The following is a 57671-nucleotide window of genomic DNA, read 5'->3' on the forward strand; positions in this document are numbered from 1 at the left end:
CTGCTCCTGTTCCTGTGCCTGCTCCGGCTCCCGTACCTGCTCCTGCTCCTGCTCCTGTACCTGCTCCGGCTCCCGTGCCTGCGCCTGTTCCGGCTCCGGTACCTGCTCCGGTTCCCGTGCCCGCGCCTGTTCCGGCTCCTGTACCTGCTCCGGCTCCTGTACCGGCTCCTGTGCCTGCTCCGGTTCCCGTGCCCGCGCCTGTTCCTGTTCCTGTACCTGCTCCGGTACCTGCTCCGGTTCCTGCTCCTGCTCCTGCTCCTGTACCTGCTCCTGTTCCGGTGCCCGCGCCTGTTCCTGTTCCTGTACCTGCTCCTGTTCCGGCTCCTGTACCTGCTCCGGTACCTGCTCCGGTTCCCGTGCCCGCGCCTGTTCCGGCTCCGGTACCTGCTCCGGTTCCCGTGCCTGCTCCTGTGCCTGTTCCGGCTCCTGTACCTGCTCCGGTTCCCGTGCCCGCGCCTGTTCCGGCTCCTGTACCTGCTCCGGCTCCCGTGCCTGCTCCTGTGCCTGTTCCGGCTCCTGTACCTGCTCCGGTTCCCGTGCCTGCTCCTGTGCCTGTTCCTGCTCCTGCACCGGCTCCGGCTCCGGTTCCTGCTCCTGCACCCGCTCCTGCTCCGGTTCTGCTTCCCTTTCCTGATCCGCTTCCACCTGTTATTCCGGCTTCTTCCTTGGCTTCGTTAAGCGCGCCGGTTATACTGTTTAAACTGTCCTTCGAAGCACCGCTGGCAGCCGCCTTGCTGGCCAAAGCCTCCAGCTGGTCCACAGCTCCGATTCCTGCCAGAGACTCCGCAACTCCCGTAAGATCGGCATCTGCATTGTCAGCAAGCATATCCATTGCTTTATCCAGCAGATTATCTGCCAAAGTTCCCAGGTCTCCGCCCTGATCCTGAATATCCTTGTCTACAGCTGCTATCTTGGCATCTAATGCCTTGGCGCCGGCCAGATCGTTCTTATCAAGGGCGCTGTCTCGTTTTTCTATCAGCTCCTCTTTCTTGTCCTTAAGCTTGTCCACATCGGATTTAAGGCTTTCGTCGGAGGACTTAACATTCGCAGCCTCCTCCTTGAGCCAGGCAATATGTGCCTCCACGGAGGAATGGGCATAGGGGCTGAAATCATCCTTTCTTATTCCGCCTACAATGCCTTCCGTCCAGGTAATTCTCTCATTTATAAAGCTCAGAGCATTGGGGGCCGTTTCCCTTTGCTTGAGGGCATCTATAAGATATTGAAGCATGGATCTGTCGCTCTCAAGTGCTGCCTTCTGATCGTCAAGGGAGCTTTTCTTGGCTCCTTCCGACATAAGCGAAGCATACTCGGAATTAACTCCCGCTGAGGAATTGGTCTGATATCTTGTAGAAGCCAGACCTATCAGTGTATTTTTCAGCAGTGAAAGCTCGCCATCCTTATCATCGACAATATTGTCTCTTATGCTTCTGGCATTCTTTAAAAGAGTGATGGGGCCTCCAATGGTAGCACCACTGGTCTGTTCGATTACCTGATTGCTGTAATCATAGATAACGTGATTAATGACATCATCGGAATCAACCAGTGCTTTGCCCTTATTGGCGGTGTAACTGTCTGAGCAGTTGCTGATTGCTGTCCCTATGGCATCCACCAGATTTGAATCCACGGCAAAGGGAAACTCAGACTCCTCATTTTCATCGTCACTCTTTTCTCGCCTCTTGGCTCTTTCCTTCTCATCCTCCTGAAGAACTGTCCACCAGCCCGGTGAAATTCCGGGTATACCAAGCCTTGCAAACCATGAACTCTGGAAGTCACTTATATTAAAAGTAGACAGATCCTGCCTTAAGGAATCCTCCAGCTTGACAACGTATGAAGGCTGGGAACTTCTATTTGGCTCACTATAGGAATTCTTGAAGCTTCCGTATGGAGTGTAGTAACTGCCTGTCGATAAGGTATACAGTGTTGCCAGAAGGTTATCGTCTATCTCAGACAGCCTCTCGAATACAATGGCACGTCTTGTGGCATCAACCTTCTCCATAAGTTCATATATGATTGCTGCCTCATCATCATTTCCCGCAGCCTTCATTGCTATATAGCTGTCATTAAGCTTGGCGAGCTGCTGATCGCACTTGTCAGTGGCAGCATCCCGTAAATTCAAGGTAAAGAAGGTACTAAGAAGCTGATAATAATATACGTCACTTCTGAGATTCCCTGTTTCCTTGGAATTTCTGTTTTTCAAAAAGTCTGCCTGGGATATATTCTGCTTGGATTCGGAATAGGTATACTGAGTCCAGATAGGTTCAAGCTCTGCCAGCTTGGACAGATCATAAGGGTCGGGTATATCAAAGGGATTGATAGCTGTTCGGGATTTGGCATCCTTCATGATTCCGTCAGATCCCACGTAGTAAGTTACATACAGAGGATTGATGGTCTCTATGTTAACCGGCCGTCCCTGGTTTGAAATTCCCCTTACACCATTCTCGATATCACCTATGTCAAACCACTGTCCGTCAGATAGCTCGGATTTGTAATAAATCTCATTCTGGCTGGACTCCGACGCAGACTTCTGGGCCTTCTCATAGAGCTGATCATTGAGCGCGTCCTTATGAATAATGTAGGTTCCGATAAACAGCACAGAGTTTTCAATAGTGTTCCCGGAGCTATAGGTCTGATAAGTAACTGCAGTGGATTGGTCAAAAATTGCAAGTGAAGTAACCCTCTGTCCGAAGACTGCCACGATCATGGAGCCCACTAAAACAGCTGTCAGTAAAATGGCTATTAACTTTTTTAGCATTCTGCCAAATTTCATGCTTTACTTATTCCTCTCTTCTGACAATTCCATTGGCATCGTCAAGTCTTCCTCTGACAATGAGATTGCCATCTTCTCCGTAGAACTCAACTTTGAGCTCCGACAAGGACTGTGTTAGAACCGAAATGTACTTAAGTGGCTTGTCGATGTCTATCTGTACATCACCGCCAAGGGGCTTGCCGTCCTGCGTAAGTACCTTAAACTTCCTGATTTTCTCGTTTTTCATCTCAAATTTAAGTTCAACGATGCCGGTAGTTTCATTGGCATCCACGGTAAAGGTTCCGAGTTCCGGAATCTCTTCCTTCTTCACAACAAAGCCCTTGGTTATTTCAAGTCGCCCTGACTCTTCCGAAGGATCTATCTTGCAGTCATCCACAAACTTTCCGTTATCAAGAAGTCTTATCTTGGCTTCATCAACTCCGTCTGCGGTGATCATAAGATGTCTGAGTTTCTTATCAACGGGAGTTCTTCCTCCCACCTGAATGTTGTCCACCCAGAGTTCATAATGTGTAATGGATATTTCAAAGTCATCGGGAATCCTTAAGGACAGCTCGAATTCCTGTTCCTGAATAATTGGCCTTAAGGTGTAATAAGCGCCTTCAGACACTTCTTTTTCAACATAGCTCTCGCCCACAACTGCAGTCTGAAGGTCTTCATCCGTGCCCTTCATAAGGGCGCTTATCCCTCCGCAGGTAAGCCTGTCAAAGGAATAAAGTGTTGTGGCATACAGCTTCATGGCATCCAGCATGCTGTTTTGCATCTCTTCGTAGCTGTCAAGCTGAGACTGGTATTCCTCAAAAGTCAGCTGCCCCACCCGGTTCAGGTACTCAGCCTTTTTAAGGTCCTTGGAGGCATTGTCAACATCCTTTACGTATTGCTTGTATGCATTCTTGACGGATACATAGTTGTTATAGGTATCCGTAACAAGCTGATCCAGCTCATCCTTGGCTGCTTTCTTATCATTGCAGGCACTGTTGTAATCAAGGACGTTCTGGTACAGAGCATAGGGATCGTCATCGATGTATCTTGTGCCGTCCATGTTTCCCTTGAACCAGAGTCTGGGAATCTTAATAAATAGAAAGATTCTTTTCTTGCCCCCCCAGTAGCTGTCTATCTTTACCAAAAACTGTTTATATGAAGCTTTAAAAGCCTTTTTGTTAACTGCCTGTCCATTAAGTGCTGCCTGTACATAGCTTGAGATCATGAAATAATCTCCGCCGTATTTATTTCTCATAAGCCCGGCATTTGTATTAAGTTCTGCCCTGGCAGTAACTTCTTCTATACAGGCCTCATAGTAGCCCTCATCTCTATCCTCGGTGTACTTGATAATAGCGGGAAGCTGACTTCGTTCAATATCCGCATCCACAAAGGGCTTCTCAAAATCATAACCGGTGGTGACATCTACCCCTATCATCTTTGAAAGCTTCGTAAGATTTGAGGACAAGGTTGTTCTCTGGGATGAAATCTTGCTGGTAAGGGATTCGATGTTCTTTTCAATCTTTTCAACATCACTTTTGTTGGCCTGTCCCAGCTTTAACTTGGCCTGATTTTTCTTAAGCCCTGTCTGCGCCGTTTCAAGTCTTTTTTCATTGAAGGCGATGTTCTCCTGAAGGGCTACAATATCTACAAAAAGGTTGTTGACCTTTTCCGATACCTCAAAGTTTTTATCCTGAAGATCGTGCTGAGCCACTCTTATGTCATACTGCAGCTGCACCGGCTTGTATTGGAACTCAGAAGCCTGGGCAAAATTCGGTGTCTCGGGAAAGTGAAAGCTAAGAAGTGGTGACCATCTGAACTGCCTCATGCTCTGTTCCTTGATCTTCAGGGATTTAACAGCACTTTCATAGGCAGCCAGCTTGGATTCCACCTTCATCTCCGCATTTTCCACTGAGTCTGAATTTAGAATTGCCATCTTCCTTGCAGTATTAAGAGTCATCTTCTTTTTGGCCGCTTTAGCCTCAACTGCAGGCGAAAAGGATAATGATCCTGCGATCAGGGCTGCTATCAGAACCCTTGCAATATTCACTTTTGATTTTTTACATAGCATCATCATCATTCGCATTGGACAAATAGTAGAACTCAAAATACTCTGATTTTTCTTTGCAAACAAAAGAATATGCGATCTCGCCTCTTAGGAAGGTGTAGATATAAACCGAATAATCTCTGTCAAAGCTGTTGACCTCTGCCACGTCGGAAAAGGTCTGCTCCAGATCCATTTTTACGGGACCCTGAAAAATATTTTTCTTCTTGCCAAGGAGATTGATGGCAACAGCTTCCGGAAGTACCACCTCGGAATTGCCCTGATAAATAGGTTCTCCCAACGCATCCTTAAGATCCGATATGCTCTCTATGGATTCGTTTCCTATGTTAAAAAAATTCTGAAGGACATATACGGAATCAACCTTGACCTCATCATCCAGGGCATCCTCATCTGCGACTCCCCTGTAGAGAGCATTGATCTCATCCATGACAACTACCGATTCATCGGAAGCTACATACAGGGTGCTGTGGCCCTTGTAGCATTCATTTACTTCTGTTGCATTTTTCCCAAGAAGCTCGCTGTAAACTATGTTGTCAGCCGAGAAGCTACCGCTGTAGATCTCATTTTCACCCACATCGTACAGGGTTCCGGTGCCATTCTTTTTTCCCTGGAAAAAATCTCCATAATATTCTCTGGTCCCGTTTTCTCTGTACAGAGTGCCCTTACCTTCGTAGTAGCAGTCATGAAAATCGCCTATATAATGAAGGCTTCCTGTGGGATAATTCTCTGTTCCGTAGCCCTCGTAGTCATTCTGTTCAAAGGTTCCTATATAGACCGCATTTCCGGCCGGGTTGTAAAGAACTCCCTCGCCGTTGGCATAGCCGTTTTCCACATTTCCGTCATAGGCCAGATATCCGGATTTACCGGTTATTTTCACATGTCCCTTGGCGGTACGCAGTCTTAATGAATTGTATTTGTAGGTCTTAATTCCATCCTGTGAAAAGTTCTTAAAAAGCGTTGTTTCCGAAGATATATACCAGATACTCAGGACTCCTATCATGATAACTGCCGCATAGATGAGCCTTTTTGACAGCATCCATCTTCCGACATTGAAATAGTCTTCCTTGTTCCTCGGCTTGATTCCCAGGAGATTTACAAAGAAATCTCTGATCTTTATTACGATTCTGGTCTTAACATAGGCCCAGCTGGTGTATAGCCTTATCTTCGTAACAAGCCCCGTCAGTTTGGACTTGATACTCTGTATCAGGATGTTTAACAGTTCATTGCCACCCATTTAAACTCTCCCTTTAGTTGTTATGCAGGTACATGTATTCGTCACCGCTTACAACCTCGTTTAGATATCTGTCGCTTTCAAAGACATACCACTTAGCAAGAAGATCGTCGGGTGCTTCCTTAAGGATCTCCGAAAAGCTCGTTCTTGAAAGATAGAAATCCTTTTCATAATACTGGGCAAGTGCATCCTGGAACTTCTTGAGGGTCGCTATCTTCTGCTTCCTGATGGCAGCGGGATAAGCATCCAGTACCTCATAGAGTCTTACCTTTTCTCCATTCCAGCCGCCGGTCATAAATCCTATGAAACGAAGAGGTGATGTGACATTCTCTCTGTTCTTGACCTCCTCTGTGATTACAAGTCCCAGCTTTTTGTTCTTGATAAAGCCTGAAATCTTGGATACCACAGGCTTATTGTCAAAGTAGAGATAGGTTGAAGCCTCATCTTCATTTCCGAGAATTCCGAACTTACAATTGTCATAGAAAAGAACTACGGAAATATCCATATCCCTGTTTCCGCGGAACCTGATGTTATTATTGAGAAGCTGTACAAAGAAGTTCACGCAGCCCTTTTCTTTTTGAAGGAATAACAGAGCCATCTGGGACATGTCGGGAGTTTTGCCGATTATTATACTGTCGTGTTCCTTCTGGTAGTCGCCAATAAAAGCAAGAACTCTGTCAAGCTTGGAAGGATCCGGCTCGCTGAGATATTCACCGAGAGCCATCATTGCTACAGTTCCGTCGGTGACGATATTCTCACCCTTCTCTACTTCGATAATGGACTTCTTGGAAAGTGTTTTTTCAATGTTTTTGGGTGCAAATCTGTAGTAAGCTTCCAGGATTCTGAGCTTACTGTACTGAAGCTCCTCCACCCTCTTGTTTATCTCAAATAAGGAGCTCCACATCTCCTTCAGGTCTCTGCTGATAACCTGCGGTCTGTCATGGATCACACGCCCCAGAGCTGTATCTGCCATAGCCTGCTCCAGCTGTCTTAAATCTCTGGTCTGTATAAATAGGATCAGCATAACAAGAGCGCTTCCAAGGGCAAAAAACAGAGCAAATAGCAAAAGTGCGCCTCTGTTGTCAACCCATACATTGGAATCCTGAGTGCTGTCATTGATGATAGCAACCATAGCGTAATTGCTGCCTCCGACACCTTCGGAAATGGCTACGGCTCTGTAACTCTGTCCCTCCAGGATGATATCCTCCGCAGCATATTTGCTTCCTCTGTATATTGCATAATCAAGGTTGATGACGTTGTCTCCGTATACGCTGGTCAGGGTCTGAAGGTTTCTTCCGCTGGCGCTGGCAACAACCATATTGTCGGACAGTCTTGTTATCAGCACATCGTAAAAAATCTCGTTGTTTCCCTCTGTCCTTATAAAACTGCTGATATGCTTTTTAAGGTTCTTATAAAACTCTGAGTTATAGAAATTCGGAACAAAGAAATTGGCTGTTTCATTGAGTCCTGCAGAATCAGACAAACTTATAAGTGATATGACAGCAAATCTTGAGTGCTCAGCCTGCCTTGCCTCCTGCCATTGCCTGTTCACAGTTACTATTCCGATTCCGGTGATAAGAGCCAGCACGGTTTCTATTACAACTGCCAGATAAAAAATCCTGTTTCTGTCGGTCAGAAGCTTGATAATAAGAATCAGAAGCACCAACCATATAAGAAGCAGTGCTATATACCAGATAACAGCTGTCCTGTACAGAGACAGAAGCTGCCCCATCGTCAGTCTCATGGTGGAGACTGCATGCTCAATATTTGAGTCAACAGCAAAGATACCCGTAGGTACGTCCTTATCAGTTCTTGTGTAGAGCTGACCGTACTCATACTGAGCCTGCACATAGAAGTTCTCATCGGGACATTTTTTGCTGCGAACACTGTCAACCTTGATGGACTCACCGGTCAGCTGATCCTCTGGCCTAAGGACCGATGGATTGATGCTGTATACCCTCACATAGGATCCATCTTCCCTTATCATTGATACGAACAAACCATTCTGTTCGGCAGAAAAACCCGATAATATTTCGTCCTGAGCTATCAAAAATCTGTCGGTGAGGCTCTGTACCCTGAACTTTCTGTCAAGACATACAATCCTGTAGATCGTACCTGTTTCAACGGTATTGTCCTGCTCGTTTTCCTTTTGGTAATAACTCTCAAGAACAAGGTAGATGTTTTCTCCCTTTACGGAAATGGCAGATATCCTGTCCTCTCCCACGGTTCTTGAGGAAAAGATTCTCGCCACATCCCCTTTCTGGGACATATCAAACAATAGTCCCTGGTCGATCATGTTCTGAGAATAGTAGATGTGATCATCAACAAAGGCGCTGTCGGAAAAAATGGTATAATCCATATCCACGCTCCTGTTCTCTACAACGGAGGTAAATATGAATATGGATGCGGTTATGCTTAGAATAAATAAGATTATTATCAGTCTGTTTCTGAGTCTCATCCGATTCCTTCCAATCCTTCACGTCTTTGATCAATGAACATAATGATCAATAAACTCCTTCTGCTTTATTGAAGGAGACTTTCGGTTCCGATTCGTTTAAAGGTGTTAAACAATAGTCTTATCCAGGAATTTCCTCCAAGGAAAAGTCTGGAAAGGAAAATGCTGAGTGCGATAATTGCCAGGATAATGCTGATCCAGAAAAGTATTCCGATAATGGTGTCGGAATTTCTTTTTACCCACAGCTTTATCAAAAACCAGGGCGTGATCTTCTTTTTGGTCACTGCAGCAATGGTTATATCTCTGTATAAATCCGTGAATCTGTCATAGCTGGAATTTGCAATCTTTTTTTCCAAAAGATAGTAGCTTGTGGCCTTCTGTCCCGCCTTGGGGCTAAGAAGTGTCAAAAGTATGGAAGCGCACTCCGAAGTGCAGTCCCTTTCGCCTATGCTCTCATCCAGTAGTGACAGGTCCATTTCATAACTCAGATAAACGGATCTGTCGGCGGCCAGGTTTATCTGTCCGCCTTTGATAAGCAAATATAAAATTGGATACGGGAGATCAGATGTGATACATGCGAGGATAGTATTTATGCATATCTCCTCACACTGTGCCAAAGAAAGTGATTTCCCCTCATAAAAATCCAGTAACGGTCTTTCCCGGTGATACGGAAAAATAAGTGCATGTCCGTCCCCCACTGAGAAGTCTTCTATCAGAGCTCCCTCTCCCTTTCTTGAGGAGAGTTTGAACAGCTCCAAGATCTTCCGCACGATATCGTGCTGATGGACAACAATTACCGTATAAAGTGTTCCCCCGGAAGAAGATAAATCCCTGCATATATAGCAGTCATTCACTTCTCCCACACTTTTAGTTGTCACCGGCAGAAGCCGCATTGTTCCTGATTCATAAATCATCAGAAAGCCCCCATCAGAGTTTGAGATCCGGTATTTTAACTATAGGTTCTTTTTCCTGCTCGGCTATGCTGCCTGCATCTTCTTCTGTAGCTGTTGATTTGACGATGGCATAGGCGTAGGTACATACCATGGGCATATCCGAACAATATATTCTGATTTCATATACGCCCTCCTTGGCAGGAGCCGTATATACACCGTCCACGGAGACTTCTCCGCTTCCGGGAGCTGTAAGCTCATAAGTAATGCTGACGGGATCCATGTTGTTGAACTGTACGCCAAAGTAATAATTCTCTCTGGGTCTCATTACAACAGTAGGCGTCTTGGCTGTAATGGTCTTTCCGTAATAGTCCTCAGCATCAAGCTCTTTGCCGTTAGGGAACTTGATGGCCACCCACCTGTAGGTGAGAACCAAGAAGTCCACATCGTGAAGGAGTCTTGCTGCTACAACAAAGCTTCCCTTGTCATTAAGAACTCTGACTGCCGTCTCAGCGTCAACAAGCTGCTGCGCCTGTCTGCTGAAGAGTTCAGGATTTCCGTATACAGTGCTCTTAGCACTGGCTCCCAGGGTCTGATCCTGAGAAAGATATTCATAACCGATGGAAACAAATACATTTCCATTTCCAAGTCCATGGGTTATTTCGCCTGAATATCTTATATCTCCTGCCTTGGCATCTCTTCCGAGAGGTATCTCCAGCACGCCGGTAGCGACATTTTTAAGTTCACTGGCGGCAGGAGCAGCAAGAGGTATCTGATATGATGCCGGGATATCTGCAGATCTCTTTTCTGCGATATCCACATCCTTTACAAAGAATTCCATGTACCTGTTTCTTATGGCATTCTGGGCAGGAACATCAATGTACTGATTGGTAACAGGCTCTCTTATGGCCTCTATAACATAGGCGCTGTCGGTTCTAAGAAGATCAACCTCCGCCAGTTTGATATTATCTCTGGTCATGGCCTGTCTCATTTCAAGACTCAGTCTTCCCAGTTCTCTTCCTATAAGTGCCTGGGGTGTCTCTTCCGAAAGCCTTATCTTCATGGCGAAGCTGTTCTCAACACTGATTGCCTTATCATTTTCAAAGGCTGAAGCACTGCCGCTTCGCAGGATTATGTTTGTCTCAATTCCCGTGTGTTTCTGGGCTGTCATCCAGAATTCTTTGGTGAAAACAGTTCCTTGCGCCAGATCAACTTCATCCACTGAGATGTCTATCTGCTCAGTTCCTTCAGGAGATGTAAATGAAGGGATATCAAGTATTCCCTTATAGGATACTTTCACCTCCTGATCAGACAGCTTCTTTATCTTCAGAAGTGCTCTCACATTTTTACCCTTGCAGGCAATTGTGGGAATCACTATACTTCCTTCGTAGTTTGAAGTTCTGAACAGGGTCTCCGACTGCAGAAATTCGGTTTCAAATTCTATACCCTCGTTATAATCTTCTTTATCAACAAGGAACAGCTCAAAGCCCTCACTTATACGGTTGTACTCATACTCCTGATCGGACTCCTTATGGCTTACCGCATATACCGAATGAATATCCTTCTCCTTGTAGCGCACACAAAGGCAGGCTGTATCGGTATGGAGCTGCTCAAATCCTTCTATAGCCGACAGCTTCTTAACCAAAGAAGAATCAATTATTATCTCTCTTCCGGTTCCGTCTATAACGACACCGCTCTCCACAAGGATAGACAAGTCATCAAGATTGACAACGTTACAGCCGCAGATAATACCGGCCCCATACATAAGGCTGCTCATAAAGCGCTGCTTATTCATGTGGTAGCTCTGTTCTGCCTGGAAGTCTGCAGTTGTTAACATTTTTCCGGGATAATAACGATTTCGCTCGAAAGGATATAGCTGACTATTAGCCATGAAGATAGTCCCCCCCAATCAATTATTGTGAGAAATTAATCCGTTACAGTATGTCTTTGCAGACATATTTACGTAGTGAAAATCAATATGCGTACAGATGCACAAGCATACTTATATTATAAACCAAATATTGTAACAAATGTGCAGCAATACTCTGTTTATTGATAATTTAATTTCAGTTTATCAAATTTTTATAAATGTTTTCAAACCCGCTCAGGAACTGGGATTAATCGTTTAAACGTTCTTGTATTGACGGCTTAGTTTACAAAAATTTTATAAATATATCCAACCGGCAAATGAATTTGTATGCAAGCATCCATTCGCTTGCCAGTCTTGTGCAACAAAAAAACACATCCAAAATGGATGTGTTAGCTGAAATGATCAGTGCCGGCAGTGGGACTTGAACCCACACGTGGTTACCCACAACAGATTTTGAGTCTGCATCGTCTGCCATTCCGACATGCCGGCTGAATATGAAATTAAGAAAGGCTGTATCAACATACAGCCTATTCAGTTTATCACAGCGCCACTGTATATTCAAGTAAAAAATGGAAGTAATTGCCCTATTTATGCATTCTTGTACAAAAAATAGGCCAGCATATGAATCGTCTGCTTAAAGTCTCCGACATAAATCCTTTTAACAAGTTCTTCCTCGTCTATAAGCTCCACATTTAAAAACTCTGTATCATCAAGCTCCTGCCCGGTGACCTTGTGGCAGTTCTCGGCAGCATAAATATGGACATTGCTGTTAGACAGGGTTGCATTGGAGGGAGCTGTCATCAGATGCTTCCAGTTATCGGAAACGTATCCTGTCTCCTCCTTGAGTTCTCTTCTTGCTGTTTCAAATGCATCATCTTCTGTAGCAATGATGTTGTCAAAAGTAATATAAGGAACATCACTCTTATCCTTATACTCTATCGCACCTGCAGGAAACTCAGTGGTAACCTCATCGATACCATGCCTGTACTGGCGCACACAGATAAATCTTCCCTGTTCATCCCTGGCCACGATTATTGAAAAGCTGTGTTTGGAAAAATTGTAGACAGGTCCTATGATTTCTCCATTGGGAAGCTCATAATCACAGGCTCTGAAATCTATCCATTCATCCTGGGCAAGATGCTGTGCGTTCTGAAGCTTCCATGTCAGATCCTTATTATCCAAAATACTGTTCCGTCCTTTTACTTTTTGATTCCCAAAATATCCTTAATAACTTCGGATGCGATCACCAGGCCTGCCACTGAAGGAACAAAGGATACACTTCCGGGAGGAAGCTTTTTTCTTCCTGTGGAACCTGACTGTTCATAGTCTGCAGGCGTTTCTTCTTTCTCACTGTCAAAGGAATAATCGGGCTTAAGAGCCTTTTCCCCGGAATAGACAACCTTTAGCTTTCTTACTCCTCTTTTCTTCAGTTCCCTTCGCATTACCTTGGCAAGGGGATCCATCTCGGTCTTGTAGATATCCGTAACTTCTATCTGGGTGGGATCAAGCTTGTTGCCTGTACCCATGGAACTAAGAACCGGAATTCCGGCCTCAGTGCATTTAACGATGATATCAATCTTGGCAGTGACAGTATCAATTGCGTCTATTACATAATCATAGGCTGCAAAATCGAATTGATCAGCAGTCTCCGGAAGGTAAAAGCATTTGAAAACATTCACTTCGCACTCCGGATTGATATCCTTAATCCTATTCCTGCAGACATCCACTTTGTCCATGCCTACAGTGCTGTGAAGGGCAATGATCTGCCTGTTTAAGTTAGAGAGGCAGACTGAATCGTTGTCCACAATATCAATATTTCCCACTCCTGCTCTGGCCAGGCCTTCGACAACAAATCCGCCGACTCCGCCCACGCCAAAAACAAGCACCTTGGAGTCCGAGAGCTTATTTATTCCCTCTTCACCAAGGAGCATTGCCGTTCTTGAAAACTGTTCATTCATAAAAGAACCCTCTCAAGGTCATTATTATAAAAAATCTCTCTGTCATTGAAATTACAGCCTGTGACCTCAAGATTCATTCCCTTGGCACCCATAACCCTTCTGCCGCTCAGAATAAGGTGCACCTTTTTATCCTCAGTCATATATTCCTCGGACACTTCATCCGCGGAATTGCTTTTTTCCAAGACAGTCTTAAAATCCCCCAAAAAAGCAGGAATTATAACTGTCCCTATTCCCTGGCCATACTTAGGCCCATATACCCCAATAATCTCGTGAAGAAGAATCCTGCGCAGTTCTTCCATACACTTGCCCTCTCATCTTTTATTGTTGTATTGTTTCAACTATTGCGGGAAGGAGCTGTTTCTTACGGGATACAACTCCCGCAAGTCTGGCACTTCCGCCGCTTACGGTTATTCCAAAGGCACTTCCGAGTGTATGCTCAGCCTTGTTGCCGGCATATACCACTTCAGAAGACTCCTCTATGATATTGGTCAGCATGAAGAAAAGCATATCCAATCCATCATCGGAAGCTACCTTGGAAAGCTCCGGCATTATCTTATCTTTGATCTCAACCAGCTCCTCGGCACTCATGGAATTGATCTGACCGATTCCTATGGTCATATCATCAACGGTAAACTTCTTGAAGTCCTGATGAAGGATTTCCTTGGCAGTCTTGCCACTAAGGTTGGAACCTGCGTGGAACATCTCTTTTGCAAAGGCTTCAAAATCTATCTCGGCTATGGCTGCAAGCTCTTCTCCCGCTTTCTTGTCAATCTTGGTACAGGTGGGAGATCTGAACATCAGCGTATCTGACAGGATAGCTGCCAGTAGCAGACCTGCTGTGGTCTTATCAATCTCTACGCCGTACTCCTTGTACATCAGATAAATAATGGTACAGGTTGATCCCAGAGGCTGATTTCTGAAGAAAACCGGGCCTGCGGTCTCGATGGTACGTAGTCTGTGATGATCGATGATCTCCAATATATCTGCGGAATCAGCTCCGTTAACCGCCTGGTTCTTCTCGTTATGATCCACAAGAATAAGCTGTTTCTTCTTGGCTCCCAGGAAGTTTCTTCGGCTGATCATTCCGATGTAATGATCGTTCTTATCAAGTACCGGGAAGTATCTGTGTCTCATGGATGCCATTACTTCCTGAATATCCTCTATGAAGTCATCCATATGGAAGCTCACCAGCTTATCCTTTTTCATAACATGCCGGATTGGCATACTCTGGTTAATGAGTCTTGCTACAATGAAGGTGTCATGTGGAGTCTTGATGATCTTGGCTCCGTGCTCCTGTGCCTGGATCTGAATGGTCTTGGCAACATTAGCGCCCTCGCAGACTATGATACAGCCGGCATTCATTTCGATAGCACACAGCTGCATGTCATATCTGTTTCCAAGTATGACAACATCGCCTTCTTCAATAACATTCTCCATCATATCAGGGTTAGCTGCCGCAATTACAACCTTACCCTTGGTAAGAACATCATCGATATCTCCCACGATAAGCTCACCGTCAAGGGTCTCAACAATGTTCCTGTAGCATGTTCCTGCTTCTGACAGGATCCTCGGATCGATAACATCCATGTAGGTCTCAACTATATCGTTGGTTGTAACGATACCTGAAAGATGATCTCCTTCCGTAACACACAAGGTCACAACATTGGCATCTCTCATTTTGGCCCAGGCGTTCTTAAGAGACAGATTGGCAGGAGAACCGTCAAGCATACGTATCTCCATATCTCTTACCTGAGTTCTTACGTCCTTGATATAAGCCGGCACCGGTACATCGAAATGAGACAATACAAACTGAGTCTCTTCGTTAAGGTGTCCTGCTCTGGCCGCAATATAATCTCCTCCTGTAATCTCACGCTTAAGCTTGGCGTAGGTAATGGCGGCGCAAATGGAATCCGTGTCGGGATTCTTGTGTCCCATTACCAGTACAGGTCTGTTGTTATCCATTTTATATCCCATTATATTTCCTCGTGAAACGTAAACTACTTTTTATAAACCGTCTTATTTCATATTAACGCATCTGAACGCATTATTTCTACATTTTTTAAAAGATTTCGTAATATCTTAAGCGAACTGGCTGTTATAAAGCTCATAGTAGAAGCCTTTCTTCTCAAGAAGCTGCTCGTGGTTGCCCTGCTCTAAGATATGTCCGTCCTTCATTACCAGGATCACATCGGCCTCTCTTATGGTCGAAAGTCTGTGGGCAACAATGAAGCTGGTCCTTCCCTTCATCATCTTGTTGAAAGCCTTCTGAATCCTGATCTCAGTGCTGGTATCAATTGAAGAAGTTGCCTCATCGAGGATCAGCATAGGAGGAATATTCAGCATTACTCTGGTTATGCACAAAAGCTGCTTCTGTCCCTGTGACAGGTTCCCTCCGTTCTCAGTGATAACAGTATCATATCCTTCCGGAAGCCTTTTTATAAAACTGTGGGCGTGAGAAGCCTTGGCTGCTTCAATAATCTGCTCATCGGTAAAGCCTTCTCTTCCAAGAGTAATATTATCCCTGATAGTCCCGCTTCTAAGCCAGGTCTCCTGAAGCACCATTCCAAAGCTGTCGCGAAGATCCTTTCTCTTAAGGGTTCTGATATCATGGCCGTCAATAGAGATGCTGCCGTTATCTACGTCATAGAATCTCATGAGAAGATTGATAAGTGTAGTCTTACCACTTCCGGTAGGACCAACAATAGCTACTCTCTGGCCCTTTTTCACATTAAGATCAAGATCTCCGATAAGTTCTTTGGACTTATCATAAGAGAACGCCACGTCAGAAAAAGTAACCTCTCCCTCAGGTAAGAAATTCATAGGCGCATTGGCATCATCAGACACCTCAGGTTTCTCCTCGATAATAGCAAATACTCTCTCAGCGCAGGCAAGAGCATTCTGAAGCTCAGTTACCACGCCGGATATCTCATTGAAGGGCTTGGTGTACTGATTGGCGTAGCTAAGGAAAATTGTAAGTCCACCAACAGTCATGCCTCCCGCAATGCAAGCAAAAGCTCCGAACAGTGCGACCGCTGCATATACCAGATTGTTGACGCATCTGGTGCCGGGGTTGGTAAGGGATGAGATAAAGGTGGCCATTATACTGGTCTTCCTGAGTCTCTCATTGACCTCATCAAACACTTCCATGTTCTCATCTTCATGAGCAAAAGCCTTAACAACGGAGAGATTCCCTATCATCTCGTCCACAAATGCGGTCTGATCAGCACGGGACTGGCTCTGTTCTTTGAAAAGCTTAAAGGACTTATCCGCAATAAACTTGGCAATAAACAAAGACAGCGGAGTAAGAACAACTACAACAATAGCGATCCTGTAATTCAGATAGAACATGAATACAAGGGTTCCCACAATAGTCACAATTCCTGTAAACAGCTGTGTAAAGCCCATAAGAAGACCATCCGCAAAAAGGTCAACATCAGAGATTATCCTGCTTACGATATCTCCTGTCTGCTTGGAATCAATGTATTCAAAGGGCAGGATCTGAAGCTTGTCAAAAGCTTCTTTTCTAACATCCCTTACAACCTGGAAAGTTATCTTATTATTTGCCTGGTTCATTATCCACTGACAAACAGCGATAATTGCGATGGCGATCACCATTCTTATCAGTATTGTAGTAATCTTACCAAAGTCAACGGCTCCGGCACCGACAATACAGTCTATTGCGTTACCTGCCAAAATAGGCACATAGAGAGAAAGGAGCGCTGTCACGATAGCAAGAACCATGGACAACAATATAAGCAGGCGGTATTTGCCGGCATATTTCAGTACTTTTTTAAGCGTTCCCTTTTTCATACCGCGCCCTCCTTCTTATACTGTGAATCGTAGATTTCCTTATATAGCTCGCAGCTTGCAAGAAGCTCCTCATGAGTTCCGATACCCGCAGCCTTACCGTTATCAAGAACTATTATCTTATCGCAGTTAAGTACAGAGGAGGTGCGCTGGGAAACAATAAAAGTTGTAGGCGCATTATCCATTTTTGCAATAGCTTCACGAAGATTCTTGTCAGTGAGATAATCAAGAGCCGATGCGCTGTCATCCAGGATCAGGATCTCAGGCTTTCTTACAAGAGCCCTTGCGATGGTAAGGCGCTGCTTCTGTCCGCCGGAGAAGTTCTTTCCTCCCTGCGCCACCATGTAATCAAGCTCTTTGTCCTTGCCCTTTACAATTTCTTCTGCCTGAGCAATTCTAAGTGCCTCATAGATTTCCTCGTCGGTGGCATCATTTTTTCCCCATCTGATATTGTCTCTTATACTGCCATGGAAAAGAACGGCCTTCTGAGGAACAATTCCAATACGCTCCCTAAGGGCCTCAAGACTGTATTCCTTGACATTTTTGCCATCAATAACAACGCTTCCCTTGGAAACGTCATAGAATCTGGGAATCAGATTGATAAAGGTGGACTTACCGCTACCGGTTCCTCCGATAACGCCTATCCTCTCGCCTCTCTTAACTGTAAGGGTGATATTTTCAAGGGAATCCTCACTGTCTCCCTGATATCTCATACTGACATCATTAAATACTACGTGATCCTCGGTGGTATCAAAGCTTCTCTCGCTTCCGTCCACCATTGAAGACTTAAGTTCAAGAAGCTCCTGAACTCTGTTACCGGAGGCAATGGCCTTGGTCACGGTAAGTACAAGATTGGCAAACTTGATAAGCTCAACAAGAATCTGTGACATGTAATTATAGAGCGCCACGATCTGGCCCTGGGTAAGAGCTCCTGAGTTAACATAGATAGCGCCTCTGTAGATAAGATAAACAACCGCAAGATTAAGGATCGCATAGGTAACGGGATTCATAAGAGCCGTCACCCTTCCGACGAATTCCTGCAGATTTAAAAGAGCATTATTTTTGTCCCTGAAATTAGCCTTCTCCTTCTCTTCCATTCCGAAGGCTCTGATAACTCTGACGCCGGTGTGATTCTCTCTTGTGAGGCCAAGAAGCGCATCAAGGCCGCTCTGGATCTTACCGTATCTTGGGATACTCCAGGTCATGATAAATCCAACAACAGCAAAAAGAAGTATGATCGTTACCAGAAAAATCAAAGCCTGACGAACATCAATTGTAAATGCCATGGCCATTGCGCCGAATACCACAAAGGGAGATCTCAGAAGAAGTCTGATAGTAAGGTTGACTCCCTGCTGAACCTGGTTGACGTCACTGGTCATCCTTGTGATCATTGCAGAAGTTCCAACTCTGTCCATATCGGAAAAAGATAGCTTCTGGATATTCTCGAACAGTGCGCTCTTAACCTTGGCAGCAAAGCCTGAAGCTGCTTTCGCCGCAAAATACTGCGCTGTAATGGCACTTACAAATCCAACAAAACAAAGAAGCACCAGAATAAGACACATCCTGATGATATAGGACTTGTCTCCACCGGTGATTCCCTTATCGATGAGAGCCGCTATAACAAGCGGCACCATCAGTTCAAAGGAAGCCTCAAGAAGCTTGAACAGAGGTCCAAGCGTAGCTTCCTTTCTGTAATCTTTTAGATAAACCAATAGCTTTTTCATAAAATCCTCTTTTATTCAAAATCGGTGTATAGCAGATACTGCCTTCTCTTCTCTTTAAAGTCATCAAGTTCCTCCTTCCAGGAAGCCTTGATTTTTTCAGCACTTTTGCCGTCCTCTATCATGAGCCTGACATTATCCGTACCCATAAGATAATCGATCCAGTAATGCCCGTCGTTATATTTGGGGCCCCAAAAGACTGCTTCACAGCTGCTTTCATTTATCGCATTATAAGCATCTATCAGGTAGCTTAAGTTTAATCCGTTATTCCGGATATCCGAAAGAGGTATTGTCCGCAGATCCCTGCCATAGCATGTTTTATCCTGGTACATGGGGCTCACGGCACCTTCCATAGACACAGGTATAAAATTATAATCGTATTCTTTCATATCAGCAAGGTATGGACTTCCATAAGTTTCAAAAGGGTACTCCGTCCCTCTTCCCACAGATACAACAGTATTCTCAAAGAGGCACGTGGAAGGATACAGGTACACCGCTCTCATATCCTTAAGATTTGGAGATGGCGGCTTGATCAGATAATGCATTGTGTTATGATCATAGCCAAGACAGGTGATCACCGTAAGATCACAGGAGTCCTTCCCTGCCTGTAGCCATCCTTCACCATTAATCATAAGTGCCAACTCCCCCAGCGTCATACCATGAGCAACCGGAATCGGAAGTCTTCCCACGTTGGAAATAAGCTCATTCTGAAGGATCGGTCCGTCAACCAAAAAGCCGTTGGGATTGGGCCTGTCAAGAATTATCACCGATTTGCCATGCTCTGAGCAGGCGTCCATAAGATCAAACATTGTGATGTAATATGTATAGAATCTGAGTCCCACATCCTGGATATCAACCACAAGTACATCAAATGTCTCTAACGTATCTTCAGAAACCGCCTTGCTGCGATTATCCTCATACAGAGAAAGAAGCGGAACTCCTGTAGCCGGGTCAATTGAATCATCCACGCCTTCTCCGGCGTCACTGGTACCTCTAAAGCCGTGCTCCGGGGATAAAACGCAGGCCACATCAACATTCTGCCGTATAAGAGCATCGAGGACATGTTCCCCATAGGTCACATCATTCCCCTTATCATCCTTGCCGAAGTGAATGAGATCAGCTCCTTCACCTAATGCATCGTAGTCGAAAGAACACTCATCTCCTACGATTCCTGACTGATTGGAAAAAAGAGCGACTCTCTTTCCCTCAAGCATTGGAATATACTGCTCAAAGCGCTCATCTCCAAGAATCAGCTGCGTTTCTATGTCATCGCTTTCGGTCTCTTCTGTAGTTCCAAGCCTGCTACTGTCAGTCTGAACATCTTCTATCTTTTCAAAAGCAGAACTTGAATACCCTTGCGATGATACAGGAGTTCCCCCGGATTCACCACAGGCTCCCAAGGTGCCTGCTGCAATTACCACCGCTAAGATCAAACTCAGTTTTCCGGAAGTTTTTCTTATCATAGGTTGATCCTTAGTCCCTTGGGATAATGGTTCTTTAACATTCCGCCTGCAGCCTTGGCCCAGCCTATACTATAGCCGTCCACCAGGATAAGACGCCAGCCTTTTTCCTTTTTATCAAGGCCCCTCAGGGTCTGTCCATTCAAATATGCATCTATTTCAGGAGCTTCTGCCTCAAAATCCACATAGGCCTGTACTTCATCTTTCCTAAGAGCAAGTGCCAGCGCATGGGAGGGCTCGAACCTATCTTTTTTCAAGGTTCCCAGGTGAAGTCCCGGGCGCATTACCTTAAGTCCATTTGGTGAAGGCATGTTTTCAGGAGCCAGATACATCTGATCTCCGAACATAAATATTGTTCCCTTAAGATCATCAGGGTTCACCAGAGTCTCTTTTGCGAACTCCTCAAATATTTTTTTCTCGGCCTTTGACGCTTCTTTTACCCTGCCTCCCGGAACGTATCTACTTAAATCTGAAGAAGTAAGCTCTCCGTCCCTCTTTAGAACGCACAGGAAATGCCCCTCGCCTTTTACCTTGTGGGGCCAGAGTCTTACGCTCTTTCCTATCTCATTGGCTTCAATATCGTCAGCATCAGTCCATTCAGGCCTTCCTGCCTCCATTCCGCCCACAAGCGGTACAGTCACCACATGGAAATCAGGGTGCTTTCTGATAAACTGAAGTATAGTGTTCTCATTTTCTTCTACAGAAAAAGTACAGGTGGAATAAACAAGAGTCCCGCCCGGAAGCAGCATTTTTTCGGCACAATCCAGAATTTCTGCCTGTCTCTCGGCACAGAGTTTGACATTTTCGAGACTCCACTCGGAAAAGGCCTCTTCATTTTTCCTGAACATTCCTTCTCCTGAACAGGGAGCATCCACAAGGATTTTTTCAAAGTATCCTTCAAAAACTTCTGACAGATGCTTTGGCGTCTCGTTGGTTACAAGCGCATTATTTATACCAAGACGCTCTATGTTAAGAGATAATATCTTAGCTCTATCTCTGTTGATCTCATTAGTTACAAGTATCCCCTCTCCCTTCATGGCAACGGCTATCTGAGTGGATTTGCCGCCGGGGGCAGCGCACAGGTCAAGAATCTTCTCTCCGGGCCTTGGAGCAAGGAAATGAACCGGTGCCATAGCGCTGGGTTCCTGAATGTAATATAGTCCCGCTTCATGATAAGGGTGCTTGCCCGGAGTATCACTGGTCTCATAATAATATCCATTCTCTTCCCAGGGCACCTCTTCTTTGGCAGTAGGAAATTTGTTGAGAACAGACTTATCAGCCTTAAATGTATTGATCCTTAAGGCATGATGCCTTGCGTCATCATCAAAACTGTCCAAAAACTGCTGGTATTCTTCCTGTGACAAAGAACTTTTCATTCTCTCTTTAAATATTTCCGGTAACATAAAACCTCACTAATAAACACGCCACCGCAAGAGCAGTGGCGCAGCATTTACTTGTATTTACTTCTCTTCGTGTTCCTTGATATACTTCTTGATTCCCTTGAAGGTCTCAGGGCTTATGATATGCTCAATCCTGCAGGCATCAGCCTCAGCTATTGTCTCATTGACCCCTGCTGTCATCATAAGGAACTTGGTCAGATTGGTGTGCTTGGCGTAAACAGCCTTGGCAACCTTAAGTCCCTCAGCTGTAAGATTGAGCTCACCGTCTGCTTCCATGGTAATAAGGCCATTCTCCTTGAGAATGCCCACAGCTCTTGATACACTGGGCCTTGAAAACTCAAGTTCATTGGCCACATCAATTGATCGTACCACACCCTTTTTCTTCTTCAAAAGGTATATAGTCTCGATATAATCTTCACCAGATTCGTGCATAGTACACCCCCGTGCATTAGTCTTAATATGTTAATTGTATTGTACGCAACCAAAATATGCAAGAGTTTAATCAGATAAAATATATCACTCTTCATATAAGTCATGATCACTTATAACTCAGATCATGGTTCATACCAGACGCATCTTACAGAATAAATTCTGTTGCTATAGTCTTTTAATGTAGTATACGTATCTTTAAGCGGATCCATACAGATATATTCCCCGTTTTCTGCGCCTATGATCAACACAAAATGATGATAACTAAAAAGGGATTTCCTATGGATCTTCACTATAGGATACCTCCCCTGGGAAAGGCATTCGTCTATATATCCTGAATCCAGGTCACTGTAAACTTCCGCATTAAAGCCGGGAAGCTTATCAAGAGCTCCCCACTGCATATTTCCGGCAGCATCAAACACTCCGTTTTCAGATAAAAGAGTAGCCACTCCTCCGGGAGATAATGCCCCACTGCTCTCGGAAATTGCGGAAGCTATACAGGTAGTTATACAGCCTGATGACTCCATTGTGTATTTGGATTCTCCCAGATGTATTGTCTTCCACCTGTCATCATCCTGGCGATAATGAACCATGTTTTCAGACACGGGATAATCCACTTCACATTTCACATTGAGACCGCCGCGATTCTTCACGATCTGTGACAAAAATACTAATGCCAGAATTGCTATAGTAATACCGCATGCGATGATTATTTTTTTATTGCTACGCATATCCCCTCTGACTCCACTCCTCTTTTATAATCCCCGTAATTTTAAAAGAGGCCATCCTTACGGATAGCCTCTCCACTACATTTTCAATTTAATACGATGCAGCCTGATTACTTAGCATAATCTGTTGCTCTGCTCTCTCTGATGATATTAACCTTGATCTGTCCGGGATATTCCATCTCGTCCTCAATCTTCTTGGCAATATCACGAGCCATGAGCACCATGTCTTCATCAGATACCTGCTCAGGAACAACCATTACTCTGACTTCTCTGCCGGCCTGAATAGCAAATGAGTGATCAACACCCTTAAAGCTATTAGTGATATCCTCGAGTTCTTTAAGTCTGGATGTGTAGGTTTCAAGTGTTTCTCTTCTTGCGCCGGGTCTTGCTGAAGAAATTGTATCAGCAGCCTGTACCAGTACAGCAATAAGAGACTGGGGTTCAACATCACCGTGGTGAGCTTCTACCGCATTGATAACTGTCTGTGATTCCTTGTACTTCTTACATATCTCAACACCAAGCTGAATATGTGAGCCTTCAAGTTCATGATCTACAGCCTTACCAATATCATGTAAGAGACCTGCTCTCTTAGCAACTCTAACATCGAGTCCAAGCTCTGATGCCAGAAGTCCGCACAGCTGAGCAACCTCAACAGAATGCTTAAGGCAGTTCTGTCCATAACTGGTTCTGAATTTCATTCTACCGAGAATCTTAACTACTTCAGGATGGAGTCCGTGAACACCTGCCTCGATAGCAGCGTTCTCACCTTCCTCTTTGATCTTGGCAGCTACTTCTTTCTGTGCCTTCTCCACCATCTCTTCAATTCTTGCGGGATGGATACGTCCGTCCACGATAAGCTTCTCAAGAGCTATACGTGCTACTTCACGTCGGATAGGATCAAATCCGGATATAACCACAGCTTCCGGTGTGTCATCGATAATAAGATCAACACCGGTCATTGTCTCAAGGGTTCTGATGTTTCTTCCCTCTCTGCCAATGATTCGACCTTTCATCTCATCATTAGGCAGCTGAACTACAGATATTGTTGTCTCGGAAACGTGATCCGCTGCACAACGCTGAATTGCGTTAACAACGATTTCCTTGGCTCTCTTATCTGCTTCTTCCTTAGCCTCAGCTTCCATGTTCTTGATCATGACAGCTGATTCATGCTTCACATCATCTTCTACGATCTTTAAAAGATACTCTTTTGCCTGCTCGGAGGTTAAGCCAGAGATTTTCTCCAGTTCCTGTACTCTCTGTTCGTTAAGCTTCGCAACCTCTTCACTCTTCTTGTTGATTGCCTCTTCACGGGCATTCAAGCTCTGCTCTTTCCTCTCGATCGCTTCCGATCTCTTCTCGACGTTCTCCTCTTTCTGCTGAACTCTACGTTCGGAACGCTGAACCTCGTTACGACGATCCTTGACTTCTTTCTCAAGGTCGTTACGTGTTTTCATGGCTTCTTCTTTAGCTTCAAGAAGTTTCTCACGCTTCGTATCTTCCGCAGTTTTGAGGGCCTCGTCAATAATCTTTCTTGCCCTTTCCTCAGCACTTCCGATTTTGCCCTCTGTTACCTTTTTGTGGTAATTGGTGGCTAAAACCCAAGTTGCAAGAGCAGAAATGACAAGAGTTACTACTACTGCAATAACATAACCGATCATTACAGGAGCACCTCCTTATTCAATTTTCATTGTACAATATTTTGTATATCAAGCCTCAAAATGGCCTACCCATATACAATTTTACAACATATTAATATTACCTTTTCTATGTTGCAGTGTCAAGAAAGATATTGTTCCCTGACGTAGCGATATTCAATATCTGAAAAAATGTATCTCAGCGGTTGCACCGCATATTTCCGGCCTGTTTTGGGATTTGTCCCTCATAACGAGGAAATCCGTGAAGTCATTTCTGCGAAGCCACTCCTCAAACACTTCCCGATACTCATCCTCCAGGCAGTACATAACCTTTAACAGAATATCATCTCCGTATTGACTATCCTCCCAGTCATAAAGAGCTCTTGCTACCTCGGTCATCTTTTGCAGAAGCCCTGAAGCGATTCCTTCCCTTCTGTGTTCCTCATCGGTCCAAACGCTGAGCAGGCTGATGTCTCCGTTATCCTCGAGTTCAGCCACCAATGCTCCCACAGCCCCATCTTTGTCATCGGCTGCCAAAGCCAGATAGTTTTCCTCAAAATTTCCTTGCTGTTTAAGTTCTTCCACTACCATAGGAAGAATAAGAGGTTCATATTCTTCAAGATTTTTTTCGGTGATCTGACTGTAAATCACAGTATTCATCAACTATTCCTCTCTGAACTGACTGCACTTTCAATCCATTGCATTGTTTGAGTCATCCTGGTAATAAAAAGGCATATTCCATCGATATCCCTTTTCCGATACCCTGCTTCCTTCAATGCAGACTTTATATACACTATCAGGCTATCCTGCACAAATGAATCTGCGATAATATGAGGTGATTTTTCTTCATTTCCTTTGGCATAAGCAGCCAGGATTTTCTTCATTAATTCACTCTTTTCACTCATTTTTGAAGAAATGAAAGCATCGATCTGCGATATTTTCTGTTCATCGCTGCTTTCTTTGGGATAATTCAAGCTGCTAAGCCCCGAGATGACCTTCTCAAGAATCACTGCCTGATATGCATAAGAGGGACGCTTCTCTAAGAAAAATGTTCCCATAAGCCTTTCTCCCTCTTCTTTCTTTTCTTCCAGCTTGCAAAGTTCTGAAAATGCGAAGTCCAGGTCCTTGTCTGTAAATTCTTCTTTATACAGGTTAAACAGGCTGGCTTTTCCAAAGGCTGTGGCAGTAGTAAGCTCCCTTTCAAGCTTACTGAACATTTTGTTATCCTCGGAAGTCCTCTCATCTTCAGGTATATTATTTATCCTTACATATTCAGCACCCTCTGTAACAATCTGCGTCGGTGTCTTGCCCATCTTAATATAGCCCATAAATATCTGCGGACTGATACTTACTGTATACTCGGTATTCTCTTTGGATATATAAACAATTTCATGATCCGCCTCATAATCTGCTAAAACTGTCCCTACTTCACCTTTATAATCATTAGCGATGTTATTGGCATAAGCATTATCCAGAAAACTCAGCGCCACCTCGCATAGACTTAAGTATTTCATAAATGATTCATTGAGGAGGTGATCCTGCTTAAGCCTTTTGGCGTAATAATCATTAAGCATCTTCATATTGGAACTGATTTCTTTATGTTTTGCTCTGGCCTCATCGGCAACGCCTTTGCCGCTTTTCATTATTATATCTGCAATTCTGCTTCCGCTTGCAAGCATCTCACATATTGACTGATCGTAACTCTTTAAGCTGCCCTCCTGCTCTGTTATTCTGTTTCTTATCTCTTCAGCAAGTAAAACACCTGTATCCTTGTAAACATTTTGGAATTCCTGAACATCCTCCATTTCGATATGCTCTGAGTAATTAGCCGTCAGTTCACCCTTATCCGCTTCTCGAAGGTCCTCTCCTATAGCTCCCGGCGAGTAACCCTTACGTACCAGATCCGCGCCATCAACAGTATCATAATAACGGTCGAGATCTTCCTTGGTAGTCATCTTCTGACCGAAATTCTCATAGGAAGTATCAGTCTTTTGGAATTTATCAGCTATATCATTTGCTGCAATATTTTTTCCAAAGCCGTTAGCTCCCACAGCTATATTGAGCCCATTGGAGATAACACCTGTAAAGTCAATTATCTCTTTTTCTATATCGCCGGCAATAGGAAGGTTTGCAAGCTTTGCCATATCCGTCACATAAGTGGCGCAGTTTCTCTTATAATAACCGTAGCCTCCGTCTGCATAGGTCTCCGTTGCCTTAAGAATCCTGTTTATATCGCCGGTCTTTACCTTATACTTTCTGGCAATATCAAAATCATGATTGTAATCATTCCGAATCTGCCCCTGCATAAGAGCACCGGATGCCATCATCAGATGGTTAACTTTCGAAAGTCCTCCGCCCGGGTAAAAGCCCATTTTGAGGCAATATCTCTCCTTCCGCTTTGTAGCTTTGTTATACCGGCTATAGGACAGACCTATCATGGCATGGCCCATGCCTGCCCAGATATCAGCACCTCTTTTGCCTCTCATAGACTGCGCTGTCATTATGGTCACCTCCGGTGGGCTCTCCGGATTTCCCGCAGTCATTTTTTCCCAGATAAGAGGGAATCTTCTAAAATCAAAAAGAAGATTTTCTTCATCGTCACTGTCTGTAATGTGCTCATCCGCAAACCTCTCATCTTTGGTTCCGGGAACAAAACCATGTATCCGCTTCTTCTGGGCGCCGGCTGCTCTCTCCTTTTCCTTGAGCTGTTTGGGTGCCGCAATTGCCTTGCCGACAATAGACCCGACAAGGCCGACAGTTGCACCGATCATCCATCTTGCGCCGGCCATACCATAGTTCTTGAGTTTCCCCCAAAGGCCTATTCTGCTGTTTGGTCTTTCTACAGGAACAAAAGAACGTCCCTGAACTGCGCGCATGGAATTATCGATATTCTGTCTTTCAACCGGAGGCTTTATATTTTCAGCCTTATTCTTTTGAACAGCCTCTCCGCCTTCTTTATACTGCTTTAACTCTAAGACATCCTGAGCGAGAGCTTTTCGTACTTCATTACCTTCCCGGGTAAGTCTGCTCTTTCTCTCCTTTGTATATATATCCTTCTTTTTGAGATGATATTCGATAGCACCCTCAAGATCTGAATGTCTCGTGAAATAGTCACTGATCTTTGTTTCATCCATACGCTCCTTCTTAAGAAAAAGTGTATCGATGTATTTAGAGAATTCAGCAGGGACTTTTCGTTTAACATGGGAGAGCGGAATTTCCTTTTCCTCTTTCAGCGCAAGGAGTTTGTTATTACTTATTTCGGTCATGGCCCCATCTATATCTTCTTTTTCCAAAAGAGCATAATAAGGAGAGGACATGATTGCCAGTCGCTCGGAATAGTCCTTTTCTATTTCCTTATAGATTTTTATTCTGACCTTCATCTCCTCCAAAGTCTTCTTTGAAAAATCCAGGGGTGTATCGAATCGTTTTTCCAGACGAAGCACTTCTCCCAGAAGAAGATCTGCGTGTTTAGCCACCTGTAATTTGCTGTATAGCTTTAGAAAATGTTCTTTCTCGGTCTCTCCTTTTTCCTTTCTGTGGAGAAAATCATCTGTCCTTGCAAAGGTAAAATCCGACATATCCCAGGACATGATGTCAAAAAGGATGGTCTCTATCTGTCTTACCTTTAGCTGCAACCCGGTTTGACCCTCAGCGTCATTGTTGTCATCGGCCTTCATTCGGCAGAGCATCGTAGCCATAGCCTCATCCTTGAGGTTATTAGCTCTTGCATACCAAAGGATCGCATCCGTCAGGCAGTTATCGTAGCGTTCGTTCACTCCGTCGGCGAGGCCTTCTGCTTCACTCTTTTGTTTAAGGAACTCTTTCTTTTTGTTCTTATATTTCTCTATGTCCTTAAGATATCCCCGGGTAAGCTTAACATCAGCAAGTTTCTGCTTAAAGCGTTCTCTGCGCTCTTTCGTTATTTCTCCCAGAGGTTTATCGCTAACAAGGTCGTGAGCCAGAGAGAGCTCATTATTGATCTCATCAGTGGTCAGATGTCGATTTCCTGTCATATAAGATAAATCGCGGGATACTGAAATATTGATCTGACTTGCATACTCATCGATATAGCTGATAAGTCTCTCACACAGAGCCTTTCTTTCAGGGCTGGAAGATGTTTTTCTCCGAAGCAGATAATCTGCGGCGCTCTGACGGATAGCAAGCAGGCTTTCTGTTCTTTCTTCCTCGCTTGTTGCCTGCTGATAAAGCAAAGCGCAGGCAATCACCTTCTGAAAGTTTGCCATTCGCTTATGGTCAGACACGACCTTTTTTATCTCAGTTTCAATCTTATTCAGATCGACCTGATCATTGTGCACCGCCTGCTCCTTGCGCTCAGGCACCGGATTGTGTTCTGAAATATTCTGCTGACGGCTGATTGCTGATGCATTTAAACTCCTATGAAGATTGTCTAATTGGCTATGTTCCAGCATTAATTATCTCCTGCACTTTTTCCTTTATATTCAATAACCAGCATAGTAAGATCATCAAATTGAGGAGCATCTTTTACAAAAGCATCTACGTCACTGCGTATATTCTGCAGTAACATTCTGTTATCGTCAGCACTGTGTTTTTGGATGATCTCAAACATTACGGGCTCTGTCAGCCTTTCATCCTGACTGTTTGTGGCTTCGGGAAGTCCGTCTGTATATACAAAAAATCTGTCTCCTTCGCTCAGATTACAATACTCATTCTCATACTTTAAACCGGGCACAGCGCCAAGAACCATACCGTGCACCGTTTTTATCAGTTCGCATTCGCCGTTTTTTCGCATCAGAACAGGGTTCTCATGCCCTGCGTTAACCGATATCATTTCTCCGGTAGTAATATCAAGAATAGCCAGCCAGACCGTAACAAACATCATCTCGCTGTTACCCTCGCACAGTGTTTTATTAACATCTTCAATTATTTCCGAAGGGCTACCGCCCATACGGGCTCTATGCTTTATAACGGTTTTGGATATCACCATGAAAAGTGCTGCAGGAACACCCTTTCCGGACACATCTGCTATAACAAGGCAAAGATGCGTCGGATCAATAAGAAATGCATCATAGAAATCTCCGCCAACTTCCTTGGCAGGGTCCATAGACGCATAGATATCAAATTCGCTATGGTCAGGAAACAGCGGAAAGTTGCCGGGAAGCATGCTGACCTGAATCCTGGCTGCCAGATCCATCTCAGCTGCGGCTTTCTCTTTCTCCGCAGTCATCATTCTTATGCGCCCCATAGTTTCTTTTATGTCCAGCTCCATATCAGCAAGTGAATGATATAGCGTTTCTATCTCATCATTTGTATGGATGTTAAGCCCTTCAAAAAACAGCTTGTCCTCATCCTCGACAGCTTTATCTCTTTTTGTATATTCCTCAGCTGTCATGGCAAGAGTATTAATGGGGATGATCATTTTTTTCCTCATGATACAGCTTACCCTATATGCCACTATGGCGATCAGTATCATGCAGATAAGAATGTAGACAATAGCTTCCACAATCAGGTCCTTGATGAAGTCTGTGACATTAATATCGCAGGTACAGTAACCAAGAAATTCTCCATTGGCATCGTATACTTTTAGATAATTAGTGGCTATCCATCCACTTACATCTCCGTATCCCACATAAATCTTATACTTTGATGATGCCACTTTATCCATCTGCTCCGGTGTGTCTATGCCATTGTCTTCTTCAGAAAGCCACTGCCCCGGTATATACGCCTCTTCAATATCGGAGCCATCAATTACATAAACAGCCCGTTTCCTTTCCTGATCAAGGAAAATAAAGTCCAGGCTTGCAAGCTTATTCTTTTCCCTTATAAGCGCCAGACTGTCATAGGCATTCCAGAAATCCTCATCTATCAGTTCCAAAAAATAGTCAATATACTCTTCTGAAAACTGATCCTTTGCGATTTCTTCCGGAAGATCATTGTAGAGCTTTTTTGTTGAATTATAGGCTTTTTCAAGGTAAGACGCGCCAAGAAGAGAGACCGCATATTCCATAATGTTTGCTGTCTCTCTCTTGTACTCCTTCATCTTGACAATATAATTGTTTAAAAGTGTTACCGCCCCAATCAGCAGTATTAGTGCCGTTGAAATTAAAAGTATAGTATTGAAGGCGACAACCTGAAGTGAGCGCCTGTCTTTTTGCAATACTTCAGCTCTCCTTTTAGTTTACCTTCCTATTCCGTTAAGACTCCCCGGAACATCTTTCGGCTTTGCAGGATTTTCCCACCCCGGAATAACAGAAGGCATCTCCGGAAACTGAGGAAGATCAGTTCCATCCCCGCCTTCGATATTTATGTTCCCAACTCCTCCAGTAATCTTTTCAAGGGCATTATCATCCATTTGTTTATTTTTTCCGTCCATAATATGTACCTCCTTCTGACTATTTATACGAATCAGATAAAAAAATGGCAAAAAATATTTTTATATGAGTCCTACCACTTTTGCTGCCCACAGTGCGTTTCCAAGGCCAACTTTCTTTCTAAGCGCATTCTGATTATTGGAAACTACATCCGTCATGACAGTATCATAATTAACGAATTTGAAATTAGGCTTCCTGTTATGCATTTCATTCTTGAAGTTCTTAAGTCTGATGGCCACACCCTCCATGACAACATCAAGAAGTTCTTTTTTAGCGCGTATGAATTCTTCTGTATTCTCAGGAGAAAGATCAAAGGATTTGGGCTTACCCCCTTCATCTATCGTTATATCCTTTTTCTTTATGGCAAAGAAAGTATCCAGTTTTTCACGAACTCTCTGACCTACGTTCTTTTCTGTAATAGCCATAATTTCCTTTAGATTATCCTCTGTAAGAGTATTCGAAGGGTGATTTAGATCAAATTCTATGGCTGCTCGAATCTTGTTTCGTTTTACGCCGAAATCCCAAATTTGGGCAAAATCTTTGTAGAGATCCTTTGCCATGCTTGTAAGTGTTTCCTTGGAGGCTTTCCTGCCTCCTATTCCATCCTGTGCATTTCTGATGGCATTTAGCTTATCCTGCAGGGTTAGTGCAAGCGGGAACAGCTTATCTACAGCATTGAGGAAATCATTTAAATAATCTTCATCCATCGTTCTCATGGCGGTCTGAAGACCATTTATCATGAATGAAATACCTCCAAATGCATCAAATAGACCCACCCCTGCCAAATTGATAAGCAGGTCGCTTGACAGCTTATTTGCAGCGTCAAGCTGCTCCTTGGTTCCTATCTTTGTTCGGTATTTGTCAAGATAATTCTTTACAAGGTTTCTGGCATTATCTCTTATATTTTCATATTGGTCTCGTTCGTCTTTATCCTGATCCTCATAATTCTCCTTGAGGTTCAATACGCCTTTAAAGTAGAACTGGTCGAATTCATTTCTCTTGTCAATTGTACGAATGCCAAGTTCCTGATCACCCTGCTTATATTGATCATCAAGAACTGCCTTAACAAATTCGTCCTCATCCAGGGGTTGGATTTCTTTCAGCGCATGTTCGAACGCGGCATCTGCCTCATTATCGTCTCCTTTTCTGTGCTCTTCAGAAATCTTACTCTGAACAACATAAACAGGATCCTTAACGGTGTTATTTGCAAAAGCATTATCGAGCTTAGTAGCCAATTCGTGCATGTCATCAATTGCTTCATTAAGCTCGTTAATAGAGTTCTGGAGACGTATCTGTCCCTGAGAGAAATTCTGCATTGCCGGCGGAACCTTCACTCCGATTTCCTGAACCTTCAGGATTGCTGCAGCAATACGCGCTCCTGTGTCATTCTCATTACCCTTTTGCAGTACAGTCTTAAAGATAGCCCGAACCTGAGCCTTCTTTTCATTGGTATAAGCAGCATTTTCTGCTTCATCATTGCTCTCTGCCAGCATGTCATTGAAGGATTCAAAGAACAGATCAACAGATTCATCATTAATCTTGTTCATCTTCTCGGTGTCATATACAGTTCTTGTGACTGTCTTCGTTTTACCGTTCTTGGTTATTTCTTCTGTTACTTCCTTATATTTCTTGACAACAGACAATGAAGCCGCAAGAGTCATCTTGGCAATGTTGGCCTGCTGTCTCTCGGATAGTTGAACTGCATTGCCGTAGTCAATAAAGGTTGCATCTTCATCGTTTATCATTACATTTCCTGCATGAAGATCTCCATGATAAAAGCCGGTCTTGCACACAGCCTGAGTTATCCAGACATTTACAAGGCCAAGAAGATGGTCACGTCTTTTAACTGCGTTGTCAATCTTATCAAGAAGTTCCTTTTTGATAGAAACGACTGTCTTCTCTGTTTCACTATTAAGACGGATTGGCAAATCAGGCCTTCCTACATGTGCTTTTTCTCCGGCATCTTCCGAGAACTTTTTAAGGTCATTGATATAGGAATCAAGAGTATCACCTTCCACCTTTTTGATAACAAGAGCATTACTGGTGGCCGGGATTTCTTCAAAGACTGACATGGTCTTAACGTCTTTGAGTCTTTGTTCTTCAGGAAGCTTTTCCATTTCTTCCTTATAGGCCTTCTGACCTTTTCGGCAGTTTTCCGCCTCCACAGAAAGATCCAGCTCCTTGCGGTAGTTATTAAGCTGTCCTTCATAGGTAGCTTTCATGGCTTCATCCGTCATTGCTGCGCACTCCAGCATTATGGCTTCTTCACGTTTCATGCGGTTGGATGCTTCCGGACGAAGGAGCTTGATTACTACTTCTTCTCCTTCGGGCTTCATTCCGGGACCATATACTTTACACAGGAATGCCTGTCCCACAGAAGCTGCTCCAAGAGATTTTATCTTTTCTATCTTGGTAACGGTGCCGCCGCTACTTTCAACCATAGCAGCAAACCTTGTGCGGACAATTTCGTCCGGTATAGGCGGAAGATTTGTTTTCATATCCTTTAATGCTTCTGCAATTTCCGGTGGCAGTGACTGTGCCGGAATTCCCTGCATCAGCTTATGCATAAGAGGTCCGGCTCCGCGAAGAAGACCTGCAAGGAAGTTGGACTGCATGCGCAGTTCTTTCTTTGCATTTCTGTATTCTTCGATAGCTTCACGCTCTTTTGCATTGAGTTTATCCGGATTCCCGAACATCCCGGCATACTCTGCCGGTTTCTCTGCCTTTAGCTTTGCGATTATAACTGTATCGGTCAGATCATCGACACTTACTTTTTTAGCGTTTCGAATAACAGATGCCAGCATTGCACGCTTATCCAGATTGGACACTTTGCCAAAATAATTCTTCAAAACATTACGGATAAGCTTACCCTGCCCTTTTTCTGACTTTGTGGCACCTGAAAGAATTTCCTTAAGGCTTTGCTGCGAAAGATCCTTTTCCTGTCCTTCCTGCTGCTCCGGGAAGATGACATTAGTCATCTTATTTACATTTTGCTGAAGTATAGCACCTGCCTTATCAGCTACTGCATCCATGGATTCCTTGAGACCTGCCAATTGCTGCCTCATATCAGCATTCATATTGTCGAAGATGTATGAAAGCCTTGCTTCATCAGTGGTTAAATTAGCTTCTCCAGCAAGGTCTCCGCCCTCATTAAAGCGCGAAAGCTGTGCTTCCACAAGATCTGTCAGGGAATTAATGGCATCCTTAACTACAGCTGCAAGTTTTACCCTTTCGCCGTTTAGTTCGCCATCCAGTTCTGATAAAGACATCTTCTCCATAATGCCTTCCACCAGACCTACTGTATTCTGACCCTGTTTTTTGGCATTGACAAGAGCCAGCACTGCAGGTGTATGCTTGCGGATCATATCTGCCACAAAGCCCTCAGGTCTTGAGATACTGGCATCCATTTCCCAGGTCTCCTGAGAGAAAATAAAGTCTGCCACGAAGTCCTTTACCTTCTTCTCCTCAGCGGTCCATCCCTCTTCCATAGGTCTTTCAACCTGATCCTGTTCAGATTGCAAAACAACCATCTGATCAAGCTGATCTTTACTTCTGTTACGGGTAAGTTCCACCATTTCAGCAAGCTCAACGCCGTTGACGAACTCTCCCTTGTTTATTTCGTCTCGAACGCGCCGCGTAACTTCTTCCGGAGTTATCTCACCCTTAATAAGATGCAAGGTAAAATCTGCCAGTGCACTTTTCACAACATTGGAGAATTCATTCGGAACCATTCCGGTCTTGCCGCAGATGAACTCTATCATGGCCTGACGGACCCTTAAATGCTCACCACTGGTCATATCATTTGAGCGGTAATGAGCTATAAGATCTGATACAGCCTTATCTCCATATATCTCCGGATTATTAAATATTTCCTGCTCAATCTGGTTGTTGATTGAGTCAAAGGTCTTGTTTCCTACAGGAATTTCCTTGTGATTGTCAATTACATAAAGTGTGTTGTCGCTCTTTTGCAGAACGCGGACCTTTGTACCAAGGATATCCAAATCTGCAGAGCATACCTGTCCCTTGGGGAATTCTTTGATATGTGTTCTAAACTCAAGAATCTTTTGTGCCCGGGCCTTTTTGGCCTTATCACTTAATCCGGAATTCTTTACATCATCTATAAAAATATGTCCGGGGCCAAGAATCTTTTTGCCATACTCGGCTTCTTTGGAAAGCTTGCCTGGATCGGGCGCATTCTTTTGCTTGCCAAAGTTAAAGAGTTTTTCAAATACATCCTCAGTCTGAACCTCATCACTCTTTTCGGGGCTCATGGCCTTCTTTTTGCGGTTTGTCTCAGTCATGCCAAAGAGCTGGCCAAGAGTAACGGGATTCCCCGCCAGTTTACTCTCTGTAGCAGAATTGTACGCGTACATTATAAGTCTCTGCTCACATATCAGAGAGCTCCAGATTTCATAGACAATCTGATATCTCTTCTGTCCTATTTCCGTATGAGGATTTTTACTGTTCAGGTAATGCTTACAGGATGTGATCGCAAGATGAATGGCAACATCAAATTCTTCTATGACTTTGCTTTCAGCCTCAAGGTTCTTATTTTTTTCCATAACATCTGCAATGGCGGTGAGATCCTGCTTTACGCTGTCCATCTCTGCTGAATCTTCTTTTTCATTGCTGTTAAGGAGCACGTGCGCCATATCCAGTATCTGCTTATGTTTTAATCCTGTTACCGTCTTAACGCCAAGCTTATTTATAGCTTCCTTTGTCTCATCCAGATACTGTTCAACTGTAGCTCCGTTTTCGTCATAGAGTCTGTTTTTTGCCTCGGATTCTGTATTTTCTCCTCGTAATATCTTGTCAATGAGATCCGCTTCTTTCTTTGCATCCTCCACACTGTGTTCCCGGAGGAATTCCTTGTTATCAGCAGACTTCCTGATCTTTGAAAGATCCGTGGGAACGCGGTCGCTCTTTTTGAAAAGATTTCGAATCTGCTCTTTTGTCAGCTTTTCATTTGCCTCGCGCTTTTTTAAACCATTATAAGACTCTTCAAAAAAACTGAAGCAGCTAGCGCGTACTTGTTTTTCTACAGCCTTTTTTCCTGGACTATTTTTTTCGTCAACCTTTTCCTTCGAGTAAAAATCGTAGTTATTATCCTTATTCAATAGATAAAACTGTGTGACATACTCCAGAACATAAACGGAAAAATTGGTGAGGACGTTCCATCTCTCATCAATAAGGGATCCTGTCGGTACAACCTCTTTGAATAAATCAGGTTCTACGCCCTTTAAATTGGAGAGTCCGGTTACGCGATTTGCAAGTTCTATGAATTTAACAGGATCTTTTTCAAAATAGTAGCCAAGGCCATGGGCTTTTATCTGCTCAGGTGAAGGTATCTCAGTGTTAAGGATTCTTGGAATAGCTTCCTTCATCAGTTCAACCTTATCCTGCCTCTTGTTTTCGTCCGCATAGCATTCAAGCCACTTTTTATTCCACTCCTGTTTCTTCTTTTCTTCCTCATTCAGAGGCTCATCATTATCCTTTTTCAGGACAAGATATAACAAGGAACCAACCTCACGTGACATGGCTCCATTATTATTCTGTTTATGAAACTTTTCCTTAAGTGCATTGTATTCAGGAAGATGTTCGGTCTTTAGCGCATTTTTAATAAGGAGATGCACCTTTGCAGCCTGAAGGGATATATTTTTTCCTTCTGCCTGCTGTTCCTCTATGATTTGCTCAGGTGTCTTGGTGCCTTTAATCTCGTCAAAGAAGATGTACGCTTTCTTTTCTTCCCATGATAAGTCTTTAATAGCTTCATATTGCTTAAGCTTTATGTAATTTTCCTCATACTGTTCAATAAGCTCGTCAACATCTTCCTGTAATTGCCTCATACTGTCATCATAATCCAACTGTGCACTATTCTTTTCATCTTGCGTGGCATTTGGATTATTCATGACATTCATGTATTTCGTATAATCATCCTTTGTATTAAGCTCCATGGAAGCGTTCATATGATGCTTCGGTCTTATTACACTGGTCTCGATCATTTTAAGATTCGTCAGCATATCCGTAAAAATATGAAATTCAGGATGTTCCTTTATATATGCGTTTTGGTAATCTTCCATGCCTTCATTGCCAAGTTCCGACCACCATCCGGCCAGTGCGTGAATCGCATAATAGAGATCGAAATCCTTGCGGCGAATGTCATCGATAAAATTAGGATTTTTCTTAAGCTCTTGTGGTGTGGGCATATTCACTCTTGCTAATGTATATTCAATTCGCTTTATGCAGCAATCCCATAGTTTTTTCTTTTTAGTTTCGAAAGAAGTAAGTACATCCTCTGAAGGCTCATTTCCGGCCTGCTTCTTAACGGCTTTTGCATCATAATAATCCTTGAAAAGCGCAAGATACTCCTTGTTCTGCTCATCTCTTATCCGGTCTTCTTCTGTTCTGGGTTTTCCTGTTTTATCGCGTCTTACTACACGGAGACCGTTAGTCACCTTTCTACTAACGTCACCATCACTCGCAACACCTTTTTCTTCCGCTTCTTTAACGATTTCATTTGCCTCTCCCAGTCCGTCAAGCATAGGAGGAAGCTTTTCTTTATGTTTTTCCTTATCATAGGACTGGTGCTTTTTTAATACATCCAGCATAAGATGATACTCGGCATCTTCTTCTGTAATATACGGATTTTGACTCTTAAGATTCTCGAAAAATGCATTGAAATTCCGCTGCTCCTTAAGGTCTTCTAGCCATTCCTTATCTACTTCGCTTATCCCTTTATCTTCTTTTTCAACCGGTTTACTCTTTTTAGCTTCTTTAAAACTATTGGCAAGATGAGCCTCCATCATCTTTCTTACATTGGTATACTTTGCTGCTCCCAAAGGATTATTTTTGTAAGCATCTCTTGCTGCCAGGAAAACTGACTTTTCCTCCTGCATACGCATAAGAGTCTCCTGAACCCTTTGTTTTCTCTCGATACCGGCTCTAAACCAGGGATTCTTATTGTTCACATAATAGGTACAAACCTTTATGACATTATCGTACTGATGCTCAATAGCATGAAAAGACTGTTCATTAAAAGCTATCCTGGTCTGAAGATAATCCTCCAAAATACCAAGATGTTTCTTGACCGCCTGCATCTCCTTGGAGTCTCCGGAAAACTTGCCGTCATTTAGCTGCATAAATGATTTATAGCGGCTTCTTTGCATGATTATAAGAGCCCTTTGTTCAGGACTCATTTCAATTATTCCATTCTGCTCATTAGTGAGCATCTCATCTATAAAGCGAACACTTTCGGAGGTCTGTTCTACGTTATAGCCGCTTTTTTGTTTATAGTCTGCGTTCTGCTTGAGATCTAAATTTACGGCCCTGAAGGACTCGCTTTCCTGAGTGATAACATCTATCTTAAACTGTTCTTTTTGAGAAAGTTCCCGCCTAACCTGTAATTCATCGTTTGGCATAGTCATCCTCCTTTTAGATGTTCTTGTAGCTATCCTGCATATATTCTAAATATTCATCCATGTGTGCGCTCAGTATATATCCGCCTTTAGCTGCTTCCGGCAAGAGTTTGGCAGCATATTCCATGGTGTTTTCCCATGCTTCATTTTTCTTTTTGCTTGTATTAAAACTTGTAACTCCACTCGGGAAGCGCCCTGTCAGGATAATATCTGTCTGAATACTCTTTCCATATATTGCCTCAGCTTTTTTTACAGAGCTTAAAGCCAGGGAACGGGCTTCCGGTAAAGAGTCGGCGTAAAAATATATCGGCATGACACGATCGGAAAGGCTGCGTACAATAAGTCCGCCCCAGACTTCATCTCCATCCATGATCACAAAACTAAGCTCAGGATCATACCCATCCGGTTCACCGGTCAGCTCAAAAAAGCTTATATGCCCTTCGATATCAGAAAGCTGTCGGATGACCTCAGCTCTTGCATCAGCAGGAAATTCCGAAAGCGCCTTGGTTTCAGGTAATTTCCCCACATCAGTCTTAAAGCATTTATTCTGCATAAGTACGAATAGCGGCCCCTGCCAAATTCCGGTCAGATCTCTTTTGTGTGTAAAAAACCGCTCGGCAAAAAAGCTTTCTGCACCGCCTGAGAATACTTCTTTGTCATATTCGGGCGATATCAGCGCTGAAAGCTGTGGTATTTCCATTATCTCTGCCACCTCAAACATTTTTCTGAGCAGAGCACTTCCAATTCCGATACCCTGTCCGGAACCTTCAACAGCCAGCCAGTGAATTGTAATTTCCTTTTCAACGGCTGATGCGACTATAAGGCCCGCCTTCAGGGCAATCGAATCCTCCTCTTCTTCAATGCACCCACATGCAAACCCATTGGGGCAGTCCAAAATAGATAGCCACCCATAGGGATCCAGCTTGTCGAAAAGTTTCACATCATCTTTCGTTAATCTGAAAATATTCATACTCCATCCTTATTCAATGTTGAGAAGTGCGGCAAAACCGGTAGCATTAAATACATCCATAACATCTTTAGGTACATTTTTGATGACCATCCGGCCCTGTGCTTTTTCCATAGCCTGCTGAACTTTCAGAATAACCCTGAGTCCTGCACTTGTCAGGTACTCAAGTGAAGAAAAATCAAAGATCACTTCCCCCGCTGCGGCCAGATCGTTCATAAGCGCAGCATCAAGATCCGGAGAAGTCTGGGAGTCCAAAATTCCCTCCAATGCCACAGTTATTGTATTCCCTACTATGTCTTTTTTGATATTAAGCATCCTTTTCTCCTATTCTCTTTATAATTGTCAGTATATTTTTGCCTTCTTTGCTTTCGTAGCTGATGTCGTCCATCGCATTCTTTACCATGAATAGCCCAAGACCGCCTATACTTCGCTCGCTTGCAGGAAGGGTAATGTCCGGGTCATCTAAAAGCAGTGGATTAAAGGGTGTTCCCTCATCAGAAAATACAAGCTTAACCATCTCTGCGGATGAATCTGTATCCACCCAAACTGTGATCTCTCCGGGGGCGTCTGTGTATGCGTAATCACAGATGTTACCAAAGATCTCATCTACCACCATGTGTATTTTCAGATTATCGCTTCGGGTGCAATCCGGATTTTTTTCAAGCTCTTCTTTCACAAAATCCTGTACCGTCTGCATATATTTGCGACTTGCTTCAATTCGCATTTCTCTCATATTTTCATTCCACGTAGATCATTTCTCTTTTCGGCTACCGCTATACACAGGACGGCCGAATCCACGAGGAAAGATTTTCTCGGCCAGCAGGAAAGCTGCGTCATTATGTCTGTCAACCACAACCTGAGTTTGTTCGCTGTAGTAGGCACCGGCGTGCTGAATGGAATAAATCAGCATTCTCATAAGTATTTTCGGAGCTTCCTTCTGAGGCACGCTTATTGCTCGCATAACCTTTAGCGCAATGCTTCCTGACGGCATCGCATGGAACAATACTATGCCTTTTATGTCATCATCCTCCTCATAGTAACAGGATATAGATTTATCAAAATAGTTCATGGGCAGGAAACCAAGATCATCACATGCTCCCCGTTGTCCAAGAAGCTCCAGTTTAGCGATTATACTTCTGTAATTGCGAAGAGTCATATCCTCAAGCAGATGCAACCCGGCGGGAGCCTCAAACTTTTTTTGAAATATCGGCATAGCCAAAAGTTCTGACAAGGCAACAGAAACGTCATCCCCCTCAGTCAGCATCATGTCAAAGCCGCACTCTGTCAGGATATCCTTCAAAAGACCACTCTCTTTAGTTGCAGGAATTATGGCAATTGACTTCTCAACTCCATCCGCTGCTACCATATCACCATATCGCTTAAGCAAAACACTGGCTTCATCGCTGCTTCCTACGTTAAACCAACGAATATAACTCTCCACATGTTCTTTTGCTTCTAAATTCTTAAGTTCCCAGATAATCCACCCAACAGGGTCATCCCGGTCTTCCTCAAGGAGTACCAACCCCCGGAAATAATTGCGCTCCAGGTTTTCTGCAGCATCTTCTCCAAGATAAGCTGCATAATCTTCGATATTACTCTCATCCAATATGGTAGTGTACATAGTCGTCTCCATTATTTTTATCGACAATTAGCGCATAATATTACTTAATATCATTCCATCAAAAGCACTTGGGGTATATTCATTAATTTTTTATAAAACACGGGAATATCCAATCAGAAGACAATTAACTGTGACTGAAGATCAATTTGTGTTATGATAAACGGAGTTTGTTTTATGAGGAAAAATATTATGAAAAAAACAATAATTACAACATTACTGACCGCCGTATTTATCATGAGTGGTTGCCAGAATCAGTCAGGTAATACCGACGCAAACAGTAGCTTTTTCGAGAAGACAGGTGTAGACGAGACTTCAGATTCCACCACTGCTACGGATGCACAAAATGCAGAAACAACTGATACTACAGAAACACAGACTGCAGATTCATCAGACACAGGATCCGATGACTATACAGAGCAGATACGCGGAGAGGTAAATGAGATCGTAGCTTCTTCTGCCGATCTTTCAGATGAGCTTGTGAAGATAAATGAACTTTATAACAAATATGACCTCATGAGAATGTCTGCTGAAACTCAGACTGCTATGAATGAATTAAGCCAGTGGCCTATTCTGGTATGGAAGTTTGAGGATGCAAGCCTTGCAGACAGAATTATCGAAAAAGATCCCGCAAACTCAGGCGAATATAAATCTGAATATGACAGATGGGAAAGCTACGTCACCACTATTGCCGAACAAATGAGCTATGTATATGAAGGCGGTTCAATACAGTCCATGATAATAAATGAAAACATCGCCATGCGTTACAAGCAGGACGCCTATAGCAACGCCAGTGCTCTTGCAGATCTTAACGGCGAAGTCACCTTCTCCTTCCCGGATTCAACTCCCTGCGGTTTCTACGGTGCTTATGACGGCGACTGCTATCTTATCATCACAGAGGGCATGGAGAGCGATTCCTACAATGTTCGTGTTCACATCGATGATGACCACTCCTTCGATGGCACAGGCTATATCCAGGAATATCCAGGCGAAGAAGAAGTCATTCACTTCACCAGCGATGATGATACCATAAAGGGAACCATCAGCTACTTTGCCCTTGGTGCCACCTTCTATGTATCTGAGACCGACGGCGCTATCGTTGGTCCTGAGGAAGCCTACTACTTTACTTTCAAATATTGATAAAAAGACTTCAATGAACCGAACATATCCGCCACCTCGCTTGCATCTAAAGCATCATAAAGATCCGGAACTCCTACAAGAATGTTTGGCATTCTTTTTGCTATCTGATAAACTGATTTTCTTGTATCGAACTAAGGATTGATTCCATAAATGCTGCCGGATCTTATGATGCAGTAGTTGGCCATATTCCTTATGACTGCCTCAGACTTAATCTTACCGTTAAAGTAATGATGATTATAACTGTCCGCCGTTCTAAGAAATGGCTTAACCTCTTCCGTCATATTCTTTTCATATGTAACTGAAGTAGACATGAAAACAAATTTCTTACATTTGTAATAAACCGTGCCGCCAAGAAATCCGCTGGCTCCTATGATAAGTATTTTCATGCTTTACTCTCAACATATTCCTTTAATCTTGGAAGCTTCAGGCTTATCATTCCTCTGATCGAACCGTCAATGATGCCCTTATCCATCAGATGTTTTCTTGGTTCGCTCCATTCATTGTGATTTTTCTTTGTAAGTTCCAGAAGCTCTGTAGCTGACATCGAATCCTTTGTAACAATAAACCGAAGGAACCACTTATCTCTTTGAGTTAGTTCGCTCCATATTTTGTCATATACCTTCACTGCCAAAGCTTCATCCACCTGGGCTACAACAACCCCTGTTATTTTCTTTGCTTTCGCTTCCCACATAAACTTTCCAAAGGCCTGATATGCAAAAGCATATCCCTTGGTCATAACCGCCAGGTCATAGGCTACTTCATCTGAAAGTCCCAAGGTCTCCTTATAGTCTTCCTTGATTATCCCAATATTAAGAGGCGTCATCTCATATCTAGTGGCACGAAGGAAAAAGGTAAGGCCGTCAGTATTTTCAATACTCTCAATATCCTCATAGAGACCGGCAACAACAAGATAGATTGGATACTCTTTTCTTATCAGAATCTGGAATTCCTGAATAAACTCCACAAGATGCGGTGTTTTCCTGACTTCATCAATTACAATAAGAACTTTCTTTTTCCTGCGAGCCACCTCTTCCATAAGTTTATCCAAAGCCACATCGAGGCTGGCTGCAGGACTGATCTTAGAGGCACTTATGCCTATGCCGAAGGCAGAAAGATTAAGATGTGTATCCACAAAACTGGTCACAAAAGGAACATTGGTATAAAGATTCGCAACAAGATCATTGGTAATGTCTCCGCCGGGTTTTATATCAACAACAATCCAGTCCTTGTCATCCCGTAGTTCCTTCTCGATTGTAGTAAGAGTAACAGTCTTGCCGGTTCCTCTGATTCCGGTTATCTTAAATGCCTGTTCCTCAACAATATCACTGTTAAGCGTATCAACAATCTCATCAATAAGCATGCTTCGACGTATATACTGAGTTGGAATTCGTCCAAAACTTATAGCATAAGGATTTCGTTCAGGCATAATATCCCTCCTGTAAAAATATAATTTACACCATGCCAATATAATATCATATAATTCTCTATAAAATAATATAATTCAATATAATTTAATATAAAACACTATAATTTAATATAATTAAAAAAGTGGACTATAAAACACTATAATCCACTATAATCCGCTATATTTTCCTATAATTTCATATAATTCATTCATCCAGGGCTCTTCTTACAGAGTCCATTGAATATCCGCGTCTTAGCAAAAATGCTATGATTTTCTGCTTGTCCTTGAATTCCATATCCTTGTCATAGTGTTTCTTAACAAGGAGCTTCTTAATCTGCTCCTGTTCCACATCTACATCGGCTTCATCTTCATATATCTCCAGCATAAGCCTCTCAGTAAGTTCCTTGCTGATACCCTTGCCCATGAGATCCTGCACTATCCTATTCTTGCTTCTCATCTCCATATGATAAACAATATAATCCCTGGCGAAACGCTCGTCATCCAGATACCTGTAGGACTTAACATACTCTATTGCTGCATCGATACACTCATCCGAATACATACCTTCAGCCAGCTTATCTCTCAGCTTCTTCTCGGTATAATCCTTCTTCTGCAAAAGATTCATAGCTCTCTTGGTTGCTCTCTTCGGAAGAAGCTCCTCTGTGATTGCCCGATAGGATTCATCATCCACCTCAGCATTCTGCTTGATTCCGTAATCTCTAAGCTCACCCTTATAGAGCACAAACGCAAACTCCCCATCAAGGTAGACTTTGCATCTCTTTTTATCAAGTTCAACTAAATCTGTGACTGTCATGTTTGTTCTTCTCCATAATGAAGTTTCGATAAAGTGTCTGTTCACTTTCAACTATTCTCGCCCTTTTCTCTGATTGCCTCTACTCGGTTACCATATGCCCTCGATGCACTAGCTTCTCCTAAGGTTTGTCATAAAGTAGATCAACATCTGCAATGGGTGATGGAAATCGGCAAGCTGCGCAGGGCATCGGGGATTTTGAAATATGGTAGGCCATGGCGGTATTCAAAAATATGCCGATTGTGGTGTTGCGGAAATGAGACCTATGAATCAGGAGTGCCTTATGCACGAGTGATTCATGCTCAGGGCTCATCGAAGCGTTTAACACCATGAGGCAGATTTTTGAATACCGCCATGGTCTACCACACTTAAAAATCCCCGATGTCCATCCACAGTCCCCAGCTCCATCGTCCACGCAGATGTCTCGACGCCCTATATACAACAACCCCCGGGAGAATACTCCCCGAGGGTCATTAGAGCTGCCGAGTACTATTTACTTGGATTTCTTCTTGGGTGTCTCTTCCTCCACAGGTGCAGCCGCAACTGCTCCCTGTACCGGAAGTCCATAATGTTCTCTCACCCTTGCATCAATATCTGCCAGAATAGCGGGATTGTTCTCAAGATAGAGCTTCGCATTCTCACGTCCCTGTCCAATCTTCTCTCCATTGTACTGATACCATGCACCGCTCTTATTAACGATGTCGCAATTAGCGGCAAGATCAAGAATATCTCCTGTAGCAGAGATTCCCTTACCAAACATGATATCGAACTCAGCCTCCTTGAAAGGAGGAGCAATCTTGTTCTTAACAACCTTAACCCTTGTGCGGTTACCGATGTTCTCTCCGTTCTGCTTGATAGCCTCTATACGACGTACATCCATACGAACTGATGAATAGAACTTAAGGGCACGTCCACCGGTTGTGGTCTCGGGATTACCGAACATAACACCAACCTTCTCTCTGAGCTGGTTGATGAAGATTACTGTACAATTGGACTTGCTGATAACAGCTGTGAGCTTACGAAGAGCCTGAGACATAAGTCTTGCCTGAAGACCTACGTGGGAATCACCCATATCTCCGTCAATCTCAGCCTTGGGAACAAGAGCTGCAACAGAGTCAACTACTACGATATCAATAGCGCCTGAGCGAACCATGGTCTCGGTGATCTCGAGGGCCTGCTCACCACTGTCAGGCTGTGAAATATAGAGGTTGTCTACATCTACACCGATGTTCTTGGCATATACTGGATCAAGAGCATGCTCTGCGTCAATGAATCCAGCAATTCCGCCCCTCTTCTGTACCTCTGCGATCATATGAAGAGTAACTGTGGTCTTACCACTACTCTCAGGTCCATATATCTCAACAATACGTCCCTTAGGGATACCGCCAAGTCCCAGCGCGATATCAAGGCTAAGAGATCCTGTGGGAATAGTCTCAATATTCATGGTGTCTGATGAATCACCAAGTTTCATCACAGCACCCTTTCCGAACTGCTTCTCAATCTGTCCAAGTGCTGCTTCCAATGCTTTTTGTTTTTCTTCTCTTTCCATACTTTTCTCCTTTTAAGAACGCCTGTTCGTTATATTTAAATAATAAAACAGATGTTCGGTCATGTCAACAATATTTTTTCAAATAAATTTCAATTTGAAAATGCCGGCAGAAACGCCGAAAAACTGCTGCGGTGCAGCAAATTAAGAAAAAAGCGACTAAAAATATACATGAGTCATTGTCCACCCCATGAACAATGACTCGTATACATTATCATATCTGATATATTTTTGCAACTGTATCAGTTGATCATTCCCATATCATACTGCCTGCAAAGATCATCATATTCCTGATTGATAAGCCTTACCATATCAGCATCACCGCAGATATTGTCGGGATGGAACATCTTCATCAGATCCTTGTATCTTTTCTTGAGAGTGAGAGGATTATTGGCACCTCTGAACAGAAGGTCCATAACATCATACTCGTTCTCACGCTGATAGGACTTCTCTTTCTCAAGTCTCCTGTACTCGGACTCAAGCCTCTTCTTGTCACTAGTCAGCTGTTCAAAACCATTATTCAAAATGGCAAGCCTCTGGTCAAACAATGCCTTGTCGTTGTTGAGCTTCTTGGTTGCAGTCTCAAGCTTGCGCTCCGCTGCATCCATCCTGTTCTTGAAAGCCATCTCATCAGCCTCAAGCCTTGCATAGCGCTCTGACAATGAGCTCTCCATATTCTCAAGGCGACAGCTCTCCTTAAAGAGCCAGAGCCTTAGCTCCGCCAGTTCATCCATGCTTCCGTTTAAAATTACTTCTTCAATCTTTCTCATATCTTCCATTTGGAACCCCCGCCTTCAGGATACAGCAGTGTTATTCCTCTTCCTTATTTTCCTCGGGAAAAGCAATATCTACCGCAGAATCATCATCCATAAGGTTTTCTTTCTTAGCTGTAAAACGATCCGCAATATCAGGAATAAGATCCAGAACCTTGGTAACCGCATCCTGATTCTTGATATTAACCAGCTTGGTAGAGCCGTTCTTGATAACCAGCACAGCACTTGGTGACATCTTGGCACCAAAGCCGCCGACTCCGCCGTCCTTCTTCTCAGCAGCACTTGATCCCGCGCCTACACCAAAGGATACATCCACAAGCGGAAGTATTATAGTATCTCCAACCTGTGTTGCTTCTCCCACAACAGTCTTAGATGCCAATACGGAATTCATACCATGAAGTAATGACTCTACTACGCCGTTGAAATTATTTTCTCCCATTATAGCCTCCAAAAAACTTTCGTTAATCAGGTGTTAAATATCTTCTTAAAACGCCTGATGACTTTTTTGACATCCTTGTTAAAGTAGCATACAAGCACGCAGTACAAAACAACGAACAATGTGATATGCCCCTTAACATGGGCTCTTACCTTAACCACCTTGCGCTCAAAATCCGGTTCCAGGACTACTCTGTCAAGCGTTATGGGATATAATACTCCATAGGCTCCCATAAGCTCGGCTGTAGTGGCAGGATCCCCCAGCCCAAGTAAAATCTCCGCCTTATATTTATCCGGCAGGATCATCTTCAAAAGTCTGACTAATTTCCCCTTAACCAACTTATAAGCACGCTTGAAAATATCGCTTTCCAGGGTAGTTTTAATCATTTTTATCTTACCACAAACTCTAGATATTGTATATTGTATTTTTTCGAACACATTTTGTGGCGTTTTTAGAATATTTTCTATCTTGTCAAAAATATCCTGAATAATCTCTATAAGAGCTCTGTCCTTACCTTCATCTTCATCCGAAAACTCATCTGAATACTCATTCGAGTTTTCATCCGGCTGCGAATCTGTTCCTGTATCCGAATCGGCAGGTTCCGGCTCGTCATTATCCTGAGATCCCGTCTCTTCCTGCTGTGTATTGTCCGCATCTTCAGCGCTAACCGCAGCATCATTATCAGTCCCGTCTCCGGCGCCGTCCGTATCATCGTTGCTGCTTTCAAGCTCCTGCATATCGCTCATCTCGATCACGCCGTCATCGGTACTTTCATCGATCTTATCGGATTCCATGGTTTCACTATTATTATCGGCTTTTTCTTCCTTCTTCTTATCCTTTTTGGGAAAAACCTTAATTCCGAATACCTTTACAAAAAACTGCTTATCCTCAGGAAAATCAATTCCACTGCTAACAATATGAAGCAGCCAGGTAAACCTTGCGGAAAAATCAATTTTGCCCACATCAAAGCCCTTATCAAATTCTGTCTCAGGTATGTAAAGATCCGCCTTGTATCTCACCGGCACAAATAAAACCAACAGGATAAGAACAAGCAATACAGCAAGTATCACCAAAAGCACGATCCCTATGACCTTTAAAACTCCCAAAACTCCCGCCAACATAATAGCTCCAACAAATTTATTCTATCAGTTAATCAGCCCACCGAATCCAGATATTCCAAGAGTCTTCCGTCCTTACCGGCCAGCGAAGCCTCCTGCGAGATACGAAGAACTATATCCATAGCCTCTTCATACCCTCCCGCAATACCATAAATATAAACGGGGTGTTGCCTGAAATATGGCTGTTTCAAAAAGGCGCAGTTGATAATGTCCAGCTGATCTATACCGTTAGTGGCCCTTGTAATACAAAAAATACCAAACTGGCCGCTACCGTGCCAGAGCTTCCACTTAACTACAGTATGCTTTTTAACTGAAGCTCCCCAATACAGCTTTTTATAGAATTCACAAAAGCCCTTCTTCGACATTATCCTCTCCGTAACAGTTTTATAGTTTATTGTACCATACTTTTATTTTCAAAAAATTTAGTCCACTCCGAAATATGCATCGAATATTCTCTTGGCAATAGGCACTGCATAACTTCCGCCGCTTCCCGCATTCTCCACAATTATGGTGACACAGATCTCGGGATCCTCTGCCGGAGCAAAGCCCGTGAACCAGGCGTGTGAATCGGAGGTCGAAGTATTAAACTCTGCAGAGCCGGTCTTACCTGCCGCGGTGTAAGACTGTCCTTTTAACTTGGTTCCGGTACCGCTTTCCACAACCTGAATCATCATCTGTGTCAGAGTTTCAGCCTCTTCCTCAGTCATGAGTTTCTTATACTTCTCTGGCGAATAGCTCTTAACAGTCTTGCCGTCGGCAGCCTTAATCTCCGTCACCAAATAGGGCTTCATCAGAACACCGTCATTGGCTATAGCACTTGTAATAAGGTTCATGTGAATAGGCGAAACTCCTGTTGTTCCCTGACCTATAGACAACTGCATAACGGAAGCCGAAGTTGTGTCCTTGTCATATATCGCCGTGCTTGTTGAATGTGACAAACTGACCGGTATATCCTGGTTGAACATCAGATCATCAAGGGTCTTGTTAAACGTACTCCTACTGATATTAAGCCCCATATTTGCATAGGAGGAATTACAGGACTTGGCAAAAGAGGTGTAAAAATCTACACTTCCATGGCTCTCACCGTGAAAACAGGAAATTGACTCATCTTCATGAGTAAACCTTCCGTTGCAGGAATACCTGTAGCTGTCTATCTCGTCAGGATGGTCTCTTAAGTAGGCAAGAGATGTCACAATCTTAAAGGTAGATCCCGGGGGGTATAGCCCCTGGGTTGCCCTGTTGACCAGCATTGCATTACCTGAAGTGTCGTTAATAAGCCTCTCCCACTCTTCCTGAATCTTGTTTGGGTCAAAATCAGGCTTGGAAACCATGGCCAGTATCTGTCCTGTCTTGGGGTCAGACACCACAATAGCTCCCTTCCTTGCGGCAAGTGCATTAAAAGCAACCTCCTGAAGCTTAACGTCCAGTGAAGTAATAACATTGTCACCCGGATATTTTTTGCCCTCAAGATCGTATTCCACCTTCTCTGAGAGATCTGCGCTGGTATTTATAAGATAATAGTTGGTCAGAGCTTCAAGTCCGGACTTACCGTTGGAGGCATAGCCCACAACATGGGCAAATTCTTCGTTGTAGGGATATACTCTTTTGTCCTTGCCGTCCTCTCCCGCTTCCGAATAGGCCAGCAGATCTCCGTCCCTGGAAACAATACTGCCCCTGGTGTTCTGATTAGCCAGGATCTGCTGTCTTGTATTGTAATTGTTGTTAAGAAGAACCTGCTTGTTTCTGTAGGAATAATTGCAGATGTAAATAAGCATGGTGCCAAATAGCAGTCCATAAAAAGCAGTAAGCACGATAATAGGATAAGACCTGATCTTTTTGGTCTTTTTCTTACCGGCTTTTTTGCCCGCACTCTCTTTAGCTGTACCCACTTCTTCTTTTATCATATCTTCATTCATAAAATGATTGTCTTCTCCCGAAATTTATGTATCAGCCTTGTCTTCGGTCCTTTTCCTGGCAGCTTTTCTTCTCTGCATTTTCTCAATGGCCACATAGCGCTCATCGGTTCTGATCATGCAGATTCCTTCCACTATCATCATCATTATGATGGTAACAAAAACCGAAGTTCCACCATAGCTGACAAGCGGAAGCGTAACTCCCGTAAGGGGAATAAACTTACAGCCGCCGCCAATAGTCAGGAAGGTCTGAAAAATGTATGCTACACCGATGCCGCACACCACCAGCCTGTAATATTTGTCTCTAAGAAAATACCCTTCCTGCATTATAGCCACAAAGGAACTGACGCAGATAAGCGCCATAAGAACCGCAAAAATAATTCCCATCTCCTCCGCTATTGCTGAGAAAATAAAATCCTGCTCCACAAAAGGGATCGACTGAGGTGCGCCGCCATATAGTCCAAGTCCGAACCAGCTACCGCAGCTGATTCCAAAGAGCGACTGAGACAGCTGATATCCCGTTTTTTCAATATCCGCAAAGGGATCGATCCACGCCTGCACACGAACCTGAATATGTGAAAAGAGCTTGTAAGCGAAGGCGCTTGCCAGAGCTCCAAAGCCCAGTCCAATAGCAAGATATCCGATATTCTCCGTAGCAATATAGATCATTGCCAGATAGATAACAAAAAAGATAAGCGCACTTCCAAGGTCCTTGGAGAGCACCAGGATAATTACATGGGCAGCTGCGATTATTGAGTTAATGAAAAGCAGCCATATGTTATCGCTCTCATACAGCGCTCCCGCCATAAAAAACAGAAATACGATCTTGACCACTTCCGATGGCTGGAAGGTTATGCCTCCGAGCGTATACGTTATCTTAGATCCGTTGGTAACAGCTCCCAGAAGAAGCACAACACCTATAGCAACAATACCAATGGCCGCAAATACATAAGTGAATTTTTTTACAAAATTAAATCTGAATACAGCCTCAGGCACAAAGAAGCCGATAATAAAGGACGCTGTTATGATAAAAAACTGCTTCACCGCCTTATCATAAGACAGTCTCGTAAGTATTATCATTCCTATCATCAAGAGCATACAGGAATTGTTGATAATAAGCCGGTTAGCTTCCGGATATATCACGTAGAACAGCATCAGCACCGAAGCAAATACTATTATCTGAAAGGCAAAAAAGAACAGATACCTGGCCTTGCCGGTTCTTGCGATTATCTGAACGAAACAGGCCAGCTGCACCGCAAACATAAATATTATCTGTCTGATATATATACCTTTTCTCTTTTTCTCCGTTCTGAACCTGAAGGCCATAAAAGCTTCCAGTGTATACAGAAAAAGGAATAAGGCAATAACATATTTGGATATCTCAGTTACATATAACTTCATTTAGAATTACTCTACTCCCCGTTTATAGTGTCCTGTGGTATAGCTGATCTTATCAAAGATATCTGCCTTTGCGGGCATATCTTTTGCAAATGCTTCATACACAGCTTCTGCAGTCTCAGCATCCTCCGTTGTAAAATCTATTCTCAGACGATTAAAAATCCCCAATTCCACAATATTCTCATACTTCTTGTGAAGCGCCGTCGGATGCGCATTCCAGATAACATTATAGCAATTGCGGCAGTTGGTGGTGATCACAAGCTCGTTATCCATTCTGTCGGTGATACCAATAGTCTCGGAATGGTGTTTGTGAAGCCTTCCGGAGCAATTATCCATGGTCTTCCTGACACACCCTGCACTGACCATCATGGGTACTTTGCCGTAAACGCAGTAAGAAACCGGAATCCTGGTGTTTTTCCTTATTTCCTTAACCAGCTCTTTGGTCTCATGAATGGTAAGTTCAAGAGGAATCGATATCTCCGAAACATTGAAACCACCTTGGAAACCGCTGTTACACTCAAGAAGGAGCTTAACCGCCTCAGCATTCCAGTTGTACATTCCATAGTCAAGAATCACTTTGCCGGTAAAACCTCTCTGTTTGAAAAATCCCAGCTGTTCGAGATTCCTTATCAAAACTCCGTCAAAGCCATATTTCACAAAACTATCGGCAACAAGATCCAGATCCTGCGTGGCATCCAGTTCTTCATGCCTTGTAACAAAAGGAAGTGCGAGGATTACTTCAGTTTCAGCCACTGCCTCCTTTATCTTCCTGATAATATCGCCGGTTTCATCCATTGAAGAAAAGAATATGTTGCTATCTACATATATTCTTCCGGGAACCTTATAATCCGCTTTATCATAGATTTTGGCGATAGTCTTAAGCTGCTTCGCATTTGTAACAAGTACATCGAGAATCCCCGGCTGTACTTCAGTATCAGCATAGATATCCTCAATTCTATCCCCGGTCTTAATGCCGGATTCTACTGCGGATGTTACACTTGAACTTGCCATGCCTTCTATAGCGGCCTGCATTTTCTCACACAGCTCTCTTCTAAGTTCATTAAGCTCACTTACAGGTACAAAAATCCCGGTTCTGCTTCCGCCGTCATCAATATTAACATTGATATTCTCTGCTTCAAAAGGAGTATTTCCAAGTCTTGAGAGCTGTTTGAGCACACTGTCCTTATCCATGGGGCGCTTGGAAGCTGCTTCGACTTTTTTGCCACGTACAGTCTCATGCAGGATTTGGTCACCAACATAAGCGGACATAGAGATAACAGCTTCCTCTGCAAGAGTAAGCTGACAATTGATCTCACATTTAATCTTAAGCTCATGATCCAAAAATCTGTCTTTGACCTCTGCCAGAACCTTGTCAGAGGTTCCGTTATAGGCAGGAGAATCTATAGTCACCATATCTTTGCCGTTATGCTTGTGGTAATAGCCCTGGCTTATTCCGGTTCTGAGATAAAGAGACTTAAGAATATCCATGTCTTCCCTGGAAATATCATGTTTTTTGTCCGGTTCCCTGTAATAAAGATCTATATATTTCCTGTAAAGGGAAGTTACTCCTGCAGAATACTCAGGCTTTTTCATTCTTCCTTCAATCTTGAAGGAATCTATACCTGCCTCTATAAGCTCAGGAATCATGTCAACGGTACACATATCCTTAAGACTTAAGGGATACTGCTCCTTGCCGGATCTGTCACCTGATAACCGGTAAGGGAGTCTGCAAGGCTGGGCACATCTTCCGCGATTACCACTCCTTCCGCCTACCATACTGCTGAATAGGCACACTCCTGAATAGCAATAGCACATAGCACCGTGGATAAAAGCCTCAACTTCAATATCCGCTTCGGTCCTGATCCGTTTCATCTCCTCAAGACTCAGTTCCCTCGCCGGAACGACTCTGCAGCAGCCAAGTTCCTTAAGGAGTTTGGCTCCATACACACCGGTAACTGTCTGCTGCGTGCTGGCATGAAGCTCAATACCGGGAAATTCCTGTCGTATGAACCTCATAACACCGTAGTCCTGAACAATGACACCGTCCAGCTTCTTCTCTGCGAAAGGGAGCATAAAATCATACAGTTCACCGAACTCCCTCTCTTTAACCAGGGTGTTAACGGTCATATAGATTTTTTTACCATTGATATGGGCATAACCAATGGCATCCAGAACCTGGTCCCTGTCAAAATTGTCTGCATAGGCCCTTGCTCCGAACTTGCTTCCGCCAAGATATACCGCATCCGCACCTGCGTTAAATGCCCCTACCATGGTCTCATAATTACCGGCAGGAGATAATAATTCCACTCTCTTCATAAATCACCACGTATTGCTTCAAAAAAAGAGGCTGAACATGCAGCCTCTTAATAATTATTTCTTAGTGCCCTTGGCCTGTGCCTCAAGCTGAATGATCTTCTTGGAGGACTCATCGAGCTTGGTCTGAAGGCTCTTGGCATTCTTTTCACTGTTCTCAAACTTCATCTGGGTTGCTATAAGTTCATGTTTGATATCATAGAGCTCCTTCTCCTTCTCGGAGAGCTGCTCTTCCATGATCTCTATCTGCTTCTTGGCCTTAAAGTAATCGTCTGCAATATTGAGCTGAAGAAGAACATTCTGAGTATCAATGGGCTGTCTCTTAAAACCATCGATCTTGTTGTATTCTGCGATCTTGTTATTGATATAGGATGCAACCTTCTGAAGGTATTCCTCGCTCTCATATCCGCTTAAAGTAAATACTTTGCCGCCGATGATTACTTCGGTATCTGTTTTAGAAGCCATAATATTCCCCCAATATAGTTTATTTATTTGATTATATATCTCCCTCAACGGGCATTTCAAGTCCTAAATGCCGATAGGCATCCATAGTAACCACGCGGCCCCTGGGGGTTCTGTTTATGAAACCGTTCTTGATAAGATAGGGTTCATAGACATCCTCAATGGTACCCGAGTCCTCTCCGATGGCTGCCGCCAAAGTATCAAGTCCAACCGGTCCTCCACCGAACTTACCTATCATTGTCATCAGAAGGTTCCTGTCAGTGTGATCAAGTCCCATCTTGTCGACATCCATAAGGTCAAGTGCCGTAACAGCAACATCTTCTGTTATTCTGCCGTCATATTTAACCTGGGCAAAATCCCTTACTCTCTTTAAGATCCTGTTGGCAAGCCTGGGCGTTCCACGGCTTCTCTTGGCCATTTCAACTGCGCCCTGTTCATCCACTTCCACATCAAGTACCTTGGCTGACTGAAGGATGATCTCACACAGTTCATCAGTATCATAGTACTCCATTCTGTGGATCATTCCGAACCTGTCGCGAAGAGGTGCAGACAGCATACCTGCTCTTGTCGTAGCACCTATCAATGTAAATCTTGGAAGATCAAGCCTGATAGATCTGGCAGTCGGTCCCTTGCCTATCATGATATCAATGGCAAAGTCCTCCATTGCGGGATACAGAACCTCTTCAACCTGTCTGTTCAGGCGATGTATCTCATCTACAAAAAGGACATCTCCCTCCTGAAGGTTATTGAGAATAGCCGCCATATCTCCCGGTTTCTCAATAGCCGGTCCGCTGGTTATCTTGATATTAACCCCCATCTCATTGGCAATTATACCTGCAAGAGTTGTCTTACCAAGTCCGGGCGGTCCGTAAAAAAGGAGGTGATCCAGACTGTCTCCTCTTTGCTTGGCTGCCTCGATATAGATCTTGAGACTCTCCTTGATCTTTTTCTGTCCTATATAATTTGAAAGGCTCTTGGGGCGAAGCGATCCCTCAATTCTGGAATCCTCAGCGTTTTCCTGAGTATCGACGCTACGAGCCGTTGTGTTTATCTTTCTTTTCTCCATACATTTACCACCACATCAGTATTTAGAACATCTCTTTCAGTGCAAGCTTAAGAAGCAGCTCTGTATCCTCCGCTGCCGAAGGATTGGCGGAAACTACCTTCCTCACCGCCTTCATGGCATCAGCAGAATTGTAGCCCAGAGCAACCAATGCAGCAACAGCCTCTGACTTGGAAGAATCAGTATCACCCAGAGCGTTGTCCATGGAAATTCCGGCTCCGCCAAGCATCGTATCCTCAGTAGCCTTAATCTTGTCACGAAGTTCAAGAGTAATACGCTCCGCAGTCTTCTTGCCGATTCCGGGAGCCTTGGAAAGGGACTTGCTGTCCCCTGCTATAATTGCAAATCTGAGATCATCGGGAGACATCACCGAGAGAATTGCCAGACCGCCTTTGGGTCCGATTCCGTTAACTGTGATGAGAAGTTTAAAAAGATTAAGCTCATCCTTTGACAGAAATCCGAATAAGGTAAAAGCATCTTCCTTAACATTTGTATATGTATAGAGCTTCACCGATTCTCCTATACCGGGCATTCTGTCCATAGTTGAGCCGGAGATATTTACATTGTAACCAATGCCGTTAACATCAACTACGGCATTCCCCTCCTCAATACTCTCCAAAATTCCATTTACATAAGCAATCAAATCATTTTCCTCCCCTATAAAGCCTCTACTATTTTACCACAAAAAGAGGAGGTGGATATAAGAAATATCCACCTCCCGGACTACTTAGAAGTTATACGATTTCATCGGTAGATCCATCTTTCTTGACAACCTCCAGCTTGCATCCAAGTCCGAAAGCTGCTACGCTGCCGGCGATGAGTGCCCATGGAATTGTGGCAAAACCAATGATACCACCGATAATACCAACGTTGACAGGAACACTAAATACGATCTGATCATCCTTGCGGATCTGAATCCTGTCAACGTTTCCTTCCTTTACTCTCTTTTTGAGCTTTTCAACAGCGGCCTTTGCTTCCTCTCCGATGTCGATTGTATCGGGACACAGAAGCTTGATTGCCTCATCAACGTTGCCGTCTGTCTTAAGGAGAGCTTCCTTGGCTGTCTTGTACTCAACGCCTGTCTGCTCCATTACCTTTTCTACTGCTTCCAATGTGATATTCATACTCTTTTCTCCTTTCAATACCTTGATCTATATGATTCAGTTATCTAACTGATAATAAGATTATATGTGCACGCTATATGGATATATATACTTAGTATTGCATATTAAAGAGTCATAATTCTCATTTTAATACCAAAAAGAAATAAATAAGGCTACCTGCCGCCCGGCAGATAGCCTCTAAATACAATGTAAACTTATTAACCGATAGTGTGAATCCAGCCTTCGGGAGCCTCAACAGTACCCATCTGAATACCTGTCAGAGTATCGTAGAGCTTCTTGATAACAGGTCCCATGTCATCCATACCGCTGGCAAAAGCGATCTCCTTGCCATGATCGTTGATCTTGCCTACAGGACTGATAACAGCTGCTGTTCCGCAAAGTCCCATCTCAACGAAGTCAGGAACTTCTGAAAGCTTAACAGGTCTCTCCTCAACATTCAGCTTAAGGATATCTCTTGCAACCTGTACAATTGATCTTCTGGTTATAGAAGGAAGGATTGAATCTGTGTGAGACTGAGGAACTACCAGTCCGCCTTCCTTGGTAACGAAGATAATGTTAGCTCCGCCTGTCTCCTCGATGTAAGTTCTTGACTCAGCATCAAGATATACATTCTCGGCGAAACCTTCATCATGTGCGGTTACGATTGCATGAAGACTCATAGCGTAGTTAAGACCGGCCTTGATATTACCTGTTCCGTGCGGTGCTGCTCGGTCGAAATCACTTATCTTAACAACGATAGGCTTAGCACCACCCTTGAAGTAAGGTCCTACAGGTGTAACAAAGATTCTGAACTGATATTCATCCGCAGGCTTAACACCAATTACATTGCCGGTAGCAAACATAACCGGTCTGATGTACAGAGTTGCACCGGATCCGTAAGGAGGAACCCAGTCCTTGTTAGCTGCAACAACTTCCTCTACAGCCTTGATAAATCTATCCTCAGGGAAAGGAGGCATCTCAAGTCTCTTAGCTGAGTCAACCATTCTCTTGGCATTGAGGTCAGGTCTGAAGGTTACTATCTTGCCATCCTCTGTCTCATAAGCCTTAAGTCCCTCGAAGCACTCCTGTGCATAATGAAGAACACCGGCATCCTCGCTCAAAGTAACGGTGGAATCCTTGGTAATGACGCCATCATCCCACTTGCCGTCCTTATAATTTGAAACATATCTGTAGTCGGCAACCATGTAACTAAAACCAATATTTGCCCAGTCTAAATTCTTTTTACTCATAAACTCCTCACCCTTTCTATCTAACTTTAGCACGTCAAAGCACTAATAAATTACATTATAATCCTTTATTTCATGCAGTCAAGTCATATCCGAAAGATTACTTGCCTTCAGTTTTGTTCGTTTGGGATTTGCGTTTCTTTCCCTTCATTTTGAAGATTCTCTCAAAGGTGTCAGGCTCTTTGCCTGCGTTGTATTTGGT

The 57671-nt window shown here is 43.6% G+C and carries 44 protein-coding genes and 1 tRNA gene (1 of these 45 running past the window's edge); 1 reads left to right on the forward strand and 44 read right to left on the reverse strand.

Annotation, left to right across the window (positions count from 1 at the left end):
* From G588_RS22305 to G588_RS0100135, 27 genes are all read right to left on the reverse strand, one after another.
* On the reverse strand, positions 1–2752 hold a 2752-nt coding region (locus G588_RS22305; RefSeq protein ID WP_330361389.1), incomplete at its 3' end, for a hypothetical protein.
* 22 nt (positions 2753–2774) lie between these two features.
* Entirely contained in the window at positions 2775–4793 is a 2019-nt protein-coding gene (locus tag G588_RS0100010; RefSeq protein ID WP_196804912.1) for a TolC family protein, read from the reverse strand.
* Between the two features lie 10 nt (positions 4794–4803).
* On the reverse strand, positions 4804–6042 hold the full coding sequence (locus tag G588_RS0100015) for a hypothetical protein (RefSeq protein WP_022776702.1): 1239 nt from the start codon (positions 6040–6042) through the stop codon (positions 4804–4806).
* A 13-nt stretch (positions 6043–6055) separates the two neighbouring features.
* Positions 6056–8497, reverse strand: a complete 2442-nt coding sequence (locus G588_RS0100020; protein WP_022776703.1) for a hypothetical protein — start codon at positions 8495–8497, stop codon at positions 6056–6058.
* Between the two features lie 65 nt (positions 8498–8562).
* Complete coding sequence (locus G588_RS0100025) at positions 8563–9408, reverse strand: hypothetical protein (RefSeq protein WP_022776704.1); 846 nt, start codon at positions 9406–9408, stop codon at positions 8563–8565.
* Between the two features lie 13 nt (positions 9409–9421).
* Positions 9422–11275, reverse strand: coding sequence for a hypothetical protein (locus G588_RS0100030; RefSeq protein WP_022776705.1), 1854 nt, complete (start codon positions 11273–11275; stop codon positions 9422–9424).
* Between the two features lie 385 nt (positions 11276–11660).
* Positions 11661–11743, reverse strand: a tRNA-Leu gene (locus G588_RS0100035).
* 99 nt (positions 11744–11842) lie between these two features.
* On the reverse strand, positions 11843–12436 hold the full coding sequence (locus tag G588_RS0100040; RefSeq protein ID WP_022776706.1) for an NUDIX hydrolase: 594 nt from the start codon (positions 12434–12436) through the stop codon (positions 11843–11845).
* Positions 12437–12453: 17 nt separating this feature from the next.
* Positions 12454–13212, reverse strand: coding sequence for a tRNA threonylcarbamoyladenosine dehydratase (locus tag G588_RS0100045; RefSeq protein WP_022776707.1), 759 nt, complete (start codon positions 13210–13212; stop codon positions 12454–12456).
* Complete coding sequence (locus G588_RS0100050) at positions 13209–13511, reverse strand: hypothetical protein (protein ID WP_022776708.1); 303 nt, start codon at positions 13509–13511, stop codon at positions 13209–13211. The genes G588_RS0100045 and G588_RS0100050 overlap by 4 nt, the downstream gene beginning before the upstream one ends.
* 19 nt (positions 13512–13530) lie before the next feature.
* Positions 13531–15186 carry a putative manganese-dependent inorganic diphosphatase gene (locus G588_RS0100055; RefSeq protein ID WP_022776709.1) on the reverse strand — a complete coding sequence of 552 codons (1656 nt, stop codon included), beginning with the start codon at positions 15184–15186 and terminating at the stop codon, positions 13531–13533.
* A 105-nt stretch (positions 15187–15291) separates the two neighbouring features.
* Positions 15292–17022 (reverse strand): ABC transporter ATP-binding protein, encoded by a 1731-nt coding sequence (locus G588_RS0100060; RefSeq protein ID WP_022776710.1) that lies wholly within the window; start codon positions 17020–17022, stop codon positions 15292–15294.
* A complete protein-coding gene (locus G588_RS0100065) occupies positions 17019–18743 on the reverse strand; it encodes an ABC transporter ATP-binding protein (RefSeq protein ID WP_022776711.1) in 1725 nt (574 codons plus the stop codon). The genes G588_RS0100060 and G588_RS0100065 overlap by 4 nt, the downstream gene beginning before the upstream one ends.
* Before the next feature lie 11 nt (positions 18744–18754).
* A complete protein-coding gene (locus G588_RS0100070) occupies positions 18755–20203 on the reverse strand; it encodes an exo-beta-N-acetylmuramidase NamZ family protein (RefSeq protein ID WP_022776712.1) in 1449 nt (482 codons plus the stop codon).
* Positions 20200–21603: an RsmF rRNA methyltransferase first C-terminal domain-containing protein gene (locus G588_RS0100075; RefSeq protein ID WP_022776713.1), complete on the reverse strand. Its 1404-nt coding sequence runs from the start codon at positions 21601–21603 to the stop codon at positions 20200–20202. Before G588_RS0100075 ends, G588_RS0100070 begins: the two co-directional genes overlap by 4 nt.
* Before the next feature lie 57 nt (positions 21604–21660).
* Positions 21661–22032: a metal-dependent transcriptional regulator gene (locus G588_RS0100080; RefSeq protein ID WP_022776714.1), complete on the reverse strand. Its 372-nt coding sequence runs from the start codon at positions 22030–22032 to the stop codon at positions 21661–21663.
* 122 nt (positions 22033–22154) lie between these two features.
* Positions 22155–22760, reverse strand: coding sequence for a hypothetical protein (locus tag G588_RS0100085; protein ID WP_022776715.1), 606 nt, complete (start codon positions 22758–22760; stop codon positions 22155–22157).
* A 107-nt stretch (positions 22761–22867) separates the two neighbouring features.
* Positions 22868–24415, reverse strand: a complete 1548-nt coding sequence (gene rny / locus G588_RS0100090) for a ribonuclease Y (protein WP_022776716.1) — start codon at positions 24413–24415, stop codon at positions 22868–22870.
* Between the two features lie 153 nt (positions 24416–24568).
* Positions 24569–25051 (reverse strand): GNAT family N-acetyltransferase, encoded by a 483-nt coding sequence (locus G588_RS0100095; protein ID WP_022776717.1) that lies wholly within the window; start codon positions 25049–25051, stop codon positions 24569–24571.
* On the reverse strand, positions 25051–28821 hold the full coding sequence (locus tag G588_RS0100100) for a hypothetical protein (protein ID WP_022776718.1): 3771 nt from the start codon (positions 28819–28821) through the stop codon (positions 25051–25053). Before G588_RS0100100 ends, G588_RS0100095 begins: the two co-directional genes overlap by 1 nt.
* The gene (locus G588_RS18515) at positions 28821–30410 is read right to left on the reverse strand and encodes a PP2C family protein-serine/threonine phosphatase (RefSeq protein WP_196804913.1); all 1590 of its coding nucleotides are present in this window, start codon (positions 30408–30410) and stop codon (positions 28821–28823) included. The genes G588_RS0100100 and G588_RS18515 overlap by 1 nt, the downstream gene beginning before the upstream one ends.
* Positions 30411–30548: 138 nt before the next feature.
* Complete coding sequence (locus G588_RS0100110) at positions 30549–30743, reverse strand: hypothetical protein (protein WP_022776720.1); 195 nt, start codon at positions 30741–30743, stop codon at positions 30549–30551.
* Positions 30744–30803: 60 nt separating this feature from the next.
* On the reverse strand, positions 30804–38159 hold the full coding sequence (locus G588_RS0100115; RefSeq protein ID WP_022776721.1) for an AarF/UbiB family protein: 7356 nt from the start codon (positions 38157–38159) through the stop codon (positions 30804–30806).
* Between the two features lie 13 nt (positions 38160–38172).
* On the reverse strand, positions 38173–39126 hold the full coding sequence (locus G588_RS0100120) for a hypothetical protein (RefSeq protein WP_022776722.1): 954 nt from the start codon (positions 39124–39126) through the stop codon (positions 38173–38175).
* Positions 39127–39135: 9 nt separating this feature from the next.
* Positions 39136–39438: an STAS domain-containing protein gene (locus G588_RS0100125; protein ID WP_022776723.1), complete on the reverse strand. Its 303-nt coding sequence runs from the start codon at positions 39436–39438 to the stop codon at positions 39136–39138.
* Positions 39431–39856, reverse strand: a complete 426-nt coding sequence (locus tag G588_RS0100130; protein WP_026668477.1) for an ATP-binding protein — start codon at positions 39854–39856, stop codon at positions 39431–39433. The genes G588_RS0100125 and G588_RS0100130 overlap by 8 nt, the downstream gene beginning before the upstream one ends.
* A gap of 18 nt (positions 39857–39874) precedes the next feature.
* Complete coding sequence (locus G588_RS0100135) at positions 39875–40744, reverse strand: hypothetical protein (protein WP_022776725.1); 870 nt, start codon at positions 40742–40744, stop codon at positions 39875–39877.
* 189 nt (positions 40745–40933) lie between these two features.
* On the opposite strand from G588_RS0100135, the gene G588_RS0100140 reads away from it, so the two are divergent.
* The gene (locus G588_RS0100140; protein WP_022776726.1) at positions 40934–41881 is read left to right on the forward strand and encodes a hypothetical protein; all 948 of its coding nucleotides are present in this window, start codon (positions 40934–40936) and stop codon (positions 41879–41881) included.
* 131 nt (positions 41882–42012) lie between these two features.
* Here the strand turns inward: G588_RS0100140 and G588_RS0100145 are convergent, their stop codons facing one another.
* From G588_RS0100145 to G588_RS18530, 17 genes are all read right to left on the reverse strand, one after another.
* Complete coding sequence (locus G588_RS0100145; RefSeq protein WP_022776727.1) at positions 42013–42267, reverse strand: hypothetical protein; 255 nt, start codon at positions 42265–42267, stop codon at positions 42013–42015.
* Entirely contained in the window at positions 42264–43307 is a 1044-nt protein-coding gene (locus G588_RS0100150; protein WP_022776728.1) for an AAA family ATPase, read from the reverse strand. The genes G588_RS0100145 and G588_RS0100150 overlap by 4 nt, the downstream gene beginning before the upstream one ends.
* Before the next feature lie 184 nt (positions 43308–43491).
* Positions 43492–44100 carry a regulatory protein RecX gene (locus G588_RS0100155; protein WP_022776729.1) on the reverse strand — a complete coding sequence of 203 codons (609 nt, stop codon included), beginning with the start codon at positions 44098–44100 and terminating at the stop codon, positions 43492–43494.
* Positions 44101–44590: 490 nt separating this feature from the next.
* On the reverse strand, positions 44591–45646 hold the full coding sequence (gene recA / locus G588_RS18520) for a recombinase RecA (RefSeq protein WP_022776731.1): 1056 nt from the start codon (positions 45644–45646) through the stop codon (positions 44591–44593).
* A 239-nt stretch (positions 45647–45885) separates the two neighbouring features.
* The gene (locus G588_RS18525) at positions 45886–46422 is read right to left on the reverse strand and encodes a hypothetical protein (RefSeq protein ID WP_022776732.1); all 537 of its coding nucleotides are present in this window, start codon (positions 46420–46422) and stop codon (positions 45886–45888) included.
* 31 nt (positions 46423–46453) lie between these two features.
* The gene (locus tag G588_RS0100175) at positions 46454–46855 is read right to left on the reverse strand and encodes a GerW family sporulation protein (RefSeq protein ID WP_022776733.1); all 402 of its coding nucleotides are present in this window, start codon (positions 46853–46855) and stop codon (positions 46454–46456) included.
* A gap of 26 nt (positions 46856–46881) precedes the next feature.
* Positions 46882–47973 carry a hypothetical protein gene (locus G588_RS0100180; RefSeq protein ID WP_022776734.1) on the reverse strand — a complete coding sequence of 364 codons (1092 nt, stop codon included), beginning with the start codon at positions 47971–47973 and terminating at the stop codon, positions 46882–46884.
* A gap of 32 nt (positions 47974–48005) precedes the next feature.
* A complete protein-coding gene (locus tag G588_RS0100185) occupies positions 48006–48335 on the reverse strand; it encodes a hypothetical protein (RefSeq protein ID WP_022776735.1) in 330 nt (109 codons plus the stop codon).
* Positions 48336–48392: 57 nt separating this feature from the next.
* Positions 48393–49886 carry a peptidoglycan D,D-transpeptidase FtsI family protein gene (locus G588_RS0100190; RefSeq protein ID WP_022776736.1) on the reverse strand — a complete coding sequence of 498 codons (1494 nt, stop codon included), beginning with the start codon at positions 49884–49886 and terminating at the stop codon, positions 48393–48395.
* A gap of 24 nt (positions 49887–49910) precedes the next feature.
* A complete protein-coding gene (locus tag G588_RS0100195; protein WP_022776737.1) occupies positions 49911–51284 on the reverse strand; it encodes an FtsW/RodA/SpoVE family cell cycle protein in 1374 nt (457 codons plus the stop codon).
* Between the two features lie 6 nt (positions 51285–51290).
* A complete protein-coding gene (locus tag G588_RS0100200; RefSeq protein WP_022776738.1) occupies positions 51291–53597 on the reverse strand; it encodes a U32 family peptidase in 2307 nt (768 codons plus the stop codon).
* A 54-nt stretch (positions 53598–53651) separates the two neighbouring features.
* Positions 53652–54059: a cell division protein ZapA gene (locus tag G588_RS0100205; RefSeq protein WP_022776739.1), complete on the reverse strand. Its 408-nt coding sequence runs from the start codon at positions 54057–54059 to the stop codon at positions 53652–53654.
* Positions 54060–54090: 31 nt separating this feature from the next.
* Positions 54091–55122, reverse strand: a complete 1032-nt coding sequence (gene ruvB / locus G588_RS0100210) for a Holliday junction branch migration DNA helicase RuvB (protein ID WP_022776740.1) — start codon at positions 55120–55122, stop codon at positions 54091–54093.
* 22 nt (positions 55123–55144) lie between these two features.
* On the reverse strand, positions 55145–55762 hold the full coding sequence (ruvA, locus tag G588_RS0100215; RefSeq protein ID WP_022776741.1) for a Holliday junction branch migration protein RuvA: 618 nt from the start codon (positions 55760–55762) through the stop codon (positions 55145–55147).
* Between the two features lie 91 nt (positions 55763–55853).
* On the reverse strand, positions 55854–56243 hold the full coding sequence (locus G588_RS0100220) for a DUF4342 domain-containing protein (RefSeq protein WP_022776742.1): 390 nt from the start codon (positions 56241–56243) through the stop codon (positions 55854–55856).
* 197 nt (positions 56244–56440) lie between these two features.
* Entirely contained in the window at positions 56441–57472 is a 1032-nt protein-coding gene (locus G588_RS0100225) for a branched-chain amino acid aminotransferase (RefSeq protein ID WP_022776743.1), read from the reverse strand.
* Positions 57473–57569: 97 nt separating this feature from the next.
* Positions 57570–57671, reverse strand: partial view of an AI-2E family transporter gene (locus G588_RS18530; protein WP_196804914.1) — the 3' portion only. Its footprint extends 1221 nt past the window's final position; only the last 102 of its 1323 coding nucleotides appear in the window; its start codon lies off the right edge, out of view; the stop codon is at positions 57570–57572.

It is taken from the genome of Butyrivibrio sp. AE3009 (genome assembly GCF_000420845.1).
GTDB lineage: Bacteria > Bacillota > Clostridia > Lachnospirales > Lachnospiraceae > Butyrivibrio.

Coding starts and splice junctions, on each gene's coding strand:
- G588_RS0100200 (WP_022776738.1), bottom strand. CDS start 53,597: ATGAAGAGAGTGGAATTATTATCTCCTGCCGGTAATTATGAGACCATG.
- G588_RS0100145 (WP_022776727.1), bottom strand. CDS start 42,267: ATGAAAATACTTATCATAGGAGCCAGCGGATTTCTTGGCGGCACGGTT.
- G588_RS0100220 (WP_022776742.1), bottom strand. CDS start 56,243: ATGAATATCACATTGGAAGCAGTAGAAAAGGTAATGGAGCAGACAGGC.
- G588_RS0100080 (WP_022776714.1), bottom strand. CDS start 22,032: ATGCACGAATCTGGTGAAGATTATATCGAGACTATATACCTTTTGAAG.
- G588_RS0100195 (WP_022776737.1), bottom strand. CDS start 51,284: ATGAAGTTATATGTAACTGAGATATCCAAATATGTTATTGCCTTATTC.
- ruvB (WP_022776740.1), bottom strand. CDS start 55,122: ATGGAGAAAAGAAAGATAAACACAACGGCTCGTAGCGTCGATACTCAG.
- G588_RS0100120 (WP_022776722.1), bottom strand. CDS start 39,126: ATGAATATTTTCAGATTAACGAAAGATGATGTGAAACTTTTCGACAAG.
- G588_RS0100110 (WP_022776720.1), bottom strand. CDS start 30,743: ATGGACGGAAAAAATAAACAAATGGATGATAATGCCCTTGAAAAGATT.
- G588_RS0100085 (WP_022776715.1), bottom strand. CDS start 22,760: ATGCGTAGCAATAAAAAAATAATCATCGCATGCGGTATTACTATAGCA.
- G588_RS0100180 (WP_022776734.1), bottom strand. CDS start 47,973: ATGTTGGCGGGAGTTTTGGGAGTTTTAAAGGTCATAGGGATCGTGCTT.
- G588_RS0100125 (WP_022776723.1), bottom strand. CDS start 39,438: ATGCTTAATATCAAAAAAGACATAGTAGGGAATACAATAACTGTGGCA.
- G588_RS0100030 (WP_022776705.1), bottom strand. CDS start 11,275: ATGGCTAATAGTCAGCTATATCCTTTCGAGCGAAATCGTTATTATCCC.
- G588_RS0100130 (WP_026668477.1), bottom strand. CDS start 39,856: ATGAGAGAAATGCGAATTGAAGCAAGTCGCAAATATATGCAGACGGTA.
- G588_RS0100150 (WP_022776728.1), bottom strand. CDS start 43,307: ATGCCTGAACGAAATCCTTATGCTATAAGTTTTGGACGAATTCCAACT.
- G588_RS0100070 (WP_022776712.1), bottom strand. CDS start 20,203: ATGATAAGAAAAACTTCCGGAAAACTGAGTTTGATCTTAGCGGTGGTA.
- rny (WP_022776716.1), bottom strand. CDS start 24,415: ATGATCGGTTATGTTATTGCAGTAGTAGTAACTCTTGTCATTTCTGCT.
- G588_RS0100225 (WP_022776743.1), bottom strand. CDS start 57,472: ATGAGTAAAAAGAATTTAGACTGGGCAAATATTGGTTTTAGTTACATG.
- G588_RS0100135 (WP_022776725.1), bottom strand. CDS start 40,744: ATGTACACTACCATATTGGATGAGAGTAATATCGAAGATTATGCAGCT.
- G588_RS18515 (WP_196804913.1), bottom strand. CDS start 30,410: ATGAAGGAGTACAAGAGAGAGACAGCAAACATTATGGAATATGCGGTC.
- G588_RS0100055 (WP_022776709.1), bottom strand. CDS start 15,186: ATGGGATATAAAATGGATAACAACAGACCTGTACTGGTAATGGGACAC.
- G588_RS0100095 (WP_022776717.1), bottom strand. CDS start 25,051: ATGAATACTGTGATTTACAGTCAGATCACCGAAAAAAATCTTGAAGAA.
- G588_RS0100140 (WP_022776726.1), top strand. CDS start 40,934: ATGAAAAAAACAATAATTACAACATTACTGACCGCCGTATTTATCATG.
- G588_RS0100205 (WP_022776739.1), bottom strand. CDS start 54,059: ATGGCTTCTAAAACAGATACCGAAGTAATCATCGGCGGCAAAGTATTT.
- G588_RS0100015 (WP_022776702.1), bottom strand. CDS start 6,042: ATGGGTGGCAATGAACTGTTAAACATCCTGATACAGAGTATCAAGTCC.
- G588_RS18525 (WP_022776732.1), bottom strand. CDS start 46,422: ATGGAAGATATGAGAAAGATTGAAGAAGTAATTTTAAACGGAAGCATG.
- G588_RS0100020 (WP_022776703.1), bottom strand. CDS start 8,497: ATGAGACTCAGAAACAGACTGATAATAATCTTATTTATTCTAAGCATA.
- G588_RS0100185 (WP_022776735.1), bottom strand. CDS start 48,335: ATGTCGAAGAAGGGCTTTTGTGAATTCTATAAAAAGCTGTATTGGGGA.
- G588_RS0100050 (WP_022776708.1), bottom strand. CDS start 13,511: ATGGAAGAACTGCGCAGGATTCTTCTTCACGAGATTATTGGGGTATAT.
- G588_RS0100190 (WP_022776736.1), bottom strand. CDS start 49,886: ATGAATGAAGATATGATAAAAGAAGAAGTGGGTACAGCTAAAGAGAGT.
- G588_RS0100155 (WP_022776729.1), bottom strand. CDS start 44,100: ATGACAGTCACAGATTTAGTTGAACTTGATAAAAAGAGATGCAAAGTC.
- G588_RS0100100 (WP_022776718.1), bottom strand. CDS start 28,821: ATGCTGGAACATAGCCAATTAGACAATCTTCATAGGAGTTTAAATGCA.
- G588_RS0100115 (WP_022776721.1), bottom strand. CDS start 38,159: ATGCCAAACGATGAATTACAGGTTAGGCGGGAACTTTCTCAAAAAGAA.
- G588_RS0100025 (WP_022776704.1), bottom strand. CDS start 9,408: ATGATTTATGAATCAGGAACAATGCGGCTTCTGCCGGTGACAACTAAA.
- G588_RS0100045 (WP_022776707.1), bottom strand. CDS start 13,212: ATGAATGAACAGTTTTCAAGAACGGCAATGCTCCTTGGTGAAGAGGGA.
- recA (WP_022776731.1), bottom strand. CDS start 45,646: ATGGAAAGAGAAGAAAAACAAAAAGCATTGGAAGCAGCACTTGGACAG.
- G588_RS0100060 (WP_022776710.1), bottom strand. CDS start 17,022: ATGAAAAAGGGAACGCTTAAAAAAGTACTGAAATATGCCGGCAAATAC.
- G588_RS0100065 (WP_022776711.1), bottom strand. CDS start 18,743: ATGAAAAAGCTATTGGTTTATCTAAAAGATTACAGAAAGGAAGCTACG.
- G588_RS0100075 (WP_022776713.1), bottom strand. CDS start 21,603: ATGTTACCGGAAATATTTAAAGAGAGAATGAAAAGTTCTTTGTCACAG.
- G588_RS0100175 (WP_022776733.1), bottom strand. CDS start 46,855: ATGGGAGAAAATAATTTCAACGGCGTAGTAGAGTCATTACTTCATGGT.